The following is a 53,911-nucleotide window of genomic DNA, read 5'->3' as shown; positions in this document are numbered from 1 at the left end:
GATCCGCCCATTTGTGCCGCTGCCCTTTCCCGGCCGGTCCATAAACGCCGGTGACACGCAGGCTGACGCCATGGAAAGGCCCGCCGAGACTGGCGAGAGCGCGCTCAGCCTCAAGCTTCACTTGGCCGTAGAGCGTATCCGGACAAGGCTCGTGTTCCTCCGCCAATAGCGTTCCAGGAGGCCGCGGGCCATAGACTGCACGGCTCGACAAGAACACGAGGCGGCTTATCCCAGCGCTTCTGGCCCCCTCGAAAAGGGCGATGCTGCCATCGAGATTACGCCGACGGAAGGCCTGCGGATCGTCTCCTTCGCCCCCCCGATATTTTCCCGGTATGTGGTCGAAGGCAGCGTGAACAAAAAAATCCGCTCCTTCGAAGGTCGATGGCGAGGCCTGTTCCGGCTCCAGCGACAGCGGTAGGAAACCGACAGGCGTGGAAAAATAGTCCCGCGCCGGCGGCCTGCGACCCAACACGGTTACCTCATGGCCCGCCGACAGAAGCTCCTCGACGATGAAGCGCCCGACATAGCCCGTTCCACCGGAGACGATGGTGCGCGGCGCGCTCATGGCCTCACGGGATTGCTTAGGTCCGCCGGAACAGGAATGGCTTCGCCGGAATAGTAGGCGTGCCAGAGGTCAATCAGCGGCTTCAGTTTCTCCGCTTTCGAGTGATCCCCCTCCCAGGGCTTCTCGTACTGGTAATGCACCACCGACACGGAATTCCAGTCCCAGAGCTCCGGCATGTTGAACCAGACATATTGCAGCATATTGAAGAAGACAGGCAGGCCATGCCAGTCCGGAAAGAAGGTCTGCAGAAATGTCTGGTCCGTGCGGCGCCAGAAGGCGCCTGGCTGATCTAGGGCAGCCAGCATGGCCCGAAAGGTTTCCTCACGAGGACGGGCTACGAAAACGCCGGAGTTGAGCCGATGAAAGTCGGCCAGACTTTCATAGACATTCGGGGCTGCGGAAAATTCCGGATAGGAAAACAGGCGGTCGATGTTGCGGATGACAATCGCATCGGCGTCGATAAAGACCACGCGCTCATAGTGGGTGAGCTGCCAGAGGCGCAATTTCACGAAATTGTCGAGGGGCGTGTGGAAGGCAGGCTTGTTGCCCTTCGTGAAGGGTGCGTCCGAATGGAGCCGCGCACGCTGATGCCGCTCGTTGAAGTCATCAGATGTCGGCAGAAGCTCTGCCTCGATCAGCTGTGCGCCGAGATCGCGAAGCGGCGCCAGCGCGCCGGCTTCTACGCCACCGGTATGCATCACGACAATGTCGGCCTGCGTCTCGGTGCGCGCAAGCGAACGGATGAGCGCTGTCGCGCCCATCGCGTAATCCGCATTGGTGACGAGGGTCACATATGCGTTTCGAGACATGGCCGAGACCCTGAGGGTGCCTGCCCTACCCCACGCTCTTCAGCCGCTTGCCTTCCGGGTCGCGCTCGATTGTTGGTGCGAGGTCCTTGGTCCAGGCGGAGACGCAGGGGATGCGGGTGCGATCCACCCGATAGGCGAATTTCTTCGCCACATCGACGACTTCGGCCAAAAGCCCCTCTGCAAGGGTGGTAGGGTTGAGACCGAGCTTCAGGAACTGTTCGTTATTGACCACAAGATCGTTTTCGGGTGCCTCCTTGCGCGGATTGGGCAGGTAGGCGACATTGGCCCCCGTCATGCGAGCGACCAGCCCCGCGAGATCACGCACGCGATGCGTTTCGGTCATCTGGTTGAAGATCTTCACCCGATCCCCGCGTTTCGGCGGATTCTTCAGCGCCAGTTCGATGCATCGCACCGAATCCTGAATATGGATGAATGCCCGCGTCTGCCCACCTGTGCCGTGAACGGTGATCGGGTAGCCGATCGCCGCTTGGATAAGGAAGCGGTTGAGCACGGTGCCGTAATCGCCATCGTAATCGAACCGATTGATCAGTTGCGGATGAAGCTTGGTTTCAGGCGTGTGCGTGCCCCACACGATCCCCTGATGCAGGTCAGTGATCCTGAGGCCGTCATTCTTGGCGTAGAATTGAAACAGGAGCTGATCCAGGCACTTCGTCATGTGATAGATCGAGCCCGGATTGGAAGGATAGAGAATCTCCTGCTGGACCGTTTCGCCGGACAGGGTCTCGATACCCACCGGCAGATATCCCTCGGGTATGGCGGCGCCCACACTGGAATACCCGTATACGCCCATCGTGCCGAGATGAACGAGATGCGCATCCAGATCGATCTCTACCAGCGCGTTCAGAAGGTTGTGCGTGGCATTGACATTGTTGTTGACCGTATAGTTCTTGTGCCGGTCGCTCTTCATCGAATAGGGCGCTGCGCGCTGCTCGGCGAAGTGAATAATGGCATCAGGCCGATGTTCAGCCAGCCATCGTTTGAGGATTTCGTAATCCTGGGCGAGGTCGATCAGGTGGAAACGAATGCGCCGGCCGGTTTCCTGATGCCAGATTCGCGTCCGCTCCTGGATGGAATCCATCGGCGTGAGGGACTGGACTCCGAGCTCCGTATCGATCCAGCGACGGGAAAGATTGTCGAGGATATGAACCTCATGTCCCCGTGCAGAAAGATGGAGGGAGGTCGGCCAGCCGACAAACCCGTCGCCGCCCAGAACAGCAATCTTCATCGAATCGAACCTCTGTCGCCAATCTTGCAAGCGGCTTATCCGCCATTCATGACAGGAATTCTATGCCCCTCCGCACGCTGGTTGAAAAGGCGTGGGCGGAGCCACTACGCGCACGGATTGCGAATAGCCGACAAAAGTTTTGATGCATGCCCGCAACACCGCGCCCGTTTTTCCACTTGACGGGTATCCAGGGCGAATCAAACTTCATTGAGCTGCCGCAATCGTGCATCATGCTCGAGATGCTAAACCCGGAGAGGGAAGGCGGCCGCACAAACCGTGGAGGCCGGAGTGCGCCAGACAGGGAAGGACATGAACATGCTCCCGTCGAAGGTTGCCGAATACGGCGTCTACGACGCCGGCGATATCGCTGAGATTTCCAGTGCGGTGGAAGCTGTATGCGATGAGCTCGGCATCGAACGAGCGGATGTGGTTAGCAGGGAGCGCGTGGCAAGCCACGTGATACGTTCCTGGGCAATGGGTCGCCGCACCCCCCTCGGCCTCGTGCATGCCGGGCTCGACGGAGCTGCATGAGGGAAGCCCACAGGTGTCGGCCAAAGGCTCCAGGACGCGACCCCCCGATCCGATGCGAATGGGTCCTGAACCATAGCAGGACGTGCCCTCGGCAATTTGCAAGCGCTCAAAAGTCGCTCGGAGCGGGGTCAAAATATCCTAAAGCGCCTCAGCAATTCACTCGGCCCGGCGGCTGTACGAGCAACGTTGAACACGTGGGCCGCAGGTGGTAACTCCCTGCTCACAATGCGAACCACTCCGGATGGAGTGTCTCATCATGAGTGACGTCGTCCTCAAGCCAAGCACCAGGACAAAACCGAAGGTCGACAGGCCGAAGCTGCACAAGGTGATCCTCGTCAATGACGATTTCACCCCGCGAGAATTCGTGGTGCGGGTGCTGAAGGCCGAATTCCGGCTGAATCAGGATCAAGCCTATCGCGTTATGATCACGGCACACCGGCGTGGAACCTGCGTCGTGGCCGTCTTTCCGAAGGATGTGGCGGAGACGAAGGCAACGCGGGCCACGGATGCCGGACGGAAAGCGGGATATCCGCTGCTGTTCACCACCGAGCCCGAGGAGTAGCGGACGAACAGCAGCACCCTACGCCCACTTCGTAGCCGCCTATCAAAGCCTGCCGTTGTTCCTCTTCCCGAGCCCTTGATGGGTAGACGCAGCAGAATCCCCACTCATAGCAGATCCGTCAGAACCCATCGTGCGTTCCCCCGCCATGGGCGGCGCGCTCCCGGACTTCCACGTCAAGCTTCAAGAACATCCCAAAGATACATAAACCAATACAGCAACCAAAAGTTGAAATCTCTGATGGGCTGGGTAGCAGTGGAGCCGTAACCATTATGCCAGTTGGGCGGTCCCATTGCCGATCGGAGTCCCTTCCGGCCCGCACATTTCCAGCCGCACCGATATTTAAATGTATAGGTCAGATGATGAACAAGAAGACGATAGTTTTTATACCATCTTTGCTGCTTGCGGCCTGCGCCTTGTATGCATGCGCGGGGACGACTGAAACCGTCAATGACGGAGTAAAGGTGACCACGTCACGCGACGCGCTGGAAGTCGAAACGGAAGAATCCGGCAAGCAAAAATCGTTCGATTTGACTGTGGAGAACGTCGGCAAAGAACCGATCGATCTGGCCAAAGGCTGTTTCATCCTGGAAGGACCAGACAAATACAAGATTGTCGCATATACATCGACTTTGCCGCGGACCCTGGCCCCTGGAGCCATAGAGAAAGGATCTGTGACTTTCGCCGGCCCGTCCAGCATAACGTCGGCCAAGACGGTGAAGTATGACGCTTCGTGTCAAAACCAGCCGGAAAATCGAATGACGCCACCAGCCGAGTGTTTATCGTCGCGCTCGCCCTCCCGGATTTGGGTCGTCTAAGACCCATAAGGACGGACTAAGAACTGAACTGCACCTCGAGCTTTCCGGTGCCATAGAAGTGCAGTCTCAGCGTCCCGGCCTTCCCGTCTTTTTCGGCCGGCGCGACCGCTGACGCTCGTCTGCCGGGTCTTCATAGGAACCGGCGCCGATCTTACCCCGGCGGGGTGCGATCAGCTCTTCGTCAGGCGCCGCCGGCGGTGTCTTGCCGACCGGCTTTTCGGTACGGCGAACCGTCATCTCGTCCAGTGAGTTCTTGCGAAAGAGGCTCTTGCCGGAGGGGACCGCATGGGCGCCGGAAGTACCCATCTCGTCGAGATCCGGCTTACGGAAGAGGGATTTTTCCACCTGACCGGCCGACGATGACGTGGAGGATCCCCTGCCCTTGGCAGCCTGACGGCGCCTGTCCTGCGTGTTCTCCACACCCGCGTCGCGCGACATGGGGTCGTCTAGAAGGGCGAGCTCGGTCTCGCGCAGGCGCTTGATCTCGTCGCGGAGCCGTGCGGCTTCCTCGAAGTCGAGGTCGGCTGCGGCATCCCGCATGGCCTTCTCCAGATATTCGAGGTGCGCCTGGAGATTGTTGCCCACGAGGTTGTTGAGGTCGTCGCCCTTGGCGCCGCCGATCTCGGCGCGCACGTGGTCGCGCTCATAGACGGAATCGAGGATGTCGCCGATGTTTTTCTTGACGCTCTCTGGCGTGATGCCGTTGGCCTCGTTCCACGCCTCCTGCTTCTCGCGGCGGCGGTTCGTCTCGGCGATCGCGCGCTCCATGGAGCCGGTGATGTGGTCCGCATAGAGGATGACGCGGCCGTCGACGTTGCGCGCGGCGCGGCCGATGGTCTGGATGAGCGAGGTTTCGGAGCGCAGGAACCCTTCCTTGTCGGCGTCGAGGATGGCGACGAGGCCGCATTCGGGAATGTCGAGGCCCTCGCGCAGGAGGTTGATGCCGATCAGCACGTCGAAGGCGCCGAGGCGGAGATCACGGATGATCTCGATGCGCTCCAGCGTGTCGATGTCGGAGTGCATGTAGCGCACGCGCACGCCCTGCTCGTGCAGGTATTCGGTCAGGTCTTCCGCCATGCGCTTGGTGAGCACGGTGACGAGCGTGCGGTAGCCGGCCTTGGTGGTCTCGCGGATCTCGCCCAGAACGTCGTCCACCTGGGTTTTCGCCGGACGGACTTCCACCGGCGGGTCGATGAGGCCGGTCGGCCGGATGACCTGCTCGGCGAAGACGCCGCCCGCCTCTTCCATCTCCCAGCCGCCGGGCGTGGCCGATACTGCTACGGTAGGCGGGCGCATGGCGTCCCACTCCTCGAAGCGCAGCGGCCGGTTGTCCATGCAGCTTGGCAGGCGGAAGCCGTATTCGGCAAGCGTCGCCTTGCGGCGGAAGTCGCCCCGATACATGCCGCCGATCTGCGGGATGGTGACGTGGCTCTCGTCCACGAAGATCAGCGCGTTGTCCGGCACATATTCGAACAGCGTCGGCGGCGGCTCGCCGGGGGCGCGACCGGTCAAGTAGCGCGAATAATTCTCGATGCCGGCACAGGAGCCGGTAGCCTCCAGCATCTCCAGATCGAATCGGGTGCGCTGCTCGAGGCGCTGCGCTTCGAGCAGGCGGCCGGCGCGCTCGAGCTCAGCGAGGCGCAGCTTCAGCTCTTCCTTGATGCCCTTGATCGCCTGGTTGAGCGTCGGGCGTGGAGTGACGTAGTGCGAGTTGGCGTAGATCTTGACCGATTTGAGGTCGTCGGTCTTCTTCCCCGTCAACGGGTCGAACTCGGTGATGGACTCGATCTCGTCCCCGAAGAGCGAGATGCGCCATGCTCGATCCTCCAGGTGGGCCGGGAAGATTTCGATCGTGTCGCCGCGCACGCGGAAAGAGCCACGTGTAAAATCCGCCTCGCGCCGTTTGTATTGCTGCTCCACAAGGTCGGCGAGCAATTGGCGCTGATCGAGCCGGTCGCCCACGGCCATCTGGAAGGTCATGGCCGTGTACGTCTCGACCGAGCCGATACCGTAGATGCAGGAGACGGAGGCGACGATGATCACGTCGTCGCGTTCGAGCAAGGCGCGGGTGGCGGAGTGGCGCATCCGGTCGATCTGCTCGTTGATCGAGGATTCCTTCTCGATATAGGTGTCCGAGCGCGGGACGTAGGCCTCCGGCTGGTAGTAATCGTAGTAGGAGACGAAATACTCGACCGCGTTGTCCGGGAAGAAGGACTTGAACTCACCGTAGAGCTGGGCCGCGAGCGTCTTGTTGGGCGCGAGGATGAGCGCGGGGCGCTGCGTCTCCTCGATCACCTTGGCCATGGTGAAGGTCTTGCCCGAACCCGTGACGCCGAGAAGGACCTGCGTGCGGTCGCCATTGTTGACGCCCTCGACGAGGTCGCGGATGGCAGTCGGCTGGTCGCCCGAGGGCTTAAACTCGGTGACCATCTTGAAGGGAATACCACCCTCGGATTTCTCCGGCCGCGGGGGACGATGCGGTACCCAGGTGGACGTCAAATTCGGGTCGCCGCCCTCGATGAGTCTCGAAAGCGCCGCGACCGTTGCGGTGACACCGCCGGGAGCCAGTCCTTCGGCTTCCTCCAGCGTGATGTCCAGGCCCGCCACGGGCATCAGGCCGGCAGCGGCGCGCTCACGCGCCGAAGCGGCGCCGCCCATGGAGGTGCCGCGCCCTGTCCTTCCCGGAGCGGCGGAACGCTCGGGAATCTTCTTCTTGGGCTTCACCGGCTTTTCGGCCTCGCGCGAGATATCCGCGGCCCAATCGGAGATCGAGCCCGAAAGCGGCGTACCCGACAGCGGGGGCTGGGGCGACTCCGCGAAGCCGCCGGCTTTTTTTCTGGATGAATTGGCCATGTGGCCAAATATGGAGGCTTGCGACGCAAATGGGAAGGGGCGGAGAAGCGAATGCCGGTGTGCATTCTGCTCTGCTGACAGGAGGCTGTCAGGATGGCTCGCAGCCGGCAAGCGCCTCTGCAATCGCCTCGCCTGCACCCTTCAAAGAAAAACGGGCAAAGGTTTCGAAGGGCGAGTCGGTCTTCGCATTCGCTCCCGGCGTGATATCGAAGGAGAGCGTGAGCTCGATACCCCGAGTGATGGCCGCCAGGAGATCCGGATCGAGGTCCGCCATATAGCCCTGCTCGGCCGTCCCCTCCCGGAACAGAACCACTGCATCGTCAGACCCGGCCGCAACCAGCGGAAAGGAGCCGCCAGCCACCTCCGCCTCGATACGGCCAGGCTTATAGAAGTAATCAGCCTCACCCCGCCCGCCTGCGGCAAGCACAGGACCCTGCTCGGTATAGACTGCGAGGCGGTAAGGCTCGCCGCAGCTGACCTCCAGGCGATAGATGTTGCTGTTGCTTTCGGACGGCTGAGCCAGGGCCGCGCCATCCTCGACTTTCCAGGTATTTTCCTCGGCAAGCGCAGCATCGGGGAGGAGGAACAGGAAGGCGAGAGGCAAAAGCATCAGGATCACCATCGTGTAAGCCAGGATCCGCAAGTTCCCCATGCGGTCGCTTATGCTCCAATATCCTTTGGCCTGAGGAAATGTGTAAGGCGCGGCCCGGCGAAGTCCAGTGTCGACCAGGAGCCCTCATGCACGAAGCGGGTGAGTGCTGCGGTCGGATACTTCCGCGCAAGCCGTGCGAGAGCCGCCTCGTCCGAGCCAGGTCCGGCAAGCCTCCGGGCAAGATCCTCCAGGCCGGGGTTGTGGCCTATCAGCAGAACACTGCTGATCTCCGAAGGCACGACGCGAAGAACGGCAAGGATCTGCGCGGCGGGCGTCATGTAGAGGATCCTACTGTCTTCTACCGGCAGAGCCGAATTGCCGAGTTCCATACGCACCAAATCCCAGGTTTGCCGCGTGCGTAAGGCAGAAGAGACGAGCACCTTCTCGGGAACCCAACCCCTGGCAGCAAGTTCGCGACCGACCAGGGGTGCAGCCTTGCGTCCACGCAGCGCCAACGGCCGGCCGAAATCCTCGATGGCGAGATCATCCCAACTCGATTTCGCATGACGCAGCAGAAGAAGCTCTTTCACCACGCTCCCCATCCGGCTCCACAGGCACTGCTATCATGAAGCCGACTAGCACGTAAGCCGCATTTTAATCCGGGTATATTGACCATATGATAACCCGGGTATAATTTGGTTTCGATAGGAGGAATGCGATGGAAGAACGCGAGACATGCACCGCATTCGACGGCGGCAGAAAAGTTGCCAGCGGTTCGAGGTTGGAAGTCGCTCTTGCCCTGAAGCAGCAGGGACGGGACGAGAACATATTGATTTTCGATGACGCTACGGGCCGGCAGATCGATTTCGACCTTTCGGGAACGGCCGAACAGGTCGCTGCGCGCGTCCTTGCTGCAGCACCCCGCGCGCCCGGCCGCCCCAAGCTGGGCGTGGTTGCCCGCGAGGTAACGCTTCTGCCGCGTCATTGGGAGTGGCTGAACCGGCAGCCGGGAGGCGCGTCGGCAGCGCTGCGCAGACTGGTGGATGCCGCGCGAAATGACGCCGGCGGACGGGAGCACGCCCGTCAAGCCCAGGAGGCGGCAGACCGCTTCATGATGGCGATGCTTGGCGATCAGGCCGGTTATGAAGAGGCTTCACGCGCCCTTTATGCCGGCGATGGCAAACGCTTCCGCGAGCTTATCTCCGGCTGGCCTGCCGACCTGAAGGATCATGTGGAGCGGCTCGCCGGCCCGGCATTCACCTAACAGTGGCCCATCGTTTCGGCCATTTCCTCCTGACGATATGCTGACAGGAGGGGCCTGATATCGTTGCCTCGTTACGGAATCCCTCCCATGGCAGGGCAAACGAGATCAATGTCCCTATCCGTCCAACAGAACGTCATAGAGTTGCGGCGATACCTGCTTCACCCGCGACGGCGGGAAGATCTGATCACTCTTTTCGATCGGCATCTGGTGGAAAGCCAGGAGGAATGCGGCATGTCCGTTCTCGGGCAGTTCCGCGATCTCGATCGCCCGGACGATTTCGTATGGCTGCGCGGCTTCTCCGATATGGACAGCCGCCGGCATAGCCTCGCTTCATTCTATGATGGGCCGCTATGGGCTGCACATCGCGACGAGGCGAATGCCACGATGGAGCGCTTTGACGACGTACTGCTCTTGCACCCGGTTGGAGAGGACACGGGTTTTGCTCTCGCCGGGGTCAAACGGCCGTTTGCGAGCGGGCAGGCCGAGATCGGCACCGTGTTTGCTCTTTATACATTCCCGCTTGTACCGGAGCGAGCAGACGACTTCCCTGCCTATTTCTCACATGTCATCCTGCCGGTTCTCGTGGAGGCGGGAGCACCGGCCGGTGCGCGCTTGGAAACCGAGCAAAGCAAGAACACGTTCCCTCGCCTGCCGGTGCGGGACAAGGAGCGGGTGTTCGTCTGGATCGGCCGCTTCGATAGTCGTGCTGAACATCATCGTTTCGCCCGGCGCCTCCACTCGGCCCCCGGCTGGCAGGACGCCATGGCGAATGCTTTCGAAAGCTTCACCAACGCACCGGTTTCGTTATGCCGTCTGGCTCCCACGGCGCGCTCCCTGTTGCACTGACAGCAAAAAGCAGCTTCGCTCCACGCCCTTTTTCATGCACTTTATACCAATGACAAAGGCTGGCGTGATCTATGCACGGGAAGAAAGTCTAAGCGCGGAGGAATTCCGCCGCGTCCTGATCGAATCCGGCTTGGGTGCTTTACGCCCGGTCGATGATCCGGAGCGGCTGAAGACCATGCTGGCGCAAGCCGGCCTGATCGTGACGGCGCGGCTCGATCAACCCGGCAAACCATTGGTGGGTGTCGCGAGAGGCGTGACTGATTCTTCCTGGTGCTGCTATGTTTCCGAACTTGCGGTCTCGTCATCCGCTCAAGGGTTCGGGATCGGGAAAGGCCTTTTGGAGGAGGCACGGCGACAGATCGGACCCCAAGTGGCTCTGTTTCTCGTCTCGGTGCCTGATGCCGTCGGTTTCTATGAGCGGATCGGCATGGAGCGAATTGCCGACGCGTTTTGGTACAAGCGCAGCCTTTGAGCCAGAACTGCCACCTTGCTTCAAACACCGTTCTATGCCATAAGGCATGACGCCCGGGGATTGCAGACCCGGAGAACTGGACGCTTTTTTGGACGACCTTTTCCCGACATCAGAACTCGCGGCGACGGCGAACCTGTGCAAGTCGCACAGACGCCTTTTTTGAACGGGAAAAGGAGTTTCCCCATGTCTCAGACCGGCACCGTCAAGTTTTTCAACGCCACCAAAGGCTTCGGGTTCATCACCCCGGACAGCGGGCAGAAGGACGTCTTCGTCCACATCTCTGCAGTTGAGGCCTCCGGTATGCGTTCGCTCGTTGACGGCCAGAAGGTATCTTTCGACGTAGAGCCGGACCGCATGGGCAAAGGCCCGAAGGCGGTTAATCTTTCGGCTGCGTAAAGCACTTGCCGCTAAGCGGCTATCATACAGGCGCGGGAGACACACTCCCGCGCCTTTTTCGTCTATTCTTTTTCGTCTTATTTTTGTTTCGCCCGGTGTAACGAGCGCCTTTTGACACCAGCTAGGACATCTGCTCCCCTCGGTCCCGACACAGGACACAAAACTTTCGCTTGCTGGAAATGAGAAAATGAGGGAAACTTTTCGGTGTTCGGGCATTTGCCGGCCCGGAGACTGGAATAGCATGCCCCGGCACAAGGCTTCCGGGAAGTCGCGTGTCACAAGAAATCCGGCAGGGATCGCGCGCGAGCTGACTGTTTCTTCTCCCCCAGTAAACGACCGAGGACAACTGGGCCATTGGTAATGGCCCGCAGACTTTGATGACCGGGAGAAAAGGATCCCTTCCCATGCCCCAGAGTGGTACCGTAAAGTTCTTCAATCACGCGAAAGGTTTCGGCTTCATCACGCCGGATGATGGCCAGAAGGACGTGTTCGTCCACATTTCCGCTGTGCAGGCCTCGGGTCTGCCTGGTCTGGAGGACGGCCAGAAAGTGACCTTCGATACCGAGCCAGACAAGCGCGGCAAAGGGCCGAAGGCGGTCAATCTCTCTCTTGGCTGATCAGCGTACATGCCGCCGCGGGCGGCATTGAGAAGTTCACGCCGGCTTTCGAGCCGGCGTTTTTGTTCACGGCTCAGGCACTGCGATGTGAATGAAAGTGCGCTCGGCCGCTCCCATTCCAGCCCTGTTTCACACCTCATATCCAGCTTGCGTTGACGCACGCCCTGCAGGGTCGTGCGAGAAAGGAGTTAGATATGAACTATTTGATGAAGAACGCTATATTTGGCATTGCCGTTGCTGCAACGGCTTTTGCAGCCATTCCCGCCGAGGCAGGAAGGCGGAACCGTGGGGATGCTCTTGCAGCCGGCCTCGCCGGCGTCGCTCTCGGCACCATCATCGGCGGCGTACTTAGCCAGCCGCGCTCGCAGGGTGCCTATTACAATCAACCCGCCCCGGTCTATGGCCGGCCGGGCTTCGGCTCGCCCGTCGTTTATTATCAGCCGTCGCCATCCTACCCTCGGCCGGCTCTGGGCTATGATCCCGCACCAGCCTATCAGGTGGTGGACGTCTATCAGCAAGCGCCTGTCTACCAGCGGCCGATGCCGGTCTATCGGTCGGCACCGAGCTACGAAGTGATCGACATTTATCAGCGCGCACCGATCTACCGCCCGGCACCGAGCTATGAAGTGGTCGACATCTATCAGAGTGCACCTGTCTACCAGCAGCCGGTTCAGATCTATCGCCGGGCACCAGGCTATCAGGTCGTGGAGTACGCACAGCGCCAGCCATTCTATCAGCAGCCATTTTATCGGCAGGCGCCAAGCTACCGTCCGGTGGCGTATCCCCAGCGAAGGACGACCTATTACGGCCAGCCCTCTCGCTCCTATCGTGCACCGGCGCCCTGGACGCGGGACTGGTACAATGCATGCACCGCCCGTTACCGCAGCTTCGATCCGCGGTCGGGCACGTTCCTTGGCTATGACGGCCGTCGGCATTTCTGCCAGTTTGGCTGATCAGCCCTCAAGGGGTGGCTCTTCTAGGAGCCACCCCGGCTTTCCCGTACCGGTCACGGCGTTGCCGGCACAGACGCTGGCGATATCAGCGCAGCGTTCATTGCCGCAGAAAGCGCGCGCTGCGACTGGCGAGCCGCGTCAAACCTACCTCCATAACAGAACGGCCGCATAGCTATCACGTCCCTTGCCGGCGCACGTCCGCCGGCCACCTCGGGTGCCTCCGCCTTCCCTTTCCGATGCGTCCGCTCGGAAAGACGACAGCGGAAGGGAACCTGGCCCATATCCTGCCGCGTTTATCGTTCAGATGCCGTTCAGCTACGGGATCATAGCATCCGGCTTAAGCGCTCGATCCAAGGGATCGCGCAGGACAGGAGAGACGAAGATGAACCGGATCCTCAAGAGCACCATCCTCGGCGCCGCCGTGGCGGCGACCACCCTTGTGACCATTCCGGCCTATGCAGATCATTGGCGGCGCCACCGCGACCACGGGGACGAACTGGCCGCGGGTCTGGCAGGGCTTGCCGTCGGTGCAATCGTAGGCGGGGCGCTCTCGCAGCCACGCTACTATTCGGATCGGGTCTATATCGACCCGCCGGCACCCCGTTATTACCGGCCAGCACCCGTGTATCGCGAGTATTATCGCCCTGCCCCGGTCTATTACGGTGCGGAGCCCTGGACACCTGAGTGGTACCGGGCCTGCAGCATGCGCTATCGCAGCTTCGACCCGAGCTCCGGTACCTATATGGGCTATGACGGGCGGCGCCACTTCTGCAATGTCGGGTAAGGCGACGGGGCAGTGAATCAAAAGGGCAATAAGGGATCTTCCTTATTGCCCTCCCTAATTCCTACTGACCTGCCAGAAACGGGTTGGTCCGCCGCTCGTCGCCGAACCGGCCCCCGGGCCCATGCCCGCAGATAAAGCCTATGTCGTCTCCGAGCGGCAGGAGCTTGGTCTTGATCGAGTGGATCAGGGCAGCATGGTCGCCGCCCGGCAGATCGGTGCGCCCGATCGAGCCATTGAACAGCACGTCGCCCACATGCGCGAATTTCGCCGCCTCGTTGTAGAAAACGACGTGGCCCGGCGAATGCCCGGGGCAGTGCAGAACCTTGAAATCATGACCAGCGAACGAGACCACATCACCCTCGTTTAGAAATCGGTCGGGGGTGACGTTGCGGACGGGATCGGACAGCCCGAACATACGGGCCTGATTCTCCAGATTTAGGAGAAGCTCCCGGTCGGCTTCCTGAGGCCCGAGTAGATCTACCCCCAAGGCTTCCTTCAGCTCCATCGCACCGCCGGCATGGTCGATGTGACCATGGGTGAGCCAGATCGCCTCGATCGTCAGGCCGTTTTGCTCGATGGAGGCGCGGATATGATCCACCTCCCCGCCAGGATCAACGACAACCCCGCGCTTCTCCTCCCCATCGAAGAGGATCGTGCAATTCTGCTGGAACGGGGTGACGGGGATGATGCCGGCTTGGAGAGTGCTCATGGAATAGGGAATAGGCGATTATGAAAACAAGGCAATAGCAAAACGGAAAAGCGGGCGGCAGCGCCGCCCGCGAATGGATGGTTGCCGCGTCAGGCCTTCTTCATGGAGTTCATGATTGCGCCGACTATGGCGGTGAGAATGGCACCGCCTGCGCCGCCGCCGACCACATTGCCGAGCACGCCGCTCAGTGCGCCGGCATCGCCACCCATTCCAGACAGCAACGCGCCACCGCCGACGCCGCCGACGATGCCGCTGATGATGATCGGCAACTGGCTCATTGCCGCCTTTTTGAAGGCCGCGCCAACCGCCTCCCCGGCAACGATACCGGATATGGCCTGAACAAGGATGGGAACAAAAGCTTCCATCTTACCCCTCTCCTCAAAGAGCCGGCCTCGCGCCGGCGCTCATCATGAAACGCCGAATTTGGCCAAAGTCAAATTTGGGAGAGGAGCCGCCCGCACGAGCTGGCGCGGGCGGTGCTGGATCCAGCTTGCTTATTCGGCGGCGAGACGCTGCCGAGGACGCACTTCCTGAGAATAATCGTCCATCAAAACGCGAGTGATTTCACCCACTTGGAACGTATATGGCCCGATTTCCGAAACCGGCGTCACTTCCGCGGCGCTTCCGGTCAGGAAGCACTGCTCGAAGCCCGTCAGCTCTTCCGGCATGATCGCTCTTTCGATCACCTCGATGCCGCGGCGGCGTGCCAGCTCGATCACCGTACGCCGAGTGATTCCATCCAGGAAGCAGTCCGGAACGGGCGTGTGCAGCTTGCCGTCCTTGACGAAGAAGATGTTGGCGCCGGTGGCTTCGGCCACCTGGCCGCGCCAATCCAGCATCATCGCATCGCTATAGCCCTTGGCCTCGGCCGCGTGCTTGGAAAGCGTGCAGATCATGTAGAGACCGGAAGCCTTGGCCTTCGACGGCGCCGTGCGCGGATCCGGCCGGCGGTATTCGGCCATGTCGAGGCGGATGCCCTTCATCCGCTGCTCGGGATTGAAATAACTCGGCCATTCCCAGATCGCGATGGCAAGATTGATGCGGTTGTTCTGGGCGGAAACGCCCATCATCTCGCTGCCGCGCCAGGCGATCGGGCGCACATAGGCGTCCTGCAGGCCCTGCTTCACGAGGAGTTGCTTGCAGGCCTCGTCGATCTCAGCCACCGAATAAGGAATGCGGAAGCCCATGACGCGTGCGGATTCATGGAGGCGCTCCGAATGCTCCGTGAGCTTGAAGATCTCTCCGCCATAGGCACGTTCACCTTCGAACACCGCGCTTGCATAATGCAGCCCGTGGGTGAGTACGTGAATCTTGGCATCGGCCCACTTTACGAATTCGCCATTCATCCAGATGAAGCCATCAAGCTGGTCAAAGGGAACAGATGCCATCCTAATCTCTCCTCGGGCCCAAGCCCTGAAAAATGCCCGTTTCAAACAGGCGAAACCGGATTATGCCGGAACACTGCGTCCTGAGGCAAACTGTTTAGGGAAAGTTCCGGAAAAACAACCTCAACACGCTCATTTTGTTCGCTATAAGGCGAAAAGCTTGGCAGAAATTACAAAGGCGCCAAAAATATGTCAATATAGCTGACGTAATTTGGCGAACGTGAAGGCATATGATGAAGAGCCCCATGAAGCCGACCGAGAAGCGCGAGCCAGGACCGGCGATCGAGGAACTCGATTTCGCTTTGATTGAGCTGCTCTTCTTCGCCTATCGGGATTTTACGTCGGATCCGGATGCGATCCTTTCCAGCTATGGTTTCGGGCGGGCACATCACCGGGTGCTCCATTTCGTCAATCGGCGGCCTGGATTGACTGTCGCGGAGTTGCTCGACGTCCTTAGGATCACGAAACAGAGCCTCGCCCGCGTGCTGAAGCAGTTGATCGACACGGGTTATATCGTGCAGGTGCAGGGGCCGCGCGACCGCCGCCAGCGCGAGCTTTACGTTACCAAGAAGGGCCATGCCCTGGCCGTGGAACTTGCCTTGCCACAGTCCCGCCGCATCCATTCGGCACTGGAGGAAGCCGGGATTACGGACAGGGCGGCGTTGGAGCGCTTTCTTAGGGCAATGGTGAATTCGGAACTCCGGGCGCAGCTCGACCGGCCCGAGCCAACGGGCCGCACGAGCGAGGGAGAGAGCCAATCATGATAAGCCGTGAGGACATGCTAGCGGAGATGAACCCCGCGCCGGCGGACGATGCGCCGCATCTGCTCGTCGTCGATGACGACACACGCATCCGAACACTGCTTAAGCGCTTTCTGAGCGAGGAAGGCTTCCGCATAACGGTGGCGGCCAATGCCGCGGAAGCCCGCCGAAAGCTCGCAGGGCTCGACTTCGACCTGATCATTCTCGATGTGATGATGCCGGGCGAGGACGGGGTGGGGCTGACGCGCAGCCTGAGAAACGAACGCGACGTGCCGATCCTGATGCTGACCGCCCTTTCGGAAACCGAGAGTCGCGTGACCGGCCTTGAAGCGGGTGCCGACGATTATCTTGCCAAGCCCTTCGACCCGCGCGAGCTTGTGCTGCGGGTCAACAACATTCTGCGACGCGGCGGGCAGCCCACCACGCCAAAGTTGGAGCAGATCGTTTTCGGCCCGTATACGTTCCAGATCACGAGGCGAGAGTTGAAGCGCTCGGGAGAGCTGCTGAAGCTTACCGAACGGGAGCGCGAGATCATGGCGATTTTCGCCCAGCGCGCCGGCGAGACCATCCCGCGCCATGAACTCGTGGGCGAGGAGTCAGAAGTGGGTGAACGCACGATTGACGTGCAAATCAACAGGCTGCGCCGGAAGATCGAGCGCGATCCGGCCAATCCTATCTGGCTGCAGACGGTGCGCGGCATCGGGTACCGCCTGAGTGTCGAATAGAGGCGAGCCCTCCTTGGCCGCTCGGCCTTGAAACCCGAAGAAGGTCTACCCAGATCTTTTTAGCCGGCCGCCGGAATCGGGGCCGGCGGGCCGTCCGCGGATCGGCTCCTTGGCATTTGCTCGTATCCATGTTGCTCGCGGAGGATGTGGTTATGAGGACGATTGTCTCCCCTCCTGTTCGGTTGGCCCCGGCTTCAACCCGCATGCGCCCTCCTCTGGTCTCGAAGTTCCGTCGGCCGCTTATCGGCAGGCCCCTCAGTGATGCATGGCACGAGCACCAGGGTCCCTTCGCGGTGGCTTGAGCAGCTTCCGCCGCCGGAGCTCACGCTGCGGCCGGTTGAAAGCAAGCGGAATGCTTCCTGCATGCTTGATGGAAGGGAGAGTGACCATGAACACCATGAATCGCAGGACAGAGGAGACTGTCCTTGACGTCGCCAGCCTCGTTGTCGGTGTCGCGCTGGCTCTAACGCCCTGGATATTCGGCTTTGCAACTGAAACGGCGGCGGCCTGGAATGCATGGGTGGTCGGCGCTGCCATCGCGCTGGTCGCCATAGGCGCGCTTGTAGCTTTCGCCGAGTGGGAGGAGTGGATAAATCTTATCCTCGGGATTTGGGCAATCGCATCCCCATGGGCCCTCGGTTTCACCGCCGTCTCCACAGCTCTCTATGCGCATGTCGTGGCAGGGCTGATCGTCGCGGTGTTGGCAGGGCTCGAACTCTGGTTCGCAAGCAAACGGCCGTCGACTGCGTGAGCATCTTCAGACGCCGAGCCCGGCCGCGTGCGCGACCGGGCGGCGATCCGATCCAAAGGAGCTGCGAATGGAGATCAATGCCTTTGAAGAACCCGTGACAATCGTTGTCGGGTTGGGATTTCCGGCTGAGGTGACCTCGGCTGCGGAGGCCTATGCCGTGCTTTCCGAATGGCCCCATAGCCGCCGTGACAAGGTTCATCGGGTTGCGCTGAAGACATGCAAGGCCGCGCTCGACAGGATGGTGGATGCGGAGACGGCACGGAGCGCTTTCCTCGTCTTCGCGACGAAGTCGGGAATTCTGGTGCCTGAGGCTCGGCCGGTTATTGCGGCGAGCCAAACCGGGACGTTCAGCAGCCGGGTTGCGATCTGAGGCCGGCGCAATCCATCCGGCTGCGTGTTCTACGGGGGGGCCCAACGGCCCCTTTTCTGTCGTTAAACTTCCTCAGCCAACACACGGTGCTTACCACCGATGCACAAACGCCATGTTGGTGTCGCCTTCGGCCTTCAGGGCTTCCAAAACGGGCGCGCAGAGAATACCAGCATCGCGTCTGTCGAAACTCCCGCCGCCGTGACGCTATCCGCAAAGGCGGCTAGACTACCGAGCGTGTAGGCCGGGCGGGTGCGAAAGGTGCAAATGGCGAAGTTCGATCTATCCTCGACCGAGAGCGACAGCTTAGCCGCGCGCCTTCGAAATGTCGCGATAACGACACGTCGCCTCTGGCGGCGCTTCTGGCGCACCGTTTCCCAATATATGCCCAAACGGCTTTATGCCCGCTCGCTCATCATCATGATCGCGCCGATGATCCTGCTGCAGGCCGTCATCGCCTATTCGTTCATGGAGCGTCATTGGCAGACGGTAACTCAGCGCCTCTCGCAAGCGGTGACGCGCGACATCGCTGCCATTATCGACATTATCGAGACCTATCCGCAGAGCGACAATTACGAGAACATCATCCGCATCGCCCAAGAGAGGCTTGCTCTAAGGATCAGCGTCGAACCGCCCGGGCCCCTCCCCGCGCCCGGCCCCAAGCCATTCTTTTCCATTCTCGACCAGACGCTGAGCGAGGAAATCACACGCCAGATCAACCGGCCCTTCTGGCTCGACACCGTGGGCAATTCGAACATCATCGAAATCCGCATCCAGCTGAATGACAAGGTGTTGCGCGTCTTTGCGCGGCGCAGCCAAGCCTACGCGTCCAACACGCATATATTCCTGCTCTGGATGGTAGGGACCTCCCTGGTTCTCATCGCGATTGCCGTAGCTTTCCTGCGCAATCAGATCCGTCCCATCCTGCAGCTTGCGGAGGCGGCCGAGAGCTTCGGCAAGGGACGTCCCACCAGTGATTTCCATCCGCGCGGTGCTGAAGAAGTCCGTCGCGCAGGCAGTGCATTCCTGCAAATGAGGGAGCGCATCGAACGGCAGATCGAGCAGCGAACGGCCATGCTGACCGGCGTCAGCCACGATCTCAGAACCATCCTGACCCGCTTCAAGCTGCAGCTCGCACTGGCGCGCAACAGAGCCGACATCAAGGCGCTCGACCAGGACGTCGAGGAAATGCGCCTCATGCTGGAGGGCTATCTCGCCTTCGCCCGTGGCGAAGCGCAGGAAGAAGCAGGCCGGTTCGATCTTGCCGCGTTCCTCACGAAGATGGAGGAGGAGGCAAGGATGCGCGGCTGCAACTTCGACGCCTCCCTCACCGGCAAGCCGGAGGTGCACGTGCGTCCGAACGCGTTTTCCCGCCTGCTGTCAAACGTGGTCGGCAACGCGTTCCGCTATGCCTCGGAGGTCAAGGTCAGCGCCCGGCATCTTGATGGGACACTGCTCGTTGCAATCGACGATAACGGTCCCGGCATTCCGGAAGACAAGCGCGAGGAGGTCTTCAAACCTTTCGTCCGGCTGGACGAAGCACGCAACCTGGACGAGACCGGCACAGGCTTGGGTCTTTCCATCGCCCGCGATATCGCCCGCAGCCACGGGGGCGACATCACGCTCGAAGACAGCCCTTTGGGCGGTCTGCGGGTAATCGTCCGCGTACCTGCCTAACAACGGGAAGGGCCGAAACTTTCGCTTCGGCCCTTCTAATGGTGGTTCGGCGAATCAGGCGGCTTTGTCCTGCCGGTTTTCCTGTGCCGACCGGATCGTTTTCAGCGCCGTTGCCCATTTATGGAGCTCGTCGAGCATTGCTTTGGCGCCCTCATTCATCTGCTCGTTGGCGCGAAACTCCCCTTCCTCACTGATGAACTGCGGGAAGAAGGGCACGGGCACCGTCTGCGGAAGCGCGTGAACATTCACATTGCTGAGCAGTTGCCGCAAACTTTGCGCCGATCGCAGGCCGCCGGAAATGCCACCATAGCTGACCACGCCCGCCGCCTTGTAATGCCATTCGAGCGCCAGCGCCTGAACCGCGTTCACGAGACTTGCCGGGGGAAAGTAATCATATTCCGGTGTAATGAAGACGTAGGCATCCGCTTTCCCAACGCTTTTGCTCCAGCGGCGGGTGTGCTCGTGCTCATATTGCTGCAGGCGCGGATGCGATGCCTCATCCAGGAGCGGCAGGTTGAAATCCGCAAGATCAACGAGTTCAACGTCAAACTTGCCGTGGGATTTGGCGAATTCCTTGAGCCAGTCTCCAATGACGGGCCCGACGCGGCCCGGGCGAGTGCTACCGATAATGATGTTCAGTTTAAGCGACATAAGCTTCCTCAAAACCGTGCCGCTCGAGGTCGATGGGAGGTTCGACCTCGAGTGGTATAAATTAGTGACCTGGGGAGAAATAGTAACTTGATCGATTCGCACAAGAAGGCACGAATTCCATACCTAGTCACCTCAAGGTGACTGCTTGGCCGATTTGTCCGGGGAATTTAGGCTTGCGCAGATCGCATGGGATGATCCAGCAGAAGGGTAAGGGTACATGCGCCGTCTTTTTCCATACGGATGCGACGGGCAAGCACCACGAAAGTCTCGGCTTGATTGCCTGCGGGGATTTCTATGAGGTCGCCTTTGGAGACCCACTCGTCCAACCGAAGCCGCTCCAGCCAGGGAAGAAGCTGGGCACGCTCGGCAAAAAGGCGAGCGCTCGCCGTTAACTCGATAGTCGTTTCCACTCCGCACTCCTAAAATGCGAGTGACGAACCGCTATCGCAGGTAAATCGTTCCCTGCCTTGAAAGCATCCGGGTTTCAGATGCTCGATCTGCCGGCTCAATGCAGCCGGCTGCCATTGGGAACGGGTCTTTCGACCGCCGCCAAAACCACAGCCCCCTGCTCGTCGGAGAATCCGAGGGTAAGCACCTCAGACAAAAATTTCCCGATTTGGCGCGGAGGAAAATTGACCACCGCCATCACCTGCCGGCCGACAAGGTCCTCAGGGTTGTAGTGGACGGTGATCTGGGCGGAAGACTTCTTCACGCCGATTTCCGGGCCGAAATCGATCTTCATCTTGATGGCAGGCTTGCGCGCCTCCGGGAAAGGCTCGGCCTCGATCACCGTCCCCACCCGTATATCGACCTTCTCGAAATCCGCGTAGACGATCTCCTCCGCCCTACCCATGACACCTCTCACGCAGTACCGGAGGTCTCGAAAAGAACGCTGTTCAGCGCGTCCTGCGCGCTCGTGCCCGACCAGATGACATATTGGAAAGCCTGATAGTAGCATTCGCAGGCTTCAAGCGCGCTGTTGAGCATCACTTCCACCTGCTGCCCGGTCGGCTCGAGGCCGCCCGCAAGCACGAGCGACTGGCGGAACATGACGACGCCCTCCCGCTCCCACAAATCGAAATGGCCGAACAGCATCTGCTCATTGATCAACGCGATCAGGCGCATCACTTCCAGCGTCCGCTGTTCGGGCACCTTCAGATCGAATGCGCAGGCAACATGCAGCGCCTCGAATTCCTCCATCCAGGAGAACGAAACGTGGTAGTCTGTCCAAGTGCCGGCTACGGAAATGGCGATCTCGTCATCGCCATTGCGCTCGAAGCTCCAGTCATTCGAGTGGGCGACATGCTCGATAACGTCCACGGGGTGAGCGCCACGCGTCATGTCGAGTTCAAGAAGGCTCATTAATCTGCTTTCCCATTCTTTGGGAGCGTCGTCAGACGCCCGCCATGTGACACATGCGGTTCAAGGCACGCGACCGAGTACGACACTGAGCGGAGCGTGAACACGCAAGGACACAAGACAGGCCCGCCCCAGCCCGACCGATGATCTATTCCGAATCATCAAGTAAATTCAGTCTATTGATCGTAGGACGCCTGACCAGCTTTTTTTCTCCAACCGGCCCGCCGGTGTGGATAGCCGCGGTTCCACGGATGATTCAAAGTGCCGCGTAACCGACTCTCGCGCCAGCACTTTTTGGCGTTGCTCACAGGCTGGATGAGGATAACTATTTTTTTGAACGGGCCGGGCCGGCAGGGCTGTCGGTGACCGTATCCGTGGCCTGGGCGGCGGCGAGCTTCGTTTCGAGAAGCTCGATGCGGGCCAGAAGAGCCGCATTTTCCTCCCTGGCCTTGATGGCCATTTCGCGTACCGCCTCGAAATCCTCGCGCTGGACGAGATCCATCGAGTTCAGGAGTCGCTCGGTCTGAGCGCGGAAAAGATTTTCGAATTCGCGGCGCACGCCTTGGGCAGCACCGGCGGCATCGGTCACCACCTTCGCGAACTCATCGAGGATCCGGTTGGGGCCGTTTGTCATGTCGGTGCTCCTGTTTAATAATTGAGGTAAGGCGGGCCGACCGCGAATGCAAGCATCATGCGCCGGACTTGACCACGCCGCAATGCTTGCCCATAGCTTCGCGCGGCGCCAAGACCAAGACAGGAGGCATGCTTGATCGACTATCTTCTCCTGCCTCTGACCGCCCTCCCCTTTCCGAATATCGATCCGGTGATTTTCCAGATTGGGCCGCTTGCAGTGCACTGGTACGGACTGGGCTATGTGGCGGGAATCCTCTTTGCCTGGTGGTACACCAAACGACTCGTGAGCACGCCGGGGCTGTGGGCGAACAATGTTCCCCCAATGAAGCCCGAGGATCTCGACGATTTCGTCATCTGGGCTGCAGTCGGCGTCGTTCTCGGCGGCAGGCTGGGCTATGTGCTCTTTTACGATCTGCCGCGTTATATCGATAATCCGTTGGACATCGTGGCGATCTGGCAAGGAGGCATGTCCTTCCACGGCGGTATGCTCGGCACGATCGCCGCGATGGTCTTGTTTTCATTGTCGCGCGGCATCAATCCTTGGAGCATGCTCGATACGGTCGCGGCGGCCACGCCCGTGGGATTGGGCCTCGTACGCCTTGCGAACTTCATCAATTCCGAACTTTGGGGCCGGCCGACAGATATGCCATGGGGATTCGTATTCCCTGATGGCGGCCCGCTGCCTCGGCATCCCAGTCAGCTTTACGAGGCCGCGCTTGAAGGCCTTGTGCTTTTCCTCGTCCTCAGGCTCCTTACCCACCGTTTTCTCAAATTGAAGACACCGGGCTTTGTCGGCGGGGCGTTCATCTGCGGCTATGGGCTGGCACGCATTTTTGTCGAATTCTTCCGCGAGCCGGATGCCCATATCGGCTACGTCTTCGGCGGCTGGCTCACAATGGGCATGATCCTTTCCACGCCGATGGTCGCCGCTGGCATATGGGCCATGCTGACCGCCCGCACGCCTGAGCCTCAGACTCGGCCGGAGACATGACGAGGCTGCGCGATCGCATCCTGCGGCTCATTGAGACCACCGGTCCCTTGGGCGTGGATGCTTATATGGCGCTTTGCCTCTTCGATCCGGAGGACGGCTACTACACCACCCGCGAGCCCTTCGGGGCAGAAGGTGACTTCACCACCGCCCCGGAGGTGAGCCAGATGTTCGGCGAACTCGTCGCCATCTGGCTCTATGCGGCCTGGAAAGCAGCTGGAGCTCCCGCCGATGCGCTCTTCGCCGAGATCGGGCCCGGGCGCGGCACCTTGATGAAGGATATGCTGCGCACCTTTGCGAGACTTGCTCCGAGCCTCGTGGAAGCCCACCGCTTTGCCATGGTCGAGACGAGTCCACGGCTGGCCGCCGTCCAGAGGAAGACGCTGGAAGGAGCCGAGGCAAGCCCGGACTGGTTCCTGAATGTAGAAGAGCTCCCCGACGGACCGCTGTTCATTGTCGGCAACGAGCTTTTTGACGCCGTACCCATAAAGCAGTATGTAAGAGTGCCTGCCGGTTGGCGCGAGCGCGTGGTGGGGCAGACCAAAGACGGCGCGCTCGCTTTCAGGGCAAGTCCCGGTGCCCTTGATTCCCTTTTCCTACCGCCGGACGCGGACCGAGCGCCAGAGGGCTCGATTTTCGAGATCGCTCCCGCCCGTGAGGGGCTAATGGACGTTATCTCGGAACGCCTGGCGCGGCGGAGCGGCGCAGGGCTCTTCATCGATTACGGATACGAGGGACCGGCATTGGGGGAAACGCTCCAGGCCGTACGCCGACACCGCTATGAAGACGTTCTGGAAAGTCCCGGCGAAGCGGATCTGACCGCGCATGTGGATTTCTCCGCGTTGCGGAAGGTGGCGCAGGGGCATGGGCTAACAACACGCCTCATGCACCAGGGCGATTTTCTATTGGGTCTGGGGCTGTTGGAGCGCGCGGGCCGGCTCGGGGCCGGCAGAAGCGCAGAGGAACAACAGCGGATTCAGATGGATGTGGAACGGCTTGCCGGCCCGCAGGAAATGGGAACCCTGTTCAAGGCGATGGCAATCCTGCCGGCGGGTGTGGAAGTGCCGCCATTTGGCACCGGCGGCTAGAAGGCAGCGCCGGTCCGGATTGACATTCCACCGTTCCCTGCCCCACGATCCGCGCTCCAAAATTGACCGGAAGGCGCGCATGCTGGACACGACAAGGCCGGAGCCTCTCCGCTCCCCCCTGCTCGATAGGGCCCGTGACAACGGTGTGAGACACGGCTTCTTCACCCGCCGCGGCGGCGTATCCACAGGAATCTTCGAGAGCCTCAATGTTGGACTCGGCTCCACGGATTCCTCGGAATCCGTCCGTGAAAACAGGCGCCGCGTCTCCGTCGCCATGGGCGTGACTGCGGAAGATCTCGTCACCCTTCATCAGTGCCACTCCGCGGAAGTCGTAACGGTCGAGGAACCATTTCCGGCTGACTCCCGGCCCAAAGCCGACGCTCTGGTGACCAGTCGCCCGGGGCTCGCCTTGGGGGTCCTTGCCGCCGATTGCGGGCCAGTCCTCTTCGCGGATGCCGAAGCGCAGGTGATCGGAGCCGCCCATGCAGGATGGAAAGGCGCCTTAACCGGCGTGCTCGAAAACACCATCGCCGCCATGGAGCGGCTCGGCGCCCGGCGCGAGCGTGTGGCGGCCGTGCTCGGCCCCTCGATCAGCCAGGAGAATTATGAAGTCGGACCGGAATTCATCGAGCGCTTCGTGCAGGCCGACGGGGGCAATGCCCGCTATTTCCGCGACTCCGGGAGAGCCGGCCATGCCCTCTTCGATCTCAACCTCTACACCATAGACCGGCTTACCCGGGCTGGGGTAAAGGCCGAAGCCCTCGGACGCTGTACCTATGCGGACGGGGATTGCTTCTTCTCCTACCGCCGAGCCACCCATCGCGGCGAGCCGGACTATGGGCGCCAGATCTCGGCGATCTGCCTGGAGGTATCCTGATGGCCTTACACTTCGAACGTGCCGAATTCGATGCACGCCGCGACCGTCTGCTGATAGAGATGTCGGAGCGCAAGCTCGACGCATTGCTGCTCTTCGCGCAGGAGAGCATGTATTGGCTGACGGGCTATGACAGCTTCGGCTTCTGCTTCTTCCAGTGCCTCGTCGTAAAGGCCGATGGCTCTATCGTTCTGCTCACGCGCTCGGCAGATCTGCGCCAGGCGCGACACACCTCCATCATCGACAACATCGTTGTCTGGAACGACCGCTACGGCGCCAACCCCGCCCTTGACCTCCGCAATCTCCTGAATGATCTCGACCTGCTCGGCATGCGGATCGGCGTGGAATATGACACCCACGGGCTGACGGCCAGGAACGGCAAGCTTCTTGACGAACAGCTCCAGACCTTCGCCAAAATCGAGGATGCGTCCGACCTCGTGCCGCGCCTGCGGCTATTGAAAAGCCCAGCGGAAATAGAAAAGGCAAAACGGGCGGCGGAACTGGCAGACGATGCCCTGGACGCCGCACTCCCCCTGATCAAGCAGGGCGGGGACGAAGCTGCGATCCTCGCGGCGATGCAGGGCGCGATTTTCCTGGGTGGCGGTGATTATCCCGCAAACGAGTTCATCATCGGCTCAGGCACGGACGCCCTGCTTTGCCGATATAAGGCAGGGCGGCGCAAGCTTGGCAAAAACGACCAGCTCACATTGGAATGGGCGGGTGTCTATCATCACTATCATGTGGCCATGATGCAGACGGTGCTGACCGGCAAGGCTTCCCGGCGCCACCAGGAGCTTTTCGAGGCGGCAAAGGCGGCGCTTCTTGCCTGCGAGAAGGCTATGGTGCCCGGAAATACGTTCGGTGATGTCTTCGACGCGCACGCCAAGGTAATGGAGGCGCATGAATTGACGCGTCACCGACTCAACGCCTGCGGCTATTCGCTGGGTGCGCGCTTTTCGCCTTCTTGGATGGAGCCGCAAATGTTCTACGCGGGCAATCCGGAGCCCATCGCGCCGGACATGACGCTCTTTGCCCATATGATCATCATGGACTCCGATTCCGGCACGGCGATGTGCCTGGGCCGGACGTATCTCACGACCGAGTCCGCGCCGCTGATGCTTTCTCGCCATGGCCTTGATTTGATCATAAGGTAGAATCAGGGAGCGGAGTACTCTGGGGGGTGTTTTCATCGCGGAGAGAACGATGACGCGTTTGAAGACAAGTACTTGGTTTCTGGTGCTCGCGGCGGCCACTGCCGGCTGCAGCGGGACCGAGGCGCTCGACCTCTCCACATCCGGCGCCGCTCGGATTGCGTCCTCCACCACGCCCACGCGTTCCCCGGAGACAACCGCGTCGCCCGCCGCCGGCGATATCATCAGCACGACGCTTACCGACCAGAGCAGCGTCGGAGCACTGCCTGGTCAGTCTATGGCCGCGATCTCCCCGGCTTCCCGCATCCAATTCGCGCCCGTGATCGGCGCAGCGGCTGAAACCGTGCAGCCGCTATCAAACCGCCTAGCCCTGCGCGCAGGGCAACGGGGGCTTGCCATTTCGCCCACCGGCCAGAGCGCCCCCTTTATCGTGAAGGGGTACTTCTCCACCGTCAGCGATGAAAAGGGAACCACAATCATCTTCGTGTGGGATGTACTTGATCCCGCAGGGAACCGCCTGCATCGGATTCAGGGGCAGGAAAAGGCTACGGGATCCGGCGAAGGTTGGGGCGCCGTCACCAGCGCCAATATGGATGCCGTGGCCGATCGCACGATAGAGGAACTCGCAACCTGGCTTCAAGCCGGCCACGCCCGGACCTGAGTAGCGTCGAAGCCTGCGCGTTCATCTCGCGTGATGGCTCATCGCTGCCGTCTGACATCGTGTATCGAGGAAATTGCGACGATTTGACCGAAACGGGCCGATCCCCGTTAATTTAAGCGTCTCAATTGACTGCATCCATACAACCTGCGGTTAGTCTTCCCTCTGAAGATTACCTCGTCAAGGGCGAATTGCAGGCGGTTATGGGCTATTCACCCTTGCAATCATCGGCAACGCCGCTAAAAGCCCCGAATTGAAACGTGGCGTCGGCCGGGATCACTCCATGAAGCTTTTCGCGGGCAATTCCAACCGGGTGCTGGCTGAAGCCATCGCCCGCTACCTCAACATTTCACTTGGCAAAGCGTTGGTGCGACGTTTCGCAGATCAGGAAATCTTCGTCGAGATACAGGAGAATGTACGCGGCGAGGACGTCTTCGTCCTGCAGTCCACCTCCTATCCGGCGAATGATCACCTGATGGAACTGCTCATCATGATCGACGCCTTTCGCCGCTCCTCGGCGCGTCGCATCACGGCGGTGCTTCCCTATTTCGGCTATGCTCGGCAAGACCGCCGCACCTCGGGGCGCACGCCGATTTCCGCCAAGCTCGTTGCCAATCTGATTACCCAGGCAGGTGCTGACCGGGTTCTGACCCTTGATCTCCATGCCGGCCAGATCCAGGGCTTCTTCGATATACCGACCGACAACCTCTATGCCGTTCCCGTGATGGCGCGCGACGTGAAGGCACGTTACAAGCTGGAGAACGTGATGGTGGTCTCGCCGGATGTGGGCGGCGTCGTCCGCGCGCGTGCGCTTGCCAAGCGCATCGATGCCCCGCTCGCCATTGTCGACAAGCGCCGCGACCGCCCCGGCGAGTCGGAGGTGATGAATGTCATCGGCGAGGTGCACGGCCGGGATTGCCTGCTGATCGACGATATCGTCGATTCAGGCGGGACCCTCTGCAACGCTGCAGAAGCCCTGCTTGCAAATGGAGCGACGAGCGTCACCGCCTATATCACGCACGGTGTGCTATCGGGCGGCGCAGTGGCAAGGATCACGGGCTCAAAGCTCAAGGAGCTTGTGATCACCGACTCCATCCAGCCGACTTCATCAGTCGAGGCCGCCCACAACATCCGCACCATATCGATCGCCGATCTCATCGGGGAAGCAATTTCGCGGACCGCGTCGGAACAGTCGGTTTCCAGCCTTTTCAACTAGGCTTGCGCGCCTAGGCGCCTTGCGCTATAGACCCGCAGTCCGCGCAGACACCCTTGGAGGCAGCGCGGATGGAGGCCGACCCGGCGCCAAGGCGCTGCAGGCGGCTTTCTCGTTTTCGGGACCTGGCTTCCGCCGGCCCGGAGGCGCTCCGACAAACGAAAGGTAAAGCCATGAGCCAGTCATACGAACTGACGGCCGAGGCGCGCGAACGGGTCGGTAAGGGGTCCGCCCGGGCAATTCGGCGCAGCGGAAAGATTCCCGCCGTGATCTACGGCGACAAGCAGCCCCCCCTCTCGATCACCCTTCCCTACAAGGAAGTGTTCCTGCGCATCCATGCCGGCGGTTTCCGGACCACCATCGCCACCATCAATGTGAATGGCGAGAAGATCCAGGTCCTGCCCAAGGATTACCAGCTCGATCCGGTGCGCGGCTTCGCCATGCACGTGGATTTCCTGCGCGTGAGCCAGAACACGGTCGTGACGGTGAACGTGCCCGTGCACTTCATCAACGACGAGAAGGCGCCCGGCATCAAGCGCGGCGGCGTGCTGAACGTCGTGCGCCACGAGGTTGAGTTCGTGTGCCCCGCCAATGCCATCCCGGACAACATCACAGTGGATCTTGAAGGGCTCGATATCGGCGACTCGGTGCATATTTCGGCCGTGAAGCTGCCGCAGGGCGTGACGCCCACGATCACCGACCGCGACTTCACGATCGCGACGATCGCCGCACCGGCCGGCCTGCGTTCGGAAGAGGCGGAAGCCGGCGAAGCGGCTGCAGAGCAGACGGAAGGAAGCGGAGAGTAATTCTTCGCAGCTTCCGGGAGGCGCTTCATGCTTCTCATCGCGGGGCTAGGCAATCCCGGCCCGCAATATCAAAAGCACCGGCACAATGTCGGTTTCATGGCGGCGGATGCCATTCACCGCCGCCATTCCTTTTCGCCTTGGTCGAAGAAATTCAACGCGCTCGTGGCTGAAGGCCGAATCGGCACCGAAAAGGTGCTGCTTATGAAGCCCCAAACCTTCATGAACCTGTCGGGGCAAGCGGTCGGCGAAGCCATGCGTTTCTACAAACTTCCGACCTCCGACCTCATCGTCCTCTACGATGAGCTCGACCTCCCCCCCGGAAAGGTGCGGGTGAAGCGCGGCGGCGGCTCCGGTGGCCACAACGGCATCAAATCCATCGACGCCCATTGCGGCCAGGATTATCGCCGCGTGCGGATCGGCATCGGACATCCGGGCGACAAGGCGCGCGTGTCCCCTCATGTGCTCGGCGATTTCGCCAAGGCTGACCATGAGTGGCTCGATCCGCTGCTTGATGCAGTGGCCGACAACGTTGCGTTGCTCGCTCAAGGCGACGAGTCCGGTTTCATGAACAAGGTCAGCCTTGTGGTCCAAGGCAAGGCTGGGGCTGCGGAAATGACGGGCGGAGGCTCCGCATCGAAGGGCCAAAGCCACATCCGCCAGGCACGGCCCAAGGCGACGGCAAAGCTGCCGGAGGGCGGCCCGATGGCCGCAATGTTGAAGAAACTCTTCGGCAGCAAAGAGTAAGCTTCCGGGCTTGACGATCCTCGGCCCCATCGCTCATAGCCCTGCCAACACTTCTTTGATCGGCTTCGAAAGCGACAGGACAGATTATTCATGGGTTTCAAATGCGGCATCGTCGGCTTGCCCAATGTCGGCAAATCGACGCTCTTCAACGCGCTGACCAGGACAGCGGCCGCCCAGGCCGCCAACTATCCGTTTTGCACCATTGAGCCCAATACGGGCGAGGTGGCGGTGCCCGACCCACGGCTGAAGAAGATCGCCGAGATCGCAGGTTCCAAGGAGATCGTGCCGACGCGCATTTCATTCGTCGATATTGCCGGTCTCGTGCGGGGCGCCTCCAAGGGCGAAGGCCTGGGCAACCAGTTCCTGGCCAATATCCGCGAGGTCGATGCGGTCGTCCACGTCCTGCGTTGCTTCGAGGATGACGACATCACCCACGTGGAAGGGCGGATCGATCCGGTAGCGGATGCCGATACGGTCGAGACCGAGCTGATGCTTGCGGATCTGGAAAGCCTGGAGCGGCGGGTCGTCCAGATAAGGAAGCGTGCTACGGGCAAGGACAAGGAAGCCACGGCCACCCTCCCCATCATGGAGCGAGCGCTCGCGCTTCTGCAGGACGGCAAGCCCGTGCGTCTCATCACGTCAGAGCTCGATGCCGAGGGAATGCGCGTGCTGCGCTCCCTCAACCTGCTCACCTCCAAGCCGGTGCTTTATGTCTGCAACGTCGCCGAAGGCGAAGCGGCGAGCGGCAATGCTCATACGGCTGCGGTCGCGAAAATGGCCGAGGCGCAGGGCGCCAAAACAGTGATCATTTCGGCGGCGATCGAAGCCGAAGTCTCGCAGCTCCCGGATGAAGAAGCGGCCGAATATCTAGAGGCCATGGGTTTGCACGAGCCCGGGCTGGATCGGCTCATACGGGCCGGCTACGAGCTTCTGGACCTCATCACCTTCTTCACCGCGGGCCCCAAGGAAGCGCGCGCCTGGACCGTACAGAAGGGCGCCAAGGCGCCTCAGGCGGCCGGCGTTATCCATACGGACTTTGAACGCGGCTTCATTCGCGCGCAAACCATAGCCTACGAAGACTTCGTGAGGTTGGGGGGCGAAACAGGTGCGCGCGAAGCGGGGAAAGCGCGCGACGAAGGCAAGGATTATGTCGTTCAGGACGGCGATGTGATGCTTTTCAAGTTCAACGTGTAGGCCGAAGCGCTTTAACTTAACGGTTGAAGCAAAACTTGTGACCTTTTCACGCATCCGGCACTTTTTCCGGGACCCTGTCTTGGCACGGTCACGGACGAGTGGTTATTTCGGCCCGCAACGGCGCTCCCCAGAGCGCCAATCATCAATGTTTTACGGATTGCTCGCCTCCCTTGTGGGGGCAGCGGTCATTTGCGCTTTGAGGAGCTCAGATATGCTCGGAAGAAAGGTTCCGCAGGTTACGTTCCGCACCCGCGTTCGCGACGAATCCATCGAGGGACCAAACCCCTACCGCTGGGAAGACAAGACCAGCGCCGATTTTTTCGCCGGCAAGCGCGTGGTGCTCTTCTCTTTGCCGGGCGCCTTCACGCCCACTTGCTCGACCTATCAGCTTCCGGATTTCGAGAAGCTCTATGAGGAGTTCAAAGCCGAGGGCATCGATGAGATTTACTGCATCTCCGTCAACGATGCCTTTGTGATGAACGCCTGGGGCCGCGCACAGAACATCACCAATATCAAGCTTATTCCGGACGGCTCCGGCGAATTCACGCGCAAGATGGGCATGCTGGTCGCCAAGGATAATCTCGGCTTCGGCATGCGCTCCTGGCGCTATGGCGCGGTGATCAACGACGGCGTCGTCGAGATGTGGTTTGAGGAAGAAGGCTATTCCGACAACTGCGATACGGACCCCTACGGCGTGTCCTCGCCGCAGAACATCCTGCAGGCTCTGCGCGCGCCGCAAGCTGCAGCAGCTTGATAAGCGCTATTGCTTCCGAAGCCCCGGATGCCCGGCATCCGGGGTTTTTTATTGCCCCGATCTGTGCGACCAGAGATCGGTGGACTTGAGGATTCGGAATGAGCAAGCAATGGGCCTATGAGGATATGACGGAAGGCCGGGTGTTTGATCTCGGCTCACGAACCGTCACACGAGAGGAAATCATCGAATTCGCAAGCGAGTTCGACGCACAGCCCATGCATCTTGACGAGGAAGCGGGGCGCCGAAGCATCTTGGGCGGACTGGCGGCATCGGGCTGGCACACATGCTCCGTGTTCATGCGCATGTTGTGTGACGCCTTTCTTCTCGACTCGACTTCTCAAGGATCGCCCGGAGTTACGGAACTGCGCTGGAGAAAACCTGTACTGGCAGGAGACGTCTTGAGCGGAACCACCACCGTGCTCGCAAGGCGCCGGCTCAAGTCTCGCCCCGAGGTGGGGGTTGTCACATTGCGTCACGTCGTAAGAAACCAGCGGGGTGAGGCAGTGATGGAATGCGAGAACCCGATCCTGTTCAGATTGCGCGATCCCGGAGCAGCCGCATGAATCTCGACGCCTTCCTCAAGATCGGCGAGACCATCGAACTTGGCAGCCACACCTTTACGGCGGACGAGATCAAGCGTTTCGCGGAAAAATATGATCCACAGCCCTTTCATCTGAATGAGGAGGAGGCGGAACGGAGCATCTTCGGCAGGCTCTGCGCTTCCGGCTGGCACACCTGCTCCATGTGGATGCGATATAATCTCCAAGCGCGTGAGCGGACCACGGCAGCGGAATGGGACGGACCCGGCCCGCGGCCTACATTCGGCCCCTCGCCCGGTTTCTCGAACGTCAAATGGCTCAAGCCAGTCTATGCCGGAGACACGATCACCTTCACGCGAGCGGCGGTGGGCTACAGGCCCCTGGCCTCGAAGCCGGGATGGACTCTCGTGTCGCTGAAAGGCGGAGCTTTCAATGACGCGGGCGAAACAGTGTTTGAGTTTGAAAACACCGTGCTCCTGCATACGGGCCAGCAACCTGCCTGAAGATTTTTCGCCCCCTACCGCCGTCACCACGCACAAATGAAGGCTGCATGAGGGCGGACCCGCGCATCGGTTCACACCAATGCCGGAGCCTTAGCGTAAGGCCCCGGTCCTCAGTGGCCTTCAAAGGCGATGAGCGTGCGCACATCGACCCCTTGGGCCTCAAGCTTTGCTCGGCCGCCCAGATCCGGCAGATCGATCACGAAGCATGCGGCGACAATGTCTGCCCCCATCTGCCGCAACAGACGCACCGCCGCTTCGGCCGTGCCGCCAGTCGCAATCAGATCGTCCACGAGGATTACCTTTTCACCAGGCGAGACGGCATCGATATGCATCTCCATCTCATCGAGCCCGTATTCCAGGCTGTAGGCAACGCGCACGGTCTCATGCGGGAGCTTCCCCTTCTTGCGGATGGGAATGAAGCCCGAAGAAAGCTGGTGCGCGATCGCGCCGCCCAGGATGAACCCGCGCGCCTCTATCCCTGCGATCTTGTCGATCTTGGAACCCGCATAGGGGTGGACAAGCTCATCGACGGCGCGGCGAAAGGCACGTGCGTCGCCGAGCAGCGTGGTGATGTCGCGAAAGAGAACTCCCGGTCGTGGATAATCGGGAATGGTGCGGATCGCGGAAAGAAGGGTCTCTTCTAGCGGTTGTTTCATGGGCCGGTTCCTGGTTCGCCCTTTTTTGCCCCTTCCCGGCGGCAATGAAAAGGGCGCCCCTGGGGCGCCCTTCAGAATTCGGTCAAAAGGCCGTCAGTGCAGCTCGGCCCAGATCTTGCGCTTGGTCAGATAGACCAGCCCGCCGAACAGCACGAGGAAGATCAGTACCGTGAAGCCGGTCTGCTTGCGTGCCTCGAGATGAGGCTCCGCCGCCCACATCAGGAATGCGGATATGTCTCGCGAATACTGCTCGACAGTCTCCGGCGCGCCGTCCTCATATGTCACCTGGCCATCCGAGATCGGAGGAGGCATAGCGAGCGCCGGGCCACTGATGAAGTAAGGATTGTAATAGGTGCCATCGGGGATCTCGAGACCTTCAGGAGGGGTCTCGTCATACCCGGTCAAAAGCGCATGGAGGTAGTCCGGCCCACCTTCGGCATATTGCGTGAAGATGTCGAAGAGGAAGGTCGGGAACCCGCGCTCGACCCCGCGTGCCTTGGCGATCAGCGAAAGATCAGGAGGAGCGGCACCGTTGTTGGAAGCAGCGGCCTGCTCGACATTGGCGAAAGGCGACGGGAAGTAGTCGGAGGGCGTGCCCGGACGCGTGAACATGTCGCCCGCTTCGTTCGGGCCGTCCTGCACCTCATATTCGGCCGCGATCGCACGCACCTGCTCTTCAGAATAGCCGAGGTCCTCTAGATTGCGGAATGCGACCATGTCGAGGGAGTGACAGGCGGCGCAGACCTCGCGGTAGATCTTGAAGCCGCGCTGCAGCTGGCCCTTGTCATAGGTCCCGAAGGGGCCGGCGAAGGACCACTCCTGCGGTTCCGGTTTCTTGAGCGGATAATGCGGAGTCGCTCCTTCTTCCTGGGCGACCGCAACGGAAGTGGCGAGCGCAAGACCAAGCCCGACAGCCCCCAGAGCGTGGAGAAACATTCTCATTTCCAAAATCCCCTTGCGCATCGCTTAGCGTTGGCTGGCCGGCTGGGTTTCCAAGGAACCCGCCTTGTTCTTCTCGAGCACGGCCTCCGTGATCGAGTTCGGCAGCCTGCGCGGCGTTTCGATCAGCCCCAGAACCGGCATGATGACCAGGAAGAAGGCGTAGTAATAAAGCGTTCCGAGCTGAGCCAAGGCCACATAGACCCCTTCTGCCGGGCGCGAGCCAAGCCAGCCGAGCAGGATGGCATCCGCGACGAAGAGCCAGAAGAAGAGCCGGTACCAGGGCCGGTAGACCGCGGAGCGGACCTTCGAGGTATCGAGCCAAGGCGTGAGGAACAGCAGAATGATCGAGCCGAACATCACCAGCACGCCGCCGAGCTTGGAGTCGATCGGGCCGACATTGAAGGTGATGGCGCGCAGCATGGCATAGAAAGGCAGGAAGTACCATTCGGGCACGATATGCGCCGGCGTCTTCAGCGGATCCGCCTCGATATAGTTATCGGGGTGTCCGAGATAGTTCGGCATGTAGAAGACGAAATAGGCGAACACGAAGAGGAACACGACCATCGCAAAGCCGTCCTTGACGGTCGCGTACGGCGTGAAGGCTACCGTGTCGGTCTTCTGCTTCACCTCGATGCCGGTGGGGTTCGTCTGACCTGTCACATGCAGCGCCCAGACGTGCAGGACGACGACGCCTGCGATCATGAAGGGCAGCAGGTAATGCAGGGAGAAGAAGCGGTTGAGCGTCGGATTGTCCACCGCGAAGCCGCCGAGGAGCAGCTGCTGGATCCAGTCGCCCACAAGCGGGATGGCCGAGAAGAACCCGGTGATCACGGTTGCGCCCCAGAAGCTCATCTGACCCCAGGGAAGCACATAACCCATGAAGGCGGTCGCCATCATGAGGAGATAGATGATGCAGCCGAGGATCCAGAGCAGTTCGCGCGGAGCCTTATAGGACCCATAGTAGAGACCACGGAACATGTGCACATAGACGGCCACGAAGAAGAAGGAGGCGCCATTGGCGTGAAGGTAGCGCAGCAGCCAACCGGAATTGACATCGCGCATGATCTTCTCGACCGACCCGAAGGCAAGCTCGGTGTTCGCCGCATAGTGCATGGCGAGCACGACGCCCGTGAGGATCTGCGCCACGAGCATCAGCGTGAGGATGCCGCCGAAAGTATAGGCGTAGTTCAGGTTGCGCGGCACCGGATAGGCCACGAAGGAATCATAGATAAGACGCGGCAGCGGAAGGCGGGCGTCCATCCAGCGGCCGAAGCCGGTCTTGGGTGTATAGGTAGAGTGTCCACCGCTCATGAAAAATATGCTCCCCTGCGCCTAGCCGATCTGGATGACGGTGTCGGAAACGAATTCGAAGGTCGGAATGGCCATGTTCTCCGGCGCCGGACCTTTGCGGATGCGCCCTGCCGTGTCGTAATGGGAGCCGTGGCAGGGGCAGAACCAGCCGCCGAAGTCGCCCTGCTGGCCGAGCGGCACGCAGCCCAGATGGGTGCAGACGCCGATCATGACCAGCCAGTTCTCCTTCCCCTCGCCTGCCGAACGCGCCAAATCCGTGGCCGGCGTGTCGGCGGGCAGGTTCTCGTTGCGCGCAACCGGATCCTTGAGCTGATCCAGCGGCGTCTCTTGAGCCGCCTGCATCTCCTGCTCGGTGCGATTGCGGACAAAAACGGGGTGTCCCCGCCACTTGACCGTCAGCGACATGCCGGGTTCCACGGCCGACACGTCCACCTGAATAGACGCGAGGGCGCGCGTGGAGGCGTCCGGACGCATCTGGTCAATGAACGGCCAGGCGACTGCGGCCGCGCCGAAGGCCCCGGCCATACCAGTGGCCACGTAAAGAAAATCGCGACGGCTGTGTTCCGGGATGTGGGTCGAATCGATATCGCTCACGGACAGTGGTCCTTTCACCTCATACCTGCCGAAGAATCGTGGAAAATCGCGCACTCGTTAATAGTTGCTGCGACGAGCGGCGCCTTCCCCCGGCAATTGGCGATGGTTTCTATGCCCGACGCCTGGACTTGTCCAGACGCCCCTTGGATGAGAGGGCAGATTGTCGCGGGGAAAATGCCGGGCTGCGCCGGATGCCGAGCGGAAAAGCCCTGGCAGCGCCGCTAGCGGGCGCCGAGCCGTGCCAGGACGGCACGCGGAATGGCCATCTGACGCACGATATCGTCGTGACGCTTCAGGCCACAGAGTTCACGCTGGATGAAATACGCGTAGACCGCATCCGCGGCCTCGCGCACGAGGTCATTGCGTTCGGCCTCCCCGCCCCCATGAGCGGCAAGCTTCGCAAGGCTTTCCTCGGCGCGCTTTCCTGCATTTCCAAGCGATGCCGCCATCTCGCCGGCAAGCTCGTAGTCGAGCACCCCGATCCCGGTTTGCTGCAGACGCGCATTGCCGGTTCCTGGAGGACGAAGCATGGTTTCTTCCCTAGGCGCACCTTCCGACGGAAGGTTCAAGCCCGCAAATATGGTGCTCGTCTTCACGCATGTCACCTGCCACGTGCCGACAAAGCGGACGAGGAGCACCTAAAAGCCAACGGAGCATTTCAGCGAATCGCCGCAGTGGCCCGGCCGAGGAACGGCTCAGTTTCCGTAGCCTGTGCAGGCCACTATGGCCATTTCACCACGGGCGGCAGGCTTGAGAGAATTGAATTGACGTTGCCGCCGGTCTTGAGGCCGAAAATCGTGCCGCGGTCATACAGCAGATTGAACTCGACATAACGTCCACGGCGGATGAGTTGCTCCTCGCGGTCGGCCTCGGTCCAATTGGTGTTGAAGTTCCTCCGCACGATATGTTGGTAAGCAACGAGGAACGCGCGACCGACATCCTGGGTGAAGGCGAAGTCCGCATCCCACCCGCCTTTATCCTCGGGACTCTTCAGCCAGTCATAGAAAATTCCACCGATGCCCCTCGGTTCGTTCCTGTGCGGCAGGAAGAAATACTCGTCGCACCAGCGCTTGAACTTATCGTAGTCGGTCACCCCGGCATGGCGTTCGCAGACGAAACGCATCGACTTATGAAAGGCGATCGCGTCCGGGTCCTCCTGACTGCGCCGACGGTCGAGCATGGGCGTGAGATCCGCGCCTCCGCCGAACCATTGCCGCGTGGTCACCACCATGCGCGTGTTCATGTGCACGGTAGGCACGTTTGGATTGTGAGGGTGGGCAATCAAGGAAATGCCTGAAGCCCAAAAGCGCGGATCCTCCTCCGCTCCGGGGATCTGCTTGCGGAATTCCGGTGAAAACTCGCCATGAACGGTGGAGGTGTGCACACCGACCTTCTCGAAGACGCGTCCATGCATGATGGACATGACGCCCCCGCCGCCTGCACCGCCATCGCGCTCCCACGGGGTGCGCTCGAACCTGCCGGAAGCATAAGTGGAGCGAGGACCGGAAAGCTCGTCCTCCAATTCCTCGAAGGCGGCGCAGATCCGGTCGCGAAGCGCTTCGAACCAGTCCCTCGCCGTCTGCTTCTTTTCCTCGATGTTTTCGGGCAGTCCTGCCGGAATATCGGGTCTATCCATGGCATCCTCTTACGCGCCGCCCCTGCCCGGGTCGCCCCGGCGGCTACAAATGACTCGCAATTTCCCGCAGCGATCCCTAATCTCCTTATGTGCCGGGTCAAGGAGTTCTTTCGTGCGAGTGCCCGCCAAGCCGCCCCTCGAGGGCATAAAGAGAAGTCTCGACAAGAAGCGCGCCGAGCGTCAGGGCAAGCGCCTTCCTCGGGACGGCTTCGTCCGTGAAACCTTCTCGCTTCCGCGCCAGGAGGCCCGCGCAAAAGCACGCGAATGGCTGGAGCGCTGGCCCAAGCAAGCCTACTGGACCGAGATCGAAAGCTGGGCCGAGCGGCCGGGCGACATGATCGAGTTCACCATGCGCCGCCTGCCAAGTGCGGATTAGCGTCATCGCATCTTGACCTCAACTTAACTTGAGGGACTAGCGGCTCTGCTATGAAAAGAGCCGCATCTTCCCTCGGGCATAACGCCGCCTTACCGCACCTGCCGTACGGCCTCGCCGCATGCCATCGCCGCCGCCATCGCGACGTTCAGGCTCCGCGCGCCCTCTTTCATGGGAATGAGCAAACGGTAATCGGCGGCATTATGCACGTTTTCAGGAACGCCTGCCGATTCCCTGCCGAACATGAGAATGTCTCCGTCGCGGAACGAAAACGCGTGATAGGGCACTGTGCCGGCCGTCGTAAACAGGATCAGCCGGCGCCCATTCTGACGCCGCCACGCATCGAACTCCTCCCAGGAGGAATGACGCTCGAGAGCGGCAAGCTCGAGATAGTCCATGCCGGCCCGCTTCAGCGCCCGGTTGGACAGATCAAAGCCCGCAGGCTCTATGAGATCGACGGCCACGCCAAGGCAGGCGGAAAGGCGCAGGATTGCGCCTGTGTTGCCGGGAATGTCCGGCTGAAAGAGTGCTATACGAAAGCCCTGCTGCGCCATATCGTCCCTTGCTGTCGCGCTGAAGACACAGGAGAAGACAGATACAGGATCGTCTTCGCAAAGTCTCTGGCCAGACGCGGCATTAATGGATATAAGGCCGGCCAGCTTAACGTAAACCGTCAGAGGCAGACATGGAAATCCGGATTGTGGTCTCCCTTCTCTGCCCGCGGCCCTGGATCGGGCGCGCGGCCTGACGGCGGTTTTCGTTCCGAAGCTTCTTCCAGTTTTCTAGACGCACGAGCGGATCCGCCGGAACCCCTTCCGGAAGCTTTCAAGGATTCGTTCATGTCCAGCAATTCGCCCAAAGAGCGCAAGGCGCTCGAAAAACTTACCGCTCCGGTCGATACCGCGCTCCCGCCCTTCGCGACAGGCAACGTTCCCGCCAAGGCGTTGTCAGGAGCTTTTGCCGCAGCGCTTGGCGGAAAGCCGCAGGTGGGCCATGCCGGTGCGAAGGCCCTACTTGGCAAAGAACGCGGGAAGACAGTTGTCGAAGAGGCCGCCTCCGCGCGGATGAAGATCAACAAGCCCAGCGCCACGACCACGCCGCGCAAAGGGCACCGTTAATTTTCGAGGATAAGCAATGTTCCATTGGTTTGAAAAAAGGCTAGAGCCCTTTCCCGCCGAAGAACCGCAGGAGCCGCCGAGGACCCTTGTCGGCTTCTGCCTTCATTATACGCGAGGGCTGTGGCCGTTTATCGCGATTTCGGCAGTGCTTTCAGCAACGATCGCGATCGTCGAAGTCGGGATGTTCTCCTTCCTAGGCAATATCGTCGATTGGCTGTCGCAGCACGATCGGGAAACCTTCCTTCAGACCGAGGGCTGGAAACTGGCCGGCATGGCCGCCATCGTGCTCGTCTTCCTGCCCGTCGTCGTCTGGCTGCACTCTCTGATGCTGCACCAGACGCTGATGGGCAATTACCCCATGCGCATCCGCTGGCAGGTGCATCGCTATCTCCTGAACCAGTCGATGACCTTTTATCAGGATGAGTTTGCGGGCCGCATCGCTACCAAGATGATGCAGACGGCACTCGCCGTGCGCGAATGCGTGATCAAGCTGATCGACGTGTTCAACTATGTCGCGGTCTATTTCACCGGTATGCTGGTAATAGCGGCTTCGGCGGATATTCGCCTTGCCGCGCCGCTCCTCGCCTGGATCGTCTGCTATATCCTGCTTCTGCGCTACTTCATCCCGCGTTTGGGAAGCGTGGCCCAGGAGCAGGCCGACGCACGCTCGCTCATGACGGGGCGCATTGTCGACAGCTACACGAACATCCAGACGGTGAAGCTCTTTTCCCATGCGCGCCGGGAGGCGAGCTTTGCGCGGTCGGCGATGACCGGCTTCCTGGATACGGTCTTCCGGCAGATGCGCCTGATCACGAGCCTTTACGGCCTGCTCTATATGCTGAACTCGCTCTGCCTGTTCGTCGTTGGGGCATTGTCGCTTTGGCTGTGGCTGAACGAGATCGTCAGCGTCGGCGCGGTGGCCGTGGTGATTGCGCTGGTGATGCGGCTCTGGGGCATGTCCCAGTGGATCATGTGGGAGATGACGATGCTCTTCGAGAATATCGGCACCGTGCAGGACGGCATCGGCTCCATATCGAAACCGCGCGTCGTGGAAGATCGGCCCGATGCAACGGAGTTGAAGGTCACCAGGGGCGAGATCGCCTTCGAAAACATCCGCTTCCACTATGGCAAGAAAGGCGGCGTGATCGAGGACCTCTCGTTGACGATCCGGCCAGGGGAGAAAGTGGGTCTCGTCGGCCGTTCGGGAGCGGGCAAATCCACGCTCGTCAACCTGCTGCTCCGCTTCTATGATCTCGAAGGAGGTCGCATACTGATCGACGGGGCGGACATCTCGCGGGTCACCCAGGATTCGCTTCGCGCGCAGATCGGGATGGTGACGCAGGACACCTCTCTGCTGCATCGCTCGGTGCGCGACAACATCCTCTATGGCCGGCCGGACGCCGATGACGAAATGGTGAGGGCGGCCGCGGAAAACGCTGCCGCACTGGATTTCATCCCCAGCCTGCGCGATATCAAGGGGCGTACAGGCTTCGACGCCCATGTGGGCGAGCGCGGCGTCAAGCTTTCCGGGGGCCAGAGGCAGCGCATCGCGATCGCCCGCGTTATGCTGAAAGATGCGCCCATCCTGATCCTGGACGAAGCGACCTCGGCGCTCGATTCCGAGGTGGAGGCAGCGATCCAGGAAAACCTGTACCGCCTGATGGAAGGGAAAACCGTGATTGCCATCGCTCACAGACTTTCCACAATCGCCGCCATGGATCGGCTGGTGGTGATGGACGCCGGCCGCATCATCGAACAGGGCACGCATGACGATCTGATAGCCAGAGGCGGGCTCTATGCACAGCTTTGGCATCGGCAATCCGGCGGCTTTCTCGAGCTGGATCCCGCGGAGGCAGCCGAGTGAGCGCAGAAGAAGACCTCAGGAAGGATCTCGGAGACCGGCTCTGGCGACATGCCGAAGGGGCGATAGACCCCTTCGGCGATACCGACCGGGAGGTGCTGCCGGAAAACGCCCGGGATTTCATCCTATTCTTCGCGAAACAGGCCAAACTGCCTTTCATTCTGCTCCTGATCGCGGGAGCACTGTCGGCCACGGTCGACGCCGGACTTTACTGGGCGCTCGGGTGGCTGGTGGATCTGCTCGACCGCACCTCGCCGGCAGATTTGCTTTCGGAGCACTGGGTACAATTGGCAGCGCTTGCCTTCTTTGTGCTCGTCGTGCGCTCGCTGGTAATGATCGCAAATACCGTGATGGAACAGCAGGTGATCTCGCCAGCCTTCTATCAGCGTGTACGCTGGCAGGCCTTCCGGCGGGTTATGGAGCAGCCCTACGAATTCTACCAGAACGACTTCGCGGGCCGGATCGCGACGAAGATCCTCCAGGGCGCGGAAGCCACCGGCGATTTCATAACCTCCTCGCTCCAGACCATGTGGAGCTTCCTCACATTCTTCGTGCTGGCCGGCACCATCCTGGCCACCCTCGATCCCTTGATGGGCGTGGTGCTCCTGGTCTGGTTCGCCTCCTATCTCACGCTCGCTCGCCTGCTCCTGCCGCCATTGCGGCGGGCGGGGCGGCGCACGGCCGACGAGCGCTCGGCGATGAACGGCCGTATGGTCGACGCTTTCACAAACATCATGGCTGTCAAGCTGTTCGACAGCGGCCGGCGTGAACACGGCTATGTTCGCGAGAGCATGGCGAACCTGCTCAACGCCATTTGGGCGCTCGGCCGTGCGATCACGCGGGTGCGTGCGGCAATAACCATCATCAACGGCATCATGATCACGGCAGTCGGCGCACTCTCCGTCGCAAGCTGGATGAACGGGAGCGCCAGCACCGGCGAGATTGCCACCGTAATGGGCCTCATGTTCAGGCTGAACCAGATGTCCGGCTATGTTATGTTCAACATCAACGGGCTCATTCGGTCCTACGCCACCGTGCAGGATGCGACCGGTACGATCTCCCGTCCACCTGCAATTCGAGACGCGCCCGATGCGCGCGTTATACCGCCTGCCAAAGGCGATCTCCGCTCCGAGAATGTCTCTTTCCATTATGGCCGCGAAGGCGGGATCATTGAAGGATTGAACCTTCATATCCGGCCGGGCGAACGCGTTGCGCTGGTCGGGCCTTCGGGGGCCGGCAAGACGACCATCATCAATCTGATGCTGCGTCTCTTCGACGTGGAGAGCGGCCGTATCCTTCTCGACGGCCAGGACATCAGGGATGTGACGCAAGCCTCGCTGCGCGGCCAGTTCGGTGTTGTGAGCCAGGAACCCATCCTGATGCATCGCTCCATCCGCGACAACATCGCATATGGCCGGCCCGGAGCAAGCGACGCGGAAATCATAGCGGCGGCGAAGCGCGCCCGCGCGCATGATTTCATCCTCGGCGTCCGCGATCCTGCCGGACGCACCGGTTATGATGCCCATGTAGGCGAGCGGGGCGTCAAGCTCTCGGGCGGCCAACGCCAGCGCGTGGCGATCGCACGCATGATGCTGAAGAATGCGCCGATCCTCATCCTGGACGAAGCGACGTCCTCGCTGGATTCGGAAATCGAAGCGGCAATCCAAGAAAATCTTGAGGGCCTGATGGAGGGAAAGACGGTGATCGCGATCGCGCACCGCCTTTCGACCGTCGCCGCACTCGACCGCGTGATCGTGCTGGATCGCGGGCGTATCGTCGAGGAAGGCACGCACGAAGACCTCATTCGCCGCAACGGACTCTATGCCCAACTGTGGAAGCGCCAGTCCGGCGGGTTCCTGGATGGCCGTCTCGCTGCGGAATAGGTCGATTTTCCCTATGATGATATCTCGATCTAGGCGAAGCCCCGTCCATCGCGGACCTATAGCTCCGGCCTCCTCAGCAACTGCCGAGATTGGTTGGCCGGAGCGGTAAGTCCGCCAAGTCCCGCTGGCTCATTGCCGCTATCGCGGGATGGGAGAGCGGATCACGTCGCCAATGTTCCTGCTCGTCGAGATGAGCCGAAGCGGCGAGGAATTCCCTCCGGGACCGGGGGAGATATGCGGCAGCGCTCAAGAAAAGCTTCATCATCTCCTGGTCCTCCAAGTTCCTTATCCTTATAATCTCGCCTAAACGGCCCGATCGCAATGCAGATTGCGTGAGCCATGCTATAGAAAAACTGCATGAGAAATTTGAACCAGGTTCATCTCAATGCCCTGCGCGCTGTAGAAGCGGTGCTGCGGCTCGGCTCGCTCTCGGCCGCAGCTGCCGAGCTCGGCGTGACCGTTGGAGCGGTCAGCCAGCACCTCATCCGCTGCGAAGAACAGCTTGGAAGATTGCTGTTTGAGCGCACTGGACGAGGGTTGCGGCCCACGCCATTCGGAATGCGGATGGCGGGCCTTCTCAACGAGGGCTTCGGAAAGCTGGACGAGGCGGTGGCGCTATCACGCGGCGGGGCCGATACCGTTCTCACCATCTCGGTGGCGCCTGTTTTTGCTTCGAAATGGCTGGTGCCGAGACTTTCTCGCTTTTCGGCCCTCCACCCAGAGCTGCGGTTGCGGCTCGATGCGTCTGTTTCACTCGTCAATCTCGACGCGTCCGATGTCGACCTTGCAATCCGTGTCGGCGAAGGCGGATGGCCTGGCGTCAATGCAGAATTCGTCCTGGCTCAGGAGGTCTTTCCCGTCTGCGCACCGGCCCTTTTGGAACGGCTTCGCGAACCGCGGGACATTCTTGATGTCCCGGTGGTGCGTGACGCGAATTCAACGATCAGCTGGGACATATGGCTGGATCCCTTCGGCCTGACTGAGCAAGACATGTGGGAAGGAAACAGCTTCACCGACGCTTCGCTGGCGCTCGACGCAGCGATCGCGGGTCAGGGAGTGATGCTCGCCTGGCAAACGCTTGCCCATGATGCTCTCGCGGCCGGACTCTTGGTACGGCCATTCAAGGAACTTGCCAGAACAAGGTTCGGCTATTTCCTGGTCACTTCGAAGAACCGGCCGGAAGCCAAAAAGGTGAAGATCAAGGCTTGGCTCCGGAAAGAGATCGCCGAGACAGCGGGAAATTACAAATCGTGACCTTGTCTCGGGCCGACCTCCACCCAGATATCGTGTATGATTCGGGCATCCGATAGACGGAGGAATTGAATGATGAAGGAGTTTCATTGCGGATCGCTGGTACCCGGTTGCGAATGGCATACGCGTCACGAAGAGGAGGCGGAAGTGATGCGCCGGGCCGTTGAACACATGCGTGAGGTCCACGGAGAGACGATCATCCGCGAAAGCATGATCGAAGCCATCCGATCGCGGATTGTCCAGCAACAGGACGCGGCCTAGCTGGCCGGTCGCAGAAAGAAGGGCGCCCGAGGGCGCCCTTATGCATTGTCGAGCAAGTCTTCGCGCGAGAGCGAAAACCCTGAGTCGACCCAGTTCCTTTCAAGCTTGGAAAGCTTCGCGCCGACCTCCTCGCCGGGCTTGTAGCCGCGATCGAGCAGATCTTTTCCCCGGACGGGAAACACCGGCCTTTCCCAACGCGCCGTGATATCGAGCAAACGCTGATAGCCAGCAGCCTCGACAAGGGCTTTGTCGCTCTCCCTTGCACGGGCACGAGCGGAAGCGAGCCCCAGCCGCAAACGCCAGTCGATCGCCCTCGGCTCGCTCCCATAAAGCAGTTTCCGGAACTCCCCCTCGCTAAGCGACGGGTCGGGCTGTGGCGACTCCGCCCAGGAAATCAGCGCGGCTGATTCAGCCTTGGAAAAGCGCAGCCGTGTTGCGAGTTTCTCCATCCGCTGCGGATCCGGCGGCACAATGGAAGCCAGCCGCAGGATAGGCTCTACCGGCCAGCTGAATGCGCGTTCCGTCTCAACAAGGGAGTGGATCGCATCGATACCCCATTTCTCCGTTTCCGGGAGCACTTGAGTAAGCACGCCCGTCTGCCGCATCCAGAGGAGCGCCCGAGAAGGGTCAGGAGCGCTCAACAGCTTTTTCAGCTCCATCCAGATCCGCTCGGCAGAAAGGCTGGAGAGCTGATCCTTCAGTCGCGCGCATGCCTTCAATCCTTCCGCATCCGGCCGCCCCGAGCCGTACCAGGCGAAGAAGCGGAAAAAGCGGAGGATCCGAAGATAATCCTCCCGGATACGCTGCTCCGGCTCGCCGATGAAGCGGAGCCGACGCGTTTCAAGGTCAGCCAAGCCGTTCACGAAATCCACCACGCCGCCGTCAGCCTCGGCATAGAGCGCATTGATCGTGAAATCGCGACGTTCGGCATCCGCCTTCCAATCACGTCCGAAGACGACGCGCGCGCGCCTGCCGAAGGTTTCGACATCGGCACGCAGGGTGGTAACCTCATAGGGTTTCCCGTTGGCGATGACGGTAACGGTGCCATGCTCATAACCCGTGGGTACGACCTTGAAGCCAGCCCGCTTTGCCCGGCGAATGGTCTCTTCAGGAACGGTGGTGGTGGCGATATCGACATCCGTAACCGCCTCGCCCAGAAGGGTGTTGCGTACGGCGCCGCCCGCAATCCGGGCTTCCTCCCCACCCTCGTTCAGGACTTCGAGCAGGGATTGGAGGCCTTGCTTTTCAAGCCAGGGCGCGCCGGCGATCGTGGTCATCGGGCATAGAGCCTTTCATAAAGCATGCGGAGAATGCCGGCGGTGATTCCCCATATGAACCGCTCCTCGTAAGGCATTGTATAATAGAAGCGTTCCTTCTCGTTCCATATACGGCTCTCCCGCCGATGATTGGCAGGATCCATAAGAAAGGAAAGGGGCACCTCGAAAGCGGCTTCCACTTCGTGGGGGTTCAGGATCAGCGAGAAACCCGGCCGCACGACGGAGAGGATCGGCTGTATCCGATAGCCGCTGCCCGTCACGTAATCCGGCATGCGGCCGACCACCTCCACAAATGAGCGGTCGAGCCCGATCTCCTCCTCCGTTTCGCGGAGCGCTGCATCCTCCGGCGAGTTGTCGGTCGGGTCGATCCGGCCACCCGGAAAGGCGATCTGGCCGGAATGCTGGCGAAGCCCGCTGGAGCGTTCCGTCAGGATGACCGTGGCGCCTTCCGCCCGATCCACCACCGGGACAAGAACAGCTGCGTCATGCAATCCATCCCGCAGGAAAAGCCGCTTCAGGTCGGGGTTGAGCCGGTGATCGCCATAGGAATCCCTGGCCATTACGGGATCCTGGGCCATGGCACGCCTTCGGAAGTCCTGCGCCGACAACCGCGTGATATCCTGCGTGCTCATGCGCTCGAGGCCTCCAGTTTTTCCATAGGCATGATGGGGAAGATTGCTCCCTTCGATCGGACCGCAAACATTCGCCCGCCTTCGATCTCCAGCTCTTCCCCCAGCGCCACGAGTTCATACATCACCGGCCGAGAGGCGAGAGCTTCCAGCCGTCCGCGTACGTGCACATAGGGTTTGACGCCGCCGGTCCCCACCTCCTCGACAAAGCGAATAGGATGCTCCGGTCCGGCTTCGACGACATCGCCGACATTCGTGCGGAAAGCGAGCGCCTGGGACGCGCCCTGCCCCGTTACGGCGAGTTCGACCGCGATGAAGGGCGCATCCTCTACACGAATGCCCACTTTCTCCAATGGGGTGACGAGATAGGTCTTGCCATCCTCGTCCTTGCGCAGCACGGAGGAGAAGAGCTGAACGAGCGGCATGCGGCCGATCGGTGTGCCGAGATAGTACCAGCTGCCGTCCGCCTTGATCTCCATATCGAGATCTCCGCAGAAGGGTGGGTTCCAGCGCTCGACCGGGGGAGCCCCCTTCCCGGCCCGCGCCGCCCTGGAAATCAGGGCCGAGAGTGCCGCCGCATCAGCGGGCTCTGCCAACCTACCCTTGGCCATATCCTTCACCATGCTCTCCAGCCTTCGTCACGAAATAGTCACTGTTATCCGGCTTGTCAGCCATAGGAACTTATCTAAGTTCGTTCCGAGGTGGCGTGCTGCGATTCCATTTGCCCTATAATTGCAGCGATTGCCGGCAAAGCGCGAGGACAAAGCCGAATGAGCATCATCGCCAGAGACCATGCGACCGGCCCCAAGACGACGAGCGACGAGCAGATGGTGGCCCAGGCGGAAGCCGCGCTGACGGATATCGCTCGCGTGCGCGAGGGGGTCGGCAAGGTGATCTTCGGACAGGAAGCCGTCGTGGAGCGGGTGCTCGTGGCGCTCCTGGCGGGCGGCCATGCGCTTCTGGTCGGTGTCCCGGGGCTTGCGAAGACGAAGCTGGTGGAGACGCTGGGCGTGGTGCTCGGGCTCGATGCCCGGCGCATCCAGTTCACGCCCGACCTTATGCCATCCGACATCCTCGGCTCGGAAGTCATGGAGCAGGACGACAAGGGCCGTCGCTCCTTCCGCTTCCTCCCCGGCCCCATTTTCGCGCAGCTCCTGATGGCCGACGAGATCAACCGCGCCAGTCCGCGTACGCAGTCGGCGCTCCTCCAGTCGATGCAGGAATACCATGTCACGGTGGCCGGCCAGCGCTACGACCTCCCCTCGCCTTTCCATGTGCTCGCGACCCAGAACCCGCTGGAGCAGGAAGGCACTTATCCGCTTCCTGAAGCCCAGCTCGACCGTTTCCTGATGCAGATCGACATCCTCTACCCGGAACTCGACGCTGAAAGGCGCATTCTGCTTGAGACGACCGGCGTGGGCGAGGCGCGGCCCTCGAACGTATTGACGCCGGAACGGCTCAAGGAAATCCAGATGCTGATCCGCCGGATGCCCGTGCCGGAGAGCGTGGTGGAAGCCATCCTGGCTCTGGTGCGTTCGGCCCGGCCCGGTATGGGCCATCCCGAAACAGACCGGCATGTGAGCTGGGGCCCTGGCCCGCGCGCCAGTCAGGCGCTTACGCTCTGCGCCCGCGCCCGTGCCCTCTACGAAGGCCGGCTGGCCCCTTCGATCGATGATGTGCGTGCCCTGGCCGAGCCGGTGCTGCAACATAGGATGGCGCTTACTTTCGCCGCACGCGCCGAGGGGACGAGCGTGCGCGATGTCATCGGCCGGCTGTTGAAGGTGCTCGATTGACGAGAATGAGAAGTTGAATGGCGCGAATTGGCGAAGTCACCGCCCCCGTCACGACGCGAGATGCGCTCGTGCGCGCGCGGACGCGGGCTTCACTCGTGCCCGACCTTCTCGTCCAGGCGCGCCGTATCGTCGGTAATGTGATAGCGGGCTGGCATGGTCGGCGCCGGCGCGGCATCGGCGAAAATTTCTGGCAGTTCCGTCCCTATGTCGACGGAGAGGCGGTGGCCCGGATCGACTGGCGTCGCTCTGCCCGCGACGAGCATATTTATATCCGGGATCGGGAATGGGAAGCGGCGCATACCGTATGGCTCTGGGCCGACCGATCGCCATCCATGCTTTACCGCTCGACCCTCGCGGAGGTTTCGAAGGAATCCCGCGCGCTCGTCCTCATCCTGGCTCTTGCAGAACTTTTGTCGCGCAGCGGCGAACGCATCGCATGGCCGGGACTGACCGACCCCTTCGCCGCGCGCAACGGGGCTGAGCGTCTGGCTCAATATGTCATGCACGCGGAGCCGGCTTCGGCACGGCCGAACCTGACGCAGGTTCGCCGCTTCTCGGACGTTGTCATCGCCAGCGACTTTCTCGATCCGCCGGAAGAGACGATGCGCTGGCTTGATCCCCTGGCACGGGTGGGGGCGCGGGCGCATCTGATCGAGGTGGCGGATCCCGCGGAAGAGAGCTTCCCCTATGCCGGGCGCACGGAATTTCGCGATCCGGAGACCGGTGAGAAGCTCACCTTCGGCCGTGCAGAGACGCTTGGAGAGGACTATCGCCGGCTCTATCTTGCCCGGCGCGACGCCCTGATGAGCTGGTGCAAGAAGCTTGGCTGGAGCTACACGGTCAACCATACCGACCGGCTCGCCTCCGAAGCACTGATCCGCGTTCACACGGCCATGACAGTAGAGATGGATGGCGGCCGATGAATTTTCTGCCGCTCTCCTTCGGCGCACCAATGGTTCTTTGGGGTCTGGTCGCCCTTCCGGTGATCTGGTGGCTGCTGCGCTTGACACCACCCCGGCCGCAGCAGGAGACGTTTCCGCCGTTACGCATCCTGGCCCGCATCGCGCGACGCGAGGAAACCCCGCATAAAAGCCCATGGTGGCTGACGCTCCTGCGGCTGCTGCTTGCAGCCCTCGTCATTCTGGCGCTGGCCGATCCTGTCTTCAATCCGCGCGAACGCATCGCCGTCGGCGGACGCGGTCTGGCCGTCGTGCTAGACAACAGCTGGGCCGCCGCGCCCGATTGGGACCGGCGCGTTGCGACGGCTAGCCGTTTGATCACTGACGCACGAGCGGATGGCACACCCGTTGTCCTGGCGCTGACGGCCGAGAGCCCCGCACAGGACATCGGACCGTTCGATGCCGAAGCCGCGCTGGACCGGCTGAATGCGGCCGTTCCCCGCCCGGTTCCGACGGATCGACCAGCGGTCTACAACCGCGTGGCCCAGGCGCTTCAGGAAATGCCCGGCGCAACGCTCGCGCTCCTCACCGACGGCCTTGCGGCCGAGGGCGACGAGACCGCGTTTCAAAATCTCTTCAACGCAGAACTTTCGGATGTGCTCTGGATCAGCCCGGGCGCACTTTCCACCGTTGCCCTCACCGACAGCGCCAACGAGCCGGAGCGTTTCACCGTGACGGCAGTGCGCCCGGAGGAAGATGCGGGGCCGCGGCAAGTGACGGCTTACGCTTCGGACGAACAGGGGCGCCGGATCGCAGAGACGACCATAGGCTTTGGGCCGGGAGAGACGCTGGCCACCGGTGAGATTCGCGTGCCCTTCGAATTGCGCAACGATTTCGCTAGCATCGCGATCGATGGCGAAAATCATGCGGGCGCGCTCAGGCTTCTTGACGAGAATTCGCGCCGCCGTCGCGTTGGGCTGCTGTCGCAGAACGAGGCGGATCAAGCTCAACCGTTGCTCTCGCCGCTCTACTATATCCGGCGCGCGCTTTCGCCCTATGCGGACTTGATCGAGCCATCCAGCCCAGATCTGATTGAGGCCATACCCCAACTCCTCGAGCAGCATCCGGCCGCGATCATCATGGCCGATGTCGGTACGCTGCCTGAATCCGTGCACGAACGTCTCATCGAATGGATGAACGGGGGCGGCACGCTGATCCGCTTCGCCGGCCCACGGCTTGCCGCGGCCGAATATGACGAGGAACTTCTGCCGGTGAGACTGCGTACCGGCGAGCGCTCATTGGGCGGAACGCTTTCGTGGTCCGAACCGCAGCCGGTTACCGAGTTCCCGGCGGGCGGTCCCTTCGCCGATCTTGCCCCGCCACAGGATGTGACCGTTAGCCGGCAGGTGCTCGCCGAGCCATCCGCCGACATCGTGGAGCGAACCTGGGCCAATCTCGCAGACGGCACTCCGCTCGTTACCAGCGCGCCGCGAGGCGATGGCCGGGTGATCCTTTTCCATGTGACGCCCGAGGCGACCTGGTCGAACCTGCCCATCTCCGGCACCTTCGTCGAAATGCTGCGGCGGATCGTGCAGCTTTCGCGCAATCAGGGCACCATTACCGCCAATGCGGATGGGCCGGGCGGGCAGTTGGCTCCCTATCGCATGATTTCCGCCAGCGGCACGTTGGTCCCGCCAAGCCCCGAGGCCGAGCCGATCAATCCGGGCCAGGAGACTCCCGTCACCCTCTCCCATCCCCCCGGTTTCTACGGGTCCGAGGAGGGCGTGGTGGCACACAATCTTCTGAAGCCCGGAACGTCACTCGCCGCACTTGCACGGCCAGCCGCCCCCGTGGCGATGACGGAGACGAGCTACGCATTCGACAGTTCGCGGCCCTTGAAGGGGCCGCTCATGGCAGCCGCCCTGGCTCTGCTTGCGCTCGATACGCTCGCGGTCCTTTGGCTGGGCGGACTCCTGCAGCGGCGCCCCGGTCAGAGACGGACGCCAGAGAAGGCGGCCACGATCCTCGCTGCGGCCGTCCTGGTCGGGCTTATGGCGCCTGATCGGGCCGTGGCGCAAACGGATGAGCCGCAACCGACGGACCAGCAGGCGATCGAGGCGATTTCGGCGACGCGGATCGCCTATGTGGTGACCGGCGTTTCCTCCATAGATGCGGTAACCCGCGCTGGCGTCGTTGGCCTCTCTCGATTCCTCGCGGAGAAAACGGCCCTCGAGCCCGGAGAACCGGCCCCGGTCGACATCTCGAAAGACGAACTTTCCTTCTACCCCCTGATCTACTGGCCAATGGATGCCGGTGCCCCCATGCCCTCCGAGGAGGCGATTGCCCGCATCGACGCTTATATGCAGCAGGGCGGCACCGTGCTCTTCGACACGAGGGATCAGTATGCGGGAGGGTTCGGTGCGTCGGGCACAGTGACGCCGGAGACGCAGAGGCTGCGTGATATCCTCTCCGGCTTGAACGTGCCGCCGCTCGAGCCCGTTCCGGATGACCATGTGTTGACGAAGGCATTCTACATCCTGCCGGACTTCCCCGGCCGTTACCGCGGTAGCGCGCTCTGGGTCGAAGCATCGACCAATGCCGAAAGCCGTGCCGACAGGCCGGTAAGGACGGGCGACGGCGTGACGCCCATCATGATCACCGGAAACGACCTTGCCGGAGCCTGGGCGGTGGATGAGAACGGCGAGCCGCTGCTGCCGACCGTACCCGCCGATCCCATGCAGCGCATGCTGGCATTGAGGGCCGGCGTCAACATCATGATGTATATGCTGACGGGCAACTACAAATCCGACCAGGTGCATGTCCCTGTTCTGCTCGAGCGGCTGGGGCAGTGATGGCCATGCTTACGGAGATAGCCAGCCGCCGCAGCGCCTGCCACCGGCAGTCCGGCCTAGCCGATAGGGGTGCGGCGTGAACTGGTCGGTGAGTTTCGAGCCCCTTTTCTCCTGGACCTTGCTAGCGGCGGGGCTTCTACCCTTGGCCCTTTTGATCGTGCTCAGCCTGGTGCTGGGGCGACGGGGCGCGCTGCTGCGACTTGCGGCGCTTGCGGCGCTGGCCCTGGCGCTAGCCAATCCAGTGCTTCTTGACGAGGAACGGGATCCGCTCAAGAGCGTGGTCGCCGTTGTCGTGGACGAAAGCCAAAGCCAGGACATAGGCAACCGCGCCGATACCACACGCGAAGCGGCAGAGGCACTGCAGCAGCGCCTCCAGGCCTTCAACCAGTTCGAGGTGCGAATGGTGGAAGCAGGCCGGGGAGATGCCGCCGACGAACGCACCCAGACCCGCCTCTTCGACGCGCTGTCGAATGCTTTGCGCGACGTGCCGCCCTCGCGCGTTGCGGGCTCGATCATGATCACCGACGGTCAGGTGCATGACGTGCCGAGCAATGCATCCGGCATTTCCGGGCCGCTGCATGCGCTTATTACAGGCGAGGAAGGGGAGCGTGACCGGCGTATCCGCTTCGAGCGCGCACCGCGCTTCGGCATCGTTGGCCAGCCGATGGAGATGACCTATCGCGTGCTCGACAGGGCAGGCGAGACAGGCTCCGCGGAGGTAGAAATCTATGTGAACGGCGAGCTTGTCTCAGTCGATCAGGCCGTCATCGGACAGGAAATGCCGTTCGAGATCACTTTGCCCACCGGAGGGCGAAACATCGTTGAGCTCCGGACCCCGGTCGAGGAAGGCGAGATCACCGACAGCAACAACCGCGCGGTCGCTCAGGTGGACGGGATCCGTGAGAACCTGCGTGTTCTGCTCGTTTCGGGCGAGCCGCATTCGGGCGAGCGCACGTGGCGCAACCTCCTGAAGTCGGATGCTTCCGTCGACCTCGTGCATTTCACCATTTTGCGCCCGCCGGAAAAGCAGGACGGAACACCGATCAACGAACTCTCGCTCATTGCCTTTCCGACGCGCGAGCTGTTCGTCGAGAAGATCAACGATTTCGACCTGATCATCTTCGACCGCTATCAGCATCGCGATGTTCTGCCGATCCTCTACTACGATTACATCGCAGAATATGTGCAGAACGGCGGAGCCCTGCTGATCGCGGCCGGCCCCGAATTCGCCGGCGAGCAGTCGATCGCGCGCACGCCGCTGATCTCGGCGCTTCCCGCGCTGCCCAATGGCCAGGTGCTGGAGCAGGGTTTCTATCCGCGCGTGAGCGATCTTGGAAAGCGCCACCCCGTAACAAGGGCGCTGGACGGCTCGAATACGGAGCCGCCCCATTGGAGCCGCTGGTTCCGCATCATCGGCGTCGATCGCCCGGATGGCGAGGCGGTCATGCAGGGCCCGGACGGACGTCCTCTGCTGCTTCTTGCCCGCCAGGGCGAAGGACGGGTCGGCATGTTCCTTTCCGACCAGGGCTGGTTGTGGGCACGCGGCTATCAGGGGGGCGGACCCTATGTTTCGCTTTATCGGCGCATCGCCCACTGGCTGATGAAGGAGCCGGAACTGGAGGAGGAGCGGCTAACCGCAGATGGCCAGGGTATGATCTTGGACATAACCCGTCAGACCATGGCAGACGAAGCGGGCACAGCGGTCGTGACCACCCCCTCAGGAGCAACCCGCGAACTGCC

Annotated in this window: 61 protein-coding genes (2 of these 61 only partly in view); 37 read left to right on the top strand and 24 right to left on the bottom strand. The window is 61.3% G+C overall.

Translation table 11 applies throughout. The annotated features are described in order from the left end of the window. The 3 genes in view from CHEJ32_RS0103765 to CHEJ32_RS0103755 are tightly spaced (at most 25 nt apart) and all read right to left on the bottom strand, a layout consistent with a single transcriptional unit that may run on beyond the window. Nucleotides 1–565 carry the 5' portion of an NAD(P)-dependent oxidoreductase gene (locus tag CHEJ32_RS0103765; protein ID WP_028032661.1) on the bottom strand. 329 nt of this gene lie to the left of the window's left edge, so the window shows 565 of its 894 coding nt (coding positions 1–565); its start codon is at nt 563–565; its stop codon lies beyond the left edge, outside the window. Continuing rightward, nucleotides 562–1,374, bottom strand: a complete 813-nt coding sequence (locus CHEJ32_RS0103760) for a glycosyltransferase (protein WP_028032660.1) — start codon at nt 1,372–1,374, stop codon at nt 562–564. The genes CHEJ32_RS0103765 and CHEJ32_RS0103760 overlap by 4 nt, the downstream gene beginning before the upstream one ends. A 25-nt stretch (nt 1,375–1,399) precedes the next feature. Then, a complete protein-coding gene (locus tag CHEJ32_RS0103755; RefSeq protein WP_028032659.1) occupies nt 1,400–2,620 on the bottom strand; it encodes an NAD-dependent epimerase/dehydratase family protein in 1,221 nt (406 codons plus the stop codon). Nucleotides 2,621–2,908: 288 nt separating this feature from the next. Between CHEJ32_RS0103755 and CHEJ32_RS0103750 the strand changes: the two genes are divergently transcribed. From CHEJ32_RS0103750 to CHEJ32_RS0103740, 3 genes are all read left to right on the top strand, one after another. Continuing rightward, on the top strand, nt 2,909–3,151 hold the full coding sequence (locus CHEJ32_RS0103750; RefSeq protein ID WP_245260952.1) for a hypothetical protein: 243 nt from the start codon (nt 2,909–2,911) through the stop codon (nt 3,149–3,151). A gap of 256 nt (nt 3,152–3,407) precedes the next feature. Further along, nucleotides 3,408–3,713 (top strand): ATP-dependent Clp protease adapter ClpS, encoded by a 306-nt coding sequence (gene clpS / locus CHEJ32_RS0103745; protein WP_028032657.1) that lies wholly within the window; start codon nt 3,408–3,410, stop codon nt 3,711–3,713. A gap of 359 nt (nt 3,714–4,072) precedes the next feature. Further along, a complete protein-coding gene (locus CHEJ32_RS0103740) occupies nt 4,073–4,528 on the top strand; it encodes a DUF4354 family protein (protein ID WP_028032656.1) in 456 nt (151 codons plus the stop codon). A gap of 66 nt (nt 4,529–4,594) precedes the next feature. Here the strand turns inward: CHEJ32_RS0103740 and uvrB are convergent, their stop codons facing one another. The 3 genes from uvrB to CHEJ32_RS0103725 all read right to left on the bottom strand — a co-directional run bounded on the left by uvrB (nt 4,595) and on the right by CHEJ32_RS0103725 (nt 8,563). Next, nucleotides 4,595–7,381, bottom strand: coding sequence for an excinuclease ABC subunit UvrB (gene uvrB / locus CHEJ32_RS0103735; protein WP_028032655.1), 2,787 nt, complete (start codon nt 7,379–7,381; stop codon nt 4,595–4,597). Between the two features lie 88 nt (nt 7,382–7,469). Further along, a complete protein-coding gene (locus CHEJ32_RS0103730) occupies nt 7,470–8,033 on the bottom strand; it encodes a hypothetical protein (RefSeq protein WP_245260950.1) in 564 nt (187 codons plus the stop codon). Between the two features lie 8 nt (nt 8,034–8,041). Next, a complete protein-coding gene (locus CHEJ32_RS0103725) occupies nt 8,042–8,563 on the bottom strand; it encodes a histidine phosphatase family protein (RefSeq protein ID WP_156936592.1) in 522 nt (173 codons plus the stop codon). Nucleotides 8,564–8,691: 128 nt separating this feature from the next. Between CHEJ32_RS0103725 and CHEJ32_RS0103720 the strand changes: the two genes are divergently transcribed. The 7 genes from CHEJ32_RS0103720 to CHEJ32_RS0103690 all read left to right on the top strand — a co-directional run bounded on the left by CHEJ32_RS0103720 (nt 8,692) and on the right by CHEJ32_RS0103690 (nt 13,305). Further along, nucleotides 8,692–9,237, top strand: coding sequence for a DUF2239 family protein (locus CHEJ32_RS0103720; protein ID WP_028032652.1), 546 nt, complete (start codon nt 8,692–8,694; stop codon nt 9,235–9,237). Between the two features lie 108 nt (nt 9,238–9,345). Next, nucleotides 9,346–10,083, top strand: coding sequence for an NIPSNAP family protein (locus CHEJ32_RS0103715; protein ID WP_028032651.1), 738 nt, complete (start codon nt 9,346–9,348; stop codon nt 10,081–10,083). Between the two features lie 49 nt (nt 10,084–10,132). After that, entirely contained in the window at nt 10,133–10,555 is a 423-nt protein-coding gene (locus CHEJ32_RS0103710; protein WP_028032650.1) for a GNAT family N-acetyltransferase, read from the top strand. 183 nt (nt 10,556–10,738) lie between these two features. After that, on the top strand, nt 10,739–10,951 hold the full coding sequence (locus tag CHEJ32_RS0103705; protein WP_028032649.1) for a cold-shock protein: 213 nt from the start codon (nt 10,739–10,741) through the stop codon (nt 10,949–10,951). Nucleotides 10,952–11,355: 404 nt separating this feature from the next. Continuing rightward, nucleotides 11,356–11,568, top strand: a complete 213-nt coding sequence (locus CHEJ32_RS0103700) for a cold-shock protein (RefSeq protein ID WP_028032648.1) — start codon at nt 11,356–11,358, stop codon at nt 11,566–11,568. A gap of 194 nt (nt 11,569–11,762) precedes the next feature. After that, nucleotides 11,763–12,521, top strand: coding sequence for a BA14K family protein (locus tag CHEJ32_RS27620; RefSeq protein WP_051469414.1), 759 nt, complete (start codon nt 11,763–11,765; stop codon nt 12,519–12,521). Nucleotides 12,522–12,903: 382 nt separating this feature from the next. Next, the gene (locus tag CHEJ32_RS0103690) at nt 12,904–13,305 is read left to right on the top strand and encodes a BA14K family protein (protein ID WP_028032647.1); all 402 of its coding nucleotides are present in this window, start codon (nt 12,904–12,906) and stop codon (nt 13,303–13,305) included. A 61-nt stretch (nt 13,306–13,366) separates the two neighbouring features. Here CHEJ32_RS0103690 and CHEJ32_RS0103685 read toward each other — a convergent pair whose 3' ends face one another. The 3 genes from CHEJ32_RS0103685 to CHEJ32_RS0103675 form a co-directional block, all read right to left on the bottom strand. Further along, the gene (locus CHEJ32_RS0103685; protein ID WP_028032646.1) at nt 13,367–14,014 is read right to left on the bottom strand and encodes an MBL fold metallo-hydrolase; all 648 of its coding nucleotides are present in this window, start codon (nt 14,012–14,014) and stop codon (nt 13,367–13,369) included. A gap of 89 nt (nt 14,015–14,103) precedes the next feature. Then, the gene (locus CHEJ32_RS0103680) at nt 14,104–14,379 is read right to left on the bottom strand and encodes a hypothetical protein (RefSeq protein WP_028032645.1); all 276 of its coding nucleotides are present in this window, start codon (nt 14,377–14,379) and stop codon (nt 14,104–14,106) included. A 129-nt stretch (nt 14,380–14,508) separates the two neighbouring features. Further along, complete coding sequence (locus CHEJ32_RS0103675; RefSeq protein ID WP_028032644.1) at nt 14,509–15,402, bottom strand: branched-chain amino acid aminotransferase; 894 nt, start codon at nt 15,400–15,402, stop codon at nt 14,509–14,511. A gap of 242 nt (nt 15,403–15,644) precedes the next feature. Between CHEJ32_RS0103675 and CHEJ32_RS0103670 the strand changes: the two genes are divergently transcribed. From CHEJ32_RS0103670 to CHEJ32_RS0103650, 5 genes are all read left to right on the top strand, one after another. Then, nucleotides 15,645–16,163 carry a MarR family winged helix-turn-helix transcriptional regulator gene (locus CHEJ32_RS0103670; RefSeq protein ID WP_028032643.1) on the top strand — a complete coding sequence of 173 codons (519 nt, stop codon included), beginning with the start codon at nt 15,645–15,647 and terminating at the stop codon, nt 16,161–16,163. Beyond that, a complete protein-coding gene (locus CHEJ32_RS0103665; protein ID WP_028032642.1) occupies nt 16,160–16,885 on the top strand; it encodes a response regulator in 726 nt (241 codons plus the stop codon). Before CHEJ32_RS0103670 ends, CHEJ32_RS0103665 begins: the two co-directional genes overlap by 4 nt. Before the next feature lie 388 nt (nt 16,886–17,273). Next, on the top strand, nt 17,274–17,636 hold the full coding sequence (locus tag CHEJ32_RS0103660) for an SPW repeat protein (RefSeq protein WP_034657818.1): 363 nt from the start codon (nt 17,274–17,276) through the stop codon (nt 17,634–17,636). Nucleotides 17,637–17,703: 67 nt separating this feature from the next. Next, nucleotides 17,704–18,006, top strand: a complete 303-nt coding sequence (locus CHEJ32_RS0103655; protein ID WP_028032640.1) for a DUF982 domain-containing protein — start codon at nt 17,704–17,706, stop codon at nt 18,004–18,006. Between the two features lie 264 nt (nt 18,007–18,270). After that, a complete protein-coding gene (locus CHEJ32_RS0103650; RefSeq protein WP_028032639.1) occupies nt 18,271–19,680 on the top strand; it encodes an ATP-binding protein in 1,410 nt (469 codons plus the stop codon). A gap of 54 nt (nt 19,681–19,734) precedes the next feature. On the opposite strand, the gene CHEJ32_RS0103645 is transcribed toward CHEJ32_RS0103650, so the two are convergent. The 5 genes from CHEJ32_RS0103645 to CHEJ32_RS0103625 form a co-directional block, all read right to left on the bottom strand. Then, nucleotides 19,735–20,331, bottom strand: a complete 597-nt coding sequence (locus tag CHEJ32_RS0103645) for an NADPH-dependent FMN reductase (RefSeq protein ID WP_028032638.1) — start codon at nt 20,329–20,331, stop codon at nt 19,735–19,737. A gap of 167 nt (nt 20,332–20,498) precedes the next feature. Further along, nucleotides 20,499–20,741 (bottom strand): hypothetical protein, encoded by a 243-nt coding sequence (locus tag CHEJ32_RS0103640; protein ID WP_028032637.1) that lies wholly within the window; start codon nt 20,739–20,741, stop codon nt 20,499–20,501. Between the two features lie 95 nt (nt 20,742–20,836). Beyond that, entirely contained in the window at nt 20,837–21,184 is a 348-nt protein-coding gene (locus CHEJ32_RS0103635) for a tRNA-binding protein (RefSeq protein ID WP_028032636.1), read from the bottom strand. A gap of 8 nt (nt 21,185–21,192) precedes the next feature. Further along, the gene (locus CHEJ32_RS0103630) at nt 21,193–21,693 is read right to left on the bottom strand and encodes a YbjN domain-containing protein (protein WP_028032635.1); all 501 of its coding nucleotides are present in this window, start codon (nt 21,691–21,693) and stop codon (nt 21,193–21,195) included. Between the two features lie 322 nt (nt 21,694–22,015). Beyond that, a complete protein-coding gene (locus CHEJ32_RS0103625) occupies nt 22,016–22,324 on the bottom strand; it encodes an accessory factor UbiK family protein (RefSeq protein ID WP_028032634.1) in 309 nt (102 codons plus the stop codon). Between the two features lie 132 nt (nt 22,325–22,456). Here CHEJ32_RS0103625 and lgt point away from each other — a divergent pair, with 132 nt between their 5' ends. The 12 genes from lgt (at nt 22,457) to CHEJ32_RS0103565 (ending at nt 32,835) form a co-directional block, all read left to right on the top strand. Further along, entirely contained in the window at nt 22,457–23,314 is an 858-nt protein-coding gene (gene lgt, locus CHEJ32_RS0103620) for a prolipoprotein diacylglyceryl transferase (RefSeq protein ID WP_028032633.1), read from the top strand. Beyond that, on the top strand, nt 23,311–24,399 hold the full coding sequence (locus CHEJ32_RS0103615) for a class I SAM-dependent methyltransferase (protein ID WP_028032632.1): 1,089 nt from the start codon (nt 23,311–23,313) through the stop codon (nt 24,397–24,399). Before lgt ends, CHEJ32_RS0103615 begins: the two co-directional genes overlap by 4 nt. 79 nt (nt 24,400–24,478) lie before the next feature. Further along, nucleotides 24,479–25,276, top strand: coding sequence for a peptidoglycan editing factor PgeF (pgeF, locus tag CHEJ32_RS0103610; protein ID WP_028032631.1), 798 nt, complete (start codon nt 24,479–24,481; stop codon nt 25,274–25,276). After that, complete coding sequence (locus tag CHEJ32_RS0103605; RefSeq protein WP_028032630.1) at nt 25,276–26,427, top strand: Xaa-Pro peptidase family protein; 1,152 nt, start codon at nt 25,276–25,278, stop codon at nt 26,425–26,427. Before pgeF ends, CHEJ32_RS0103605 begins: the two co-directional genes overlap by 1 nt. A gap of 49 nt (nt 26,428–26,476) precedes the next feature. Further along, nucleotides 26,477–27,085, top strand: coding sequence for a hypothetical protein (locus CHEJ32_RS0103600; RefSeq protein WP_028032629.1), 609 nt, complete (start codon nt 26,477–26,479; stop codon nt 27,083–27,085). A gap of 280 nt (nt 27,086–27,365) precedes the next feature. Continuing rightward, on the top strand, nt 27,366–28,298 hold the full coding sequence (locus tag CHEJ32_RS0103595; protein WP_028032628.1) for a ribose-phosphate pyrophosphokinase: 933 nt from the start codon (nt 27,366–27,368) through the stop codon (nt 28,296–28,298). Nucleotides 28,299–28,468: 170 nt separating this feature from the next. After that, nucleotides 28,469–29,101: a 50S ribosomal protein L25/general stress protein Ctc gene (locus CHEJ32_RS0103590; protein ID WP_028032627.1), complete on the top strand. Its 633-nt coding sequence runs from the start codon at nt 28,469–28,471 to the stop codon at nt 29,099–29,101. Nucleotides 29,102–29,128: 27 nt separating this feature from the next. Beyond that, nucleotides 29,129–29,845, top strand: coding sequence for an aminoacyl-tRNA hydrolase (gene pth, locus CHEJ32_RS0103585; RefSeq protein ID WP_028032626.1), 717 nt, complete (start codon nt 29,129–29,131; stop codon nt 29,843–29,845). A gap of 90 nt (nt 29,846–29,935) precedes the next feature. Then, nucleotides 29,936–31,039: a redox-regulated ATPase YchF gene (gene ychF, locus CHEJ32_RS0103580; protein WP_028032625.1), complete on the top strand. Its 1,104-nt coding sequence runs from the start codon at nt 29,936–29,938 to the stop codon at nt 31,037–31,039. Between the two features lie 211 nt (nt 31,040–31,250). Continuing rightward, nucleotides 31,251–31,793, top strand: a complete 543-nt coding sequence (locus CHEJ32_RS0103575) for a peroxiredoxin (RefSeq protein WP_028032624.1) — start codon at nt 31,251–31,253, stop codon at nt 31,791–31,793. A 98-nt stretch (nt 31,794–31,891) separates the two neighbouring features. Continuing rightward, nucleotides 31,892–32,356 carry a MaoC family dehydratase gene (locus CHEJ32_RS0103570; RefSeq protein WP_028032623.1) on the top strand — a complete coding sequence of 155 codons (465 nt, stop codon included), beginning with the start codon at nt 31,892–31,894 and terminating at the stop codon, nt 32,354–32,356. Next, the gene (locus CHEJ32_RS0103565; RefSeq protein WP_028032622.1) at nt 32,353–32,835 is read left to right on the top strand and encodes a MaoC family dehydratase; all 483 of its coding nucleotides are present in this window, start codon (nt 32,353–32,355) and stop codon (nt 32,833–32,835) included. Before CHEJ32_RS0103570 ends, CHEJ32_RS0103565 begins: the two co-directional genes overlap by 4 nt. Before the next feature lie 110 nt (nt 32,836–32,945). On the opposite strand, the gene CHEJ32_RS0103560 is transcribed toward CHEJ32_RS0103565, so the two are convergent. From CHEJ32_RS0103560 to hemF, 6 genes are all read right to left on the bottom strand, one after another. Beyond that, nucleotides 32,946–33,491 (bottom strand): adenine phosphoribosyltransferase, encoded by a 546-nt coding sequence (locus CHEJ32_RS0103560; protein WP_028032621.1) that lies wholly within the window; start codon nt 33,489–33,491, stop codon nt 32,946–32,948. Nucleotides 33,492–33,584: 93 nt separating this feature from the next. After that, a complete protein-coding gene (locus tag CHEJ32_RS0103555; RefSeq protein WP_028032620.1) occupies nt 33,585–34,433 on the bottom strand; it encodes a cytochrome c1 in 849 nt (282 codons plus the stop codon). Nucleotides 34,434–34,457: 24 nt separating this feature from the next. Next, nucleotides 34,458–35,744: a cytochrome b N-terminal domain-containing protein gene (locus CHEJ32_RS0103550; RefSeq protein WP_028032619.1), complete on the bottom strand. Its 1,287-nt coding sequence runs from the start codon at nt 35,742–35,744 to the stop codon at nt 34,458–34,460. Nucleotides 35,745–35,765: 21 nt separating this feature from the next. After that, the gene (gene petA / locus CHEJ32_RS0103545) at nt 35,766–36,338 is read right to left on the bottom strand and encodes a ubiquinol-cytochrome c reductase iron-sulfur subunit (protein WP_156936591.1); all 573 of its coding nucleotides are present in this window, start codon (nt 36,336–36,338) and stop codon (nt 35,766–35,768) included. Nucleotides 36,339–36,559: 221 nt separating this feature from the next. Further along, on the bottom strand, nt 36,560–36,868 hold the full coding sequence (locus CHEJ32_RS0103540; RefSeq protein WP_028032617.1) for a DUF6665 family protein: 309 nt from the start codon (nt 36,866–36,868) through the stop codon (nt 36,560–36,562). 191 nt (nt 36,869–37,059) lie between these two features. Then, nucleotides 37,060–37,974, bottom strand: coding sequence for an oxygen-dependent coproporphyrinogen oxidase (gene hemF, locus CHEJ32_RS0103535; protein WP_028032616.1), 915 nt, complete (start codon nt 37,972–37,974; stop codon nt 37,060–37,062). 112 nt (nt 37,975–38,086) lie between these two features. Here hemF and CHEJ32_RS0103530 point away from each other — a divergent pair, with 112 nt between their 5' ends. After that, on the top strand, nt 38,087–38,350 hold the full coding sequence (locus tag CHEJ32_RS0103530) for a hypothetical protein (RefSeq protein ID WP_028032615.1): 264 nt from the start codon (nt 38,087–38,089) through the stop codon (nt 38,348–38,350). A gap of 89 nt (nt 38,351–38,439) precedes the next feature. Here CHEJ32_RS0103530 and CHEJ32_RS0103525 read toward each other — a convergent pair whose 3' ends face one another. Beyond that, nucleotides 38,440–38,901, bottom strand: coding sequence for a tRNA (cytidine(34)-2'-O)-methyltransferase (locus CHEJ32_RS0103525; protein ID WP_028032614.1), 462 nt, complete (start codon nt 38,899–38,901; stop codon nt 38,440–38,442). A 285-nt stretch (nt 38,902–39,186) separates the two neighbouring features. On the opposite strand from CHEJ32_RS0103525, the gene CHEJ32_RS0103520 reads away from it, so the two are divergent. The 5 genes from CHEJ32_RS0103520 (at nt 39,187) to CHEJ32_RS0103495 (ending at nt 44,721) form a co-directional block, all read left to right on the top strand. Further along, nucleotides 39,187–39,465 carry a hypothetical protein gene (locus tag CHEJ32_RS0103520; RefSeq protein ID WP_156936590.1) on the top strand — a complete coding sequence of 93 codons (279 nt, stop codon included), beginning with the start codon at nt 39,187–39,189 and terminating at the stop codon, nt 39,463–39,465. A 16-nt stretch (nt 39,466–39,481) separates the two neighbouring features. Further along, on the top strand, nt 39,482–41,329 hold the full coding sequence (locus CHEJ32_RS0103515) for an ABC transporter ATP-binding protein (protein WP_028032612.1): 1,848 nt from the start codon (nt 39,482–39,484) through the stop codon (nt 41,327–41,329). Continuing rightward, nucleotides 41,326–43,209 (top strand): ABC transporter ATP-binding protein, encoded by a 1,884-nt coding sequence (locus tag CHEJ32_RS0103510; RefSeq protein ID WP_028032611.1) that lies wholly within the window; start codon nt 41,326–41,328, stop codon nt 43,207–43,209. The genes CHEJ32_RS0103515 and CHEJ32_RS0103510 overlap by 4 nt, the downstream gene beginning before the upstream one ends. Nucleotides 43,210–43,566: 357 nt before the next feature. Further along, the gene (locus CHEJ32_RS0103500; protein WP_028032610.1) at nt 43,567–44,463 is read left to right on the top strand and encodes a LysR substrate-binding domain-containing protein; all 897 of its coding nucleotides are present in this window, start codon (nt 43,567–43,569) and stop codon (nt 44,461–44,463) included. Nucleotides 44,464–44,535: 72 nt separating this feature from the next. After that, nucleotides 44,536–44,721, top strand: a complete 186-nt coding sequence (locus CHEJ32_RS0103495) for a DUF1059 domain-containing protein (protein ID WP_011581509.1) — start codon at nt 44,536–44,538, stop codon at nt 44,719–44,721. Nucleotides 44,722–44,759: 38 nt separating this feature from the next. Here CHEJ32_RS0103495 and CHEJ32_RS0103490 read toward each other — a convergent pair whose 3' ends face one another. Genes CHEJ32_RS0103490 through CHEJ32_RS0103480 form a run of 3 tightly spaced genes read right to left on the bottom strand, consistent with a single transcriptional unit; the run spans nt 44,760 to nt 47,238 of the window. Continuing rightward, nucleotides 44,760–45,998 (bottom strand): CCA tRNA nucleotidyltransferase, encoded by a 1,239-nt coding sequence (locus CHEJ32_RS0103490; RefSeq protein ID WP_028032609.1) that lies wholly within the window; start codon nt 45,996–45,998, stop codon nt 44,760–44,762. Beyond that, nucleotides 45,995–46,630: a CoA pyrophosphatase gene (locus CHEJ32_RS0103485; protein WP_028032608.1), complete on the bottom strand. Its 636-nt coding sequence runs from the start codon at nt 46,628–46,630 to the stop codon at nt 45,995–45,997. Before CHEJ32_RS0103485 ends, CHEJ32_RS0103490 begins: the two co-directional genes overlap by 4 nt. Then, the gene (locus tag CHEJ32_RS0103480; protein ID WP_028032607.1) at nt 46,627–47,238 is read right to left on the bottom strand and encodes a DUF1285 domain-containing protein; all 612 of its coding nucleotides are present in this window, start codon (nt 47,236–47,238) and stop codon (nt 46,627–46,629) included. Before CHEJ32_RS0103480 ends, CHEJ32_RS0103485 begins: the two co-directional genes overlap by 4 nt. Nucleotides 47,239–47,397: 159 nt before the next feature. Between CHEJ32_RS0103480 and CHEJ32_RS0103475 the strand changes: the two genes are divergently transcribed. From CHEJ32_RS0103475 to CHEJ32_RS0103460, 4 genes are all read left to right on the top strand, one after another. After that, entirely contained in the window at nt 47,398–48,420 is a 1,023-nt protein-coding gene (locus CHEJ32_RS0103475; RefSeq protein WP_028032606.1) for a MoxR family ATPase, read from the top strand. A gap of 17 nt (nt 48,421–48,437) precedes the next feature. Beyond that, complete coding sequence (locus CHEJ32_RS0103470; protein ID WP_028032605.1) at nt 48,438–49,343, top strand: DUF58 domain-containing protein; 906 nt, start codon at nt 48,438–48,440, stop codon at nt 49,341–49,343. Next, nucleotides 49,340–52,171 carry a DUF4159 domain-containing protein gene (locus CHEJ32_RS0103465; RefSeq protein WP_028032604.1) on the top strand — a complete coding sequence of 944 codons (2,832 nt, stop codon included), beginning with the start codon at nt 49,340–49,342 and terminating at the stop codon, nt 52,169–52,171. Before CHEJ32_RS0103470 ends, CHEJ32_RS0103465 begins: the two co-directional genes overlap by 4 nt. A 76-nt stretch (nt 52,172–52,247) precedes the next feature. Continuing rightward, a protein-coding gene (locus CHEJ32_RS0103460) for a membrane protein (protein ID WP_028032603.1) crosses the window boundary here: on the top strand, nt 52,248–53,911 show its 5' portion. The gene runs 409 nt beyond the window's last position; only the first 1,664 of its 2,073 coding nucleotides appear in the window; the start codon lies at nt 52,248–52,250; its stop codon lies off the right edge, out of view.

The organism is Chelativorans sp. J32 (assembly GCF_000518985.1).
Classification (GTDB): Bacteria; Pseudomonadota; Alphaproteobacteria; order Rhizobiales; family Rhizobiaceae; genus Chelativorans.
Note: the sequence above shows the minus strand (reverse complement) of the source record. Positions and strands in the feature narration are given on the sequence as shown.

Coding starts and splice junctions, on each gene's coding strand:
- pgeF (WP_028032631.1), top strand. CDS start 24,479: ATGCTGGACACGACAAGGCCGGAGCCTCTCCGCTCCCCCCTGCTCGAT.
- clpS (WP_028032657.1), top strand. CDS start 3,408: ATGAGTGACGTCGTCCTCAAGCCAAGCACCAGGACAAAACCGAAGGTC.
- CHEJ32_RS0103740 (WP_028032656.1), top strand. CDS start 4,073: ATGAACAAGAAGACGATAGTTTTTATACCATCTTTGCTGCTTGCGGCC.
- CHEJ32_RS0103650 (WP_028032639.1), top strand. CDS start 18,271: ATGGCGAAGTTCGATCTATCCTCGACCGAGAGCGACAGCTTAGCCGCG.
- CHEJ32_RS0103665 (WP_028032642.1), top strand. CDS start 16,160: ATGATAAGCCGTGAGGACATGCTAGCGGAGATGAACCCCGCGCCGGCG.
- CHEJ32_RS0103555 (WP_028032620.1), bottom strand. CDS start 34,433: ATGAGAATGTTTCTCCACGCTCTGGGGGCTGTCGGGCTTGGTCTTGCG.
- CHEJ32_RS0103570 (WP_028032623.1), top strand. CDS start 31,892: ATGAGCAAGCAATGGGCCTATGAGGATATGACGGAAGGCCGGGTGTTT.
- CHEJ32_RS0103560 (WP_028032621.1), bottom strand. CDS start 33,491: ATGAAACAACCGCTAGAAGAGACCCTTCTTTCCGCGATCCGCACCATT.
- CHEJ32_RS0103465 (WP_028032604.1), top strand. CDS start 49,340: ATGAATTTTCTGCCGCTCTCCTTCGGCGCACCAATGGTTCTTTGGGGT.
- CHEJ32_RS0103495 (WP_011581509.1), top strand. CDS start 44,536: ATGAAGGAGTTTCATTGCGGATCGCTGGTACCCGGTTGCGAATGGCAT.
- CHEJ32_RS0103710 (WP_028032650.1), top strand. CDS start 10,133: ATGACAAAGGCTGGCGTGATCTATGCACGGGAAGAAAGTCTAAGCGCG.
- CHEJ32_RS0103565 (WP_028032622.1), top strand. CDS start 32,353: ATGAATCTCGACGCCTTCCTCAAGATCGGCGAGACCATCGAACTTGGC.
- CHEJ32_RS0103490 (WP_028032609.1), bottom strand. CDS start 45,998: ATGACCACGATCGCCGGCGCGCCCTGGCTTGAAAAGCAAGGCCTCCAA.
- CHEJ32_RS0103525 (WP_028032614.1), bottom strand. CDS start 38,901: ATGGCGCAGCAGGGCTTTCGTATAGCACTCTTTCAGCCGGACATTCCC.
- CHEJ32_RS0103680 (WP_028032645.1), bottom strand. CDS start 14,379: ATGGAAGCTTTTGTTCCCATCCTTGTTCAGGCCATATCCGGTATCGTT.
- CHEJ32_RS0103625 (WP_028032634.1), bottom strand. CDS start 22,324: ATGACAAACGGCCCCAACCGGATCCTCGATGAGTTCGCGAAGGTGGTG.
- CHEJ32_RS27620 (WP_051469414.1), top strand. CDS start 11,763: ATGAACTATTTGATGAAGAACGCTATATTTGGCATTGCCGTTGCTGCA.
- CHEJ32_RS0103630 (WP_028032635.1), bottom strand. CDS start 21,693: ATGAGCCTTCTTGAACTCGACATGACGCGTGGCGCTCACCCCGTGGAC.
- CHEJ32_RS0103590 (WP_028032627.1), top strand. CDS start 28,469: ATGAGCCAGTCATACGAACTGACGGCCGAGGCGCGCGAACGGGTCGGT.
- CHEJ32_RS0103550 (WP_028032619.1), bottom strand. CDS start 35,744: ATGAGCGGTGGACACTCTACCTATACACCCAAGACCGGCTTCGGCCGC.
- uvrB (WP_028032655.1), bottom strand. CDS start 7,381: ATGGCCAATTCATCCAGAAAAAAAGCCGGCGGCTTCGCGGAGTCGCCC.
- CHEJ32_RS0103575 (WP_028032624.1), top strand. CDS start 31,251: ATGCTCGGAAGAAAGGTTCCGCAGGTTACGTTCCGCACCCGCGTTCGC.
- CHEJ32_RS0103755 (WP_028032659.1), bottom strand. CDS start 2,620: ATGAAGATTGCTGTTCTGGGCGGCGACGGGTTTGTCGGCTGGCCGACC.
- CHEJ32_RS0103715 (WP_028032651.1), top strand. CDS start 9,346: ATGTCCCTATCCGTCCAACAGAACGTCATAGAGTTGCGGCGATACCTG.
- CHEJ32_RS0103670 (WP_028032643.1), top strand. CDS start 15,645: ATGAAGCCGACCGAGAAGCGCGAGCCAGGACCGGCGATCGAGGAACTC.
- CHEJ32_RS0103700 (WP_028032648.1), top strand. CDS start 11,356: ATGCCCCAGAGTGGTACCGTAAAGTTCTTCAATCACGCGAAAGGTTTC.
- CHEJ32_RS0103645 (WP_028032638.1), bottom strand. CDS start 20,331: ATGTCGCTTAAACTGAACATCATTATCGGTAGCACTCGCCCGGGCCGC.
- hemF (WP_028032616.1), bottom strand. CDS start 37,974: ATGGATAGACCCGATATTCCGGCAGGACTGCCCGAAAACATCGAGGAA.
- CHEJ32_RS0103705 (WP_028032649.1), top strand. CDS start 10,739: ATGTCTCAGACCGGCACCGTCAAGTTTTTCAACGCCACCAAAGGCTTC.
- CHEJ32_RS0103675 (WP_028032644.1), bottom strand. CDS start 15,402: ATGGCATCTGTTCCCTTTGACCAGCTTGATGGCTTCATCTGGATGAAT.
- CHEJ32_RS0103690 (WP_028032647.1), top strand. CDS start 12,904: ATGAACCGGATCCTCAAGAGCACCATCCTCGGCGCCGCCGTGGCGGCG.
- CHEJ32_RS0103685 (WP_028032646.1), bottom strand. CDS start 14,014: ATGAGCACTCTCCAAGCCGGCATCATCCCCGTCACCCCGTTCCAGCAG.
- CHEJ32_RS0103730 (WP_245260950.1), bottom strand. CDS start 8,033: ATGGGGAACTTGCGGATCCTGGCTTACACGATGGTGATCCTGATGCTT.
- CHEJ32_RS0103520 (WP_156936590.1), top strand. CDS start 39,187: ATGTCCAGCAATTCGCCCAAAGAGCGCAAGGCGCTCGAAAAACTTACC.
- CHEJ32_RS0103720 (WP_028032652.1), top strand. CDS start 8,692: ATGGAAGAACGCGAGACATGCACCGCATTCGACGGCGGCAGAAAAGTT.
- CHEJ32_RS0103470 (WP_028032605.1), top strand. CDS start 48,438: ATGGCGCGAATTGGCGAAGTCACCGCCCCCGTCACGACGCGAGATGCG.
- CHEJ32_RS0103515 (WP_028032612.1), top strand. CDS start 39,482: ATGTTCCATTGGTTTGAAAAAAGGCTAGAGCCCTTTCCCGCCGAAGAA.
- CHEJ32_RS0103485 (WP_028032608.1), bottom strand. CDS start 46,630: ATGAGCACGCAGGATATCACGCGGTTGTCGGCGCAGGACTTCCGAAGG.
- CHEJ32_RS0103480 (WP_028032607.1), bottom strand. CDS start 47,238: ATGGCCAAGGGTAGGTTGGCAGAGCCCGCTGATGCGGCGGCACTCTCG.
- CHEJ32_RS0103655 (WP_028032640.1), top strand. CDS start 17,704: ATGGAGATCAATGCCTTTGAAGAACCCGTGACAATCGTTGTCGGGTTG.
- CHEJ32_RS0103600 (WP_028032629.1), top strand. CDS start 26,477: ATGACGCGTTTGAAGACAAGTACTTGGTTTCTGGTGCTCGCGGCGGCC.
- CHEJ32_RS0103635 (WP_028032636.1), bottom strand. CDS start 21,184: ATGGGTAGGGCGGAGGAGATCGTCTACGCGGATTTCGAGAAGGTCGAT.
- CHEJ32_RS0103760 (WP_028032660.1), bottom strand. CDS start 1,374: ATGTCTCGAAACGCATATGTGACCCTCGTCACCAATGCGGATTACGCG.
- pth (WP_028032626.1), top strand. CDS start 29,129: ATGCTTCTCATCGCGGGGCTAGGCAATCCCGGCCCGCAATATCAAAAG.
- CHEJ32_RS0103500 (WP_028032610.1), top strand. CDS start 43,567: ATGAGAAATTTGAACCAGGTTCATCTCAATGCCCTGCGCGCTGTAGAA.
- CHEJ32_RS0103475 (WP_028032606.1), top strand. CDS start 47,398: ATGAGCATCATCGCCAGAGACCATGCGACCGGCCCCAAGACGACGAGC.
- ychF (WP_028032625.1), top strand. CDS start 29,936: ATGGGTTTCAAATGCGGCATCGTCGGCTTGCCCAATGTCGGCAAATCG.
- CHEJ32_RS0103615 (WP_028032632.1), top strand. CDS start 23,311: ATGACGAGGCTGCGCGATCGCATCCTGCGGCTCATTGAGACCACCGGT.
- CHEJ32_RS0103540 (WP_028032617.1), bottom strand. CDS start 36,868: ATGCTTCGTCCTCCAGGAACCGGCAATGCGCGTCTGCAGCAAACCGGG.
- CHEJ32_RS0103660 (WP_034657818.1), top strand. CDS start 17,274: ATGAACACCATGAATCGCAGGACAGAGGAGACTGTCCTTGACGTCGCC.
- CHEJ32_RS0103605 (WP_028032630.1), top strand. CDS start 25,276: ATGGCCTTACACTTCGAACGTGCCGAATTCGATGCACGCCGCGACCGT.
- CHEJ32_RS0103595 (WP_028032628.1), top strand. CDS start 27,366: ATGAAGCTTTTCGCGGGCAATTCCAACCGGGTGCTGGCTGAAGCCATC.